At 71.9% G+C, this 57,671-nt stretch carries 47 protein-coding genes, 1 pseudogene and 1 riboswitch (1 of these 49 running past the window's edge); of the genes and pseudogenes, 15 read left to right on the top strand and 33 right to left on the bottom strand.

What is annotated here, in order from left to right; genetic code table 11:
• Positions 1-804: the 5' portion of an ABC transporter permease gene (locus C5H89_RS11480; protein WP_101523974.1), read on the bottom strand. It extends 57 nt beyond the left edge of the window; the window shows 804 of its 861 coding nt (coding positions 1-804); its start codon is at positions 802-804; its stop codon lies beyond the left edge, outside the window.
• A complete protein-coding gene (locus tag C5H89_RS11475) occupies positions 801-1,808 on the bottom strand; it encodes an ATP-binding cassette domain-containing protein (RefSeq protein WP_104107164.1) in 1,008 nt (335 codons plus the stop codon). Before C5H89_RS11475 ends, C5H89_RS11480 begins: the two co-directional genes overlap by 4 nt.
• A 45-nt stretch (positions 1,809-1,853) precedes the next feature.
• Between C5H89_RS11475 and C5H89_RS11470 the strand changes: the two genes are divergently transcribed.
• Genes C5H89_RS11470 through C5H89_RS11460 form a run of 3 tightly spaced genes read left to right on the top strand, consistent with a single transcriptional unit; the run spans position 1,854 to position 4,560 of the window.
• Positions 1,854-2,441, top strand: coding sequence for a PadR family transcriptional regulator (locus C5H89_RS11470; RefSeq protein ID WP_104107163.1), 588 nt, complete (start codon positions 1,854-1,856; stop codon positions 2,439-2,441).
• Entirely contained in the window at positions 2,438-3,298 is an 861-nt protein-coding gene (locus C5H89_RS11465; RefSeq protein WP_104107162.1) for an EamA family transporter, read from the top strand. The genes C5H89_RS11470 and C5H89_RS11465 overlap by 4 nt, the downstream gene beginning before the upstream one ends.
• Positions 3,299-3,351: 53 nt before the next feature.
• Positions 3,352-4,560 (top strand): PQQ-dependent sugar dehydrogenase, encoded by a 1,209-nt coding sequence (locus tag C5H89_RS11460; RefSeq protein ID WP_104107161.1) that lies wholly within the window; start codon positions 3,352-3,354, stop codon positions 4,558-4,560.
• Here the strand turns inward: C5H89_RS11460 and C5H89_RS11455 are convergent.
• The 8 genes from C5H89_RS11455 to gatC form a co-directional block, all read right to left on the bottom strand.
• Entirely contained in the window at positions 4,544-5,344 is an 801-nt protein-coding gene (locus C5H89_RS11455; protein WP_104107160.1) for an ECF transporter S component, read from the bottom strand. The two genes, C5H89_RS11460 and C5H89_RS11455, sit on opposite strands and share 17 nt — an antisense overlap.
• Positions 5,341-6,978 (bottom strand): ABC transporter ATP-binding protein, encoded by a 1,638-nt coding sequence (locus C5H89_RS11450; RefSeq protein WP_104107159.1) that lies wholly within the window; start codon positions 6,976-6,978, stop codon positions 5,341-5,343. The genes C5H89_RS11455 and C5H89_RS11450 overlap by 4 nt, the downstream gene beginning before the upstream one ends.
• Positions 6,975-8,180 carry a CbiQ family ECF transporter T component gene (locus C5H89_RS11445; protein ID WP_104107158.1) on the bottom strand — a complete coding sequence of 402 codons (1,206 nt, stop codon included), beginning with the start codon at positions 8,178-8,180 and terminating at the stop codon, positions 6,975-6,977. Before C5H89_RS11445 ends, C5H89_RS11450 begins: the two co-directional genes overlap by 4 nt.
• A gap of 3 nt (positions 8,181-8,183) precedes the next feature.
• A complete protein-coding gene (locus C5H89_RS18710) occupies positions 8,184-8,849 on the bottom strand; it encodes a hypothetical protein (protein ID WP_114149423.1) in 666 nt (221 codons plus the stop codon).
• The gene (locus C5H89_RS11435; RefSeq protein WP_162799344.1) at positions 8,846-10,027 is read right to left on the bottom strand and encodes a hypothetical protein; all 1,182 of its coding nucleotides are present in this window, start codon (positions 10,025-10,027) and stop codon (positions 8,846-8,848) included. Before C5H89_RS11435 ends, C5H89_RS18710 begins: the two co-directional genes overlap by 4 nt.
• Before the next feature lie 69 nt (positions 10,028-10,096).
• A riboswitch (cobalamin riboswitch) is annotated at positions 10,097-10,242 on the bottom strand.
• Between the two features lie 42 nt (positions 10,243-10,284).
• Positions 10,285-11,811: an Asp-tRNA(Asn)/Glu-tRNA(Gln) amidotransferase subunit GatB gene (gatB, locus tag C5H89_RS11430; RefSeq protein ID WP_104107156.1), complete on the bottom strand. Its 1,527-nt coding sequence runs from the start codon at positions 11,809-11,811 to the stop codon at positions 10,285-10,287.
• Positions 11,808-13,328, bottom strand: coding sequence for an Asp-tRNA(Asn)/Glu-tRNA(Gln) amidotransferase subunit GatA (gene gatA, locus C5H89_RS11425; protein ID WP_104107508.1), 1,521 nt, complete (start codon positions 13,326-13,328; stop codon positions 11,808-11,810). Before gatA ends, gatB begins: the two co-directional genes overlap by 4 nt.
• A gap of 35 nt (positions 13,329-13,363) precedes the next feature.
• Positions 13,364-13,663: an Asp-tRNA(Asn)/Glu-tRNA(Gln) amidotransferase subunit GatC gene (gene gatC / locus C5H89_RS11420; RefSeq protein WP_104107155.1), complete on the bottom strand. Its 300-nt coding sequence runs from the start codon at positions 13,661-13,663 to the stop codon at positions 13,364-13,366.
• A gap of 125 nt (positions 13,664-13,788) precedes the next feature.
• Here gatC and C5H89_RS19365 point away from each other — a divergent pair.
• Positions 13,789-14,667, top strand: a pseudogene (locus C5H89_RS19365) (SGNH/GDSL hydrolase family protein); the annotation flags it as partial.
• Between the two features lie 86 nt (positions 14,668-14,753).
• Here the strand turns inward: C5H89_RS19365 and ligA are convergent.
• Positions 14,754-16,868, bottom strand: coding sequence for an NAD-dependent DNA ligase LigA (gene ligA, locus C5H89_RS11410; protein ID WP_104107153.1), 2,115 nt, complete (start codon positions 16,866-16,868; stop codon positions 14,754-14,756).
• 154 nt (positions 16,869-17,022) lie between these two features.
• Here ligA and C5H89_RS11405 point away from each other — a divergent pair, with 154 nt between their 5' ends.
• Positions 17,023-17,226, top strand: a complete 204-nt coding sequence (locus C5H89_RS11405) for a TetR family transcriptional regulator (protein ID WP_240181820.1) — start codon at positions 17,023-17,025, stop codon at positions 17,224-17,226.
• Between the two features lie 84 nt (positions 17,227-17,310).
• On the opposite strand, the gene C5H89_RS11400 is transcribed toward C5H89_RS11405, so the two are convergent.
• From C5H89_RS11400 to C5H89_RS11355, 10 genes are all read right to left on the bottom strand, one after another.
• On the bottom strand, positions 17,311-18,318 hold the full coding sequence (locus C5H89_RS11400) for a methionine synthase (RefSeq protein ID WP_240181819.1): 1,008 nt from the start codon (positions 18,316-18,318) through the stop codon (positions 17,311-17,313).
• The gene (gene mnmA, locus C5H89_RS11395) at positions 18,315-19,424 is read right to left on the bottom strand and encodes a tRNA 2-thiouridine(34) synthase MnmA (RefSeq protein WP_205304995.1); all 1,110 of its coding nucleotides are present in this window, start codon (positions 19,422-19,424) and stop codon (positions 18,315-18,317) included. Before mnmA ends, C5H89_RS11400 begins: the two co-directional genes overlap by 4 nt.
• Positions 19,421-20,629: a cysteine desulfurase family protein gene (locus tag C5H89_RS11390; RefSeq protein WP_104107152.1), complete on the bottom strand. Its 1,209-nt coding sequence runs from the start codon at positions 20,627-20,629 to the stop codon at positions 19,421-19,423. The genes mnmA and C5H89_RS11390 overlap by 4 nt, the downstream gene beginning before the upstream one ends.
• 88 nt (positions 20,630-20,717) lie before the next feature.
• On the bottom strand, positions 20,718-21,695 hold the full coding sequence (locus C5H89_RS11385) for an endonuclease/exonuclease/phosphatase family protein (RefSeq protein WP_104107151.1): 978 nt from the start codon (positions 21,693-21,695) through the stop codon (positions 20,718-20,720).
• A 45-nt stretch (positions 21,696-21,740) separates the two neighbouring features.
• On the bottom strand, positions 21,741-22,877 hold the full coding sequence (gene proB / locus C5H89_RS11380) for a glutamate 5-kinase (protein WP_205304994.1): 1,137 nt from the start codon (positions 22,875-22,877) through the stop codon (positions 21,741-21,743).
• A complete protein-coding gene (gene obgE, locus C5H89_RS11375; RefSeq protein WP_104107150.1) occupies positions 22,874-24,406 on the bottom strand; it encodes a GTPase ObgE in 1,533 nt (510 codons plus the stop codon). Before obgE ends, proB begins: the two co-directional genes overlap by 4 nt.
• 96 nt (positions 24,407-24,502) lie before the next feature.
• A complete protein-coding gene (rpmA, locus tag C5H89_RS11370; protein WP_101523953.1) occupies positions 24,503-24,757 on the bottom strand; it encodes a 50S ribosomal protein L27 in 255 nt (84 codons plus the stop codon).
• A gap of 40 nt (positions 24,758-24,797) precedes the next feature.
• Entirely contained in the window at positions 24,798-25,100 is a 303-nt protein-coding gene (rplU, locus tag C5H89_RS11365) for a 50S ribosomal protein L21 (RefSeq protein WP_104107149.1), read from the bottom strand.
• A gap of 256 nt (positions 25,101-25,356) precedes the next feature.
• The gene (locus C5H89_RS11360; protein WP_104107148.1) at positions 25,357-28,746 is read right to left on the bottom strand and encodes an Rne/Rng family ribonuclease; all 3,390 of its coding nucleotides are present in this window, start codon (positions 28,744-28,746) and stop codon (positions 25,357-25,359) included.
• Between the two features lie 352 nt (positions 28,747-29,098).
• Complete coding sequence (locus C5H89_RS11355) at positions 29,099-29,815, bottom strand: TIGR03936 family radical SAM-associated protein (RefSeq protein ID WP_101526083.1); 717 nt, start codon at positions 29,813-29,815, stop codon at positions 29,099-29,101.
• A gap of 105 nt (positions 29,816-29,920) precedes the next feature.
• On the opposite strand from C5H89_RS11355, the gene C5H89_RS11350 reads away from it, so the two are divergent.
• The 5 genes from C5H89_RS11350 (at position 29,921) to C5H89_RS11330 (ending at position 35,027) form a co-directional block, all read left to right on the top strand.
• Positions 29,921-31,081 (top strand): endonuclease/exonuclease/phosphatase family protein, encoded by a 1,161-nt coding sequence (locus C5H89_RS11350; RefSeq protein ID WP_104107147.1) that lies wholly within the window; start codon positions 29,921-29,923, stop codon positions 31,079-31,081.
• 37 nt (positions 31,082-31,118) lie between these two features.
• The gene (locus C5H89_RS11345) at positions 31,119-32,942 is read left to right on the top strand and encodes a hypothetical protein (RefSeq protein WP_162799343.1); all 1,824 of its coding nucleotides are present in this window, start codon (positions 31,119-31,121) and stop codon (positions 32,940-32,942) included.
• A 66-nt stretch (positions 32,943-33,008) separates the two neighbouring features.
• Positions 33,009-33,686 (top strand): glycosyltransferase family 2 protein, encoded by a 678-nt coding sequence (locus C5H89_RS11340; protein ID WP_104107504.1) that lies wholly within the window; start codon positions 33,009-33,011, stop codon positions 33,684-33,686.
• On the top strand, positions 33,683-34,147 hold the full coding sequence (locus tag C5H89_RS11335; protein WP_104107145.1) for a DUF2304 domain-containing protein: 465 nt from the start codon (positions 33,683-33,685) through the stop codon (positions 34,145-34,147). Before C5H89_RS11340 ends, C5H89_RS11335 begins: the two co-directional genes overlap by 4 nt.
• On the top strand, positions 34,140-35,027 hold the full coding sequence (locus C5H89_RS11330; RefSeq protein WP_104107144.1) for a glycosyltransferase family 2 protein: 888 nt from the start codon (positions 34,140-34,142) through the stop codon (positions 35,025-35,027). The genes C5H89_RS11335 and C5H89_RS11330 overlap by 8 nt, the downstream gene beginning before the upstream one ends.
• A gap of 9 nt (positions 35,028-35,036) precedes the next feature.
• Here the strand turns inward: C5H89_RS11330 and C5H89_RS11325 are convergent, their stop codons facing one another.
• Positions 35,037-35,819 carry a glycosyltransferase gene (locus C5H89_RS11325; protein WP_205304993.1) on the bottom strand — a complete coding sequence of 261 codons (783 nt, stop codon included), beginning with the start codon at positions 35,817-35,819 and terminating at the stop codon, positions 35,037-35,039.
• Positions 35,816-37,096 (bottom strand): hypothetical protein, encoded by a 1,281-nt coding sequence (locus tag C5H89_RS11320; RefSeq protein WP_162799342.1) that lies wholly within the window; start codon positions 37,094-37,096, stop codon positions 35,816-35,818. Before C5H89_RS11320 ends, C5H89_RS11325 begins: the two co-directional genes overlap by 4 nt.
• A 21-nt stretch (positions 37,097-37,117) precedes the next feature.
• Between C5H89_RS11320 and C5H89_RS11315 the strand changes: the two genes are divergently transcribed.
• Positions 37,118-38,047 carry a glycosyltransferase gene (locus C5H89_RS11315; protein WP_104107142.1) on the top strand — a complete coding sequence of 310 codons (930 nt, stop codon included), beginning with the start codon at positions 37,118-37,120 and terminating at the stop codon, positions 38,045-38,047.
• Positions 38,048-38,059: 12 nt separating this feature from the next.
• On the opposite strand, the gene C5H89_RS11310 is transcribed toward C5H89_RS11315, so the two are convergent.
• Positions 38,060-38,707 (bottom strand): class I SAM-dependent methyltransferase, encoded by a 648-nt coding sequence (locus C5H89_RS11310; protein ID WP_162799341.1) that lies wholly within the window; start codon positions 38,705-38,707, stop codon positions 38,060-38,062.
• Between the two features lie 161 nt (positions 38,708-38,868).
• On the opposite strand from C5H89_RS11310, the gene C5H89_RS11305 reads away from it, so the two are divergent.
• On the top strand, positions 38,869-41,037 hold the full coding sequence (locus tag C5H89_RS11305; RefSeq protein ID WP_104107140.1) for an acyltransferase family protein: 2,169 nt from the start codon (positions 38,869-38,871) through the stop codon (positions 41,035-41,037).
• Here the strand turns inward: C5H89_RS11305 and C5H89_RS11300 are convergent.
• Complete coding sequence (locus tag C5H89_RS11300) at positions 41,024-42,997, bottom strand: TIGR03960 family B12-binding radical SAM protein (protein ID WP_104107139.1); 1,974 nt, start codon at positions 42,995-42,997, stop codon at positions 41,024-41,026. The two genes, C5H89_RS11305 and C5H89_RS11300, sit on opposite strands and share 14 nt — an antisense overlap.
• Positions 42,998-43,131: 134 nt before the next feature.
• Between C5H89_RS11300 and C5H89_RS11295 the strand changes: the two genes are divergently transcribed.
• The gene (locus C5H89_RS11295; protein WP_104107138.1) at positions 43,132-45,165 is read left to right on the top strand and encodes an ATP-binding protein; all 2,034 of its coding nucleotides are present in this window, start codon (positions 43,132-43,134) and stop codon (positions 45,163-45,165) included.
• 16 nt (positions 45,166-45,181) lie between these two features.
• Here C5H89_RS11295 and rodA read toward each other — a convergent pair whose 3' ends face one another.
• The 8 genes from rodA to C5H89_RS11255 form a co-directional block, all read right to left on the bottom strand.
• Positions 45,182-46,366 carry a rod shape-determining protein RodA gene (gene rodA / locus C5H89_RS11290; protein ID WP_240181818.1) on the bottom strand — a complete coding sequence of 395 codons (1,185 nt, stop codon included), beginning with the start codon at positions 46,364-46,366 and terminating at the stop codon, positions 45,182-45,184.
• On the bottom strand, positions 46,363-48,483 hold the full coding sequence (mrdA, locus tag C5H89_RS11285; protein ID WP_104107137.1) for a penicillin-binding protein 2: 2,121 nt from the start codon (positions 48,481-48,483) through the stop codon (positions 46,363-46,365). Before mrdA ends, rodA begins: the two co-directional genes overlap by 4 nt.
• Positions 48,483-48,995: a rod shape-determining protein MreD gene (gene mreD, locus C5H89_RS11280; protein ID WP_104107136.1), complete on the bottom strand. Its 513-nt coding sequence runs from the start codon at positions 48,993-48,995 to the stop codon at positions 48,483-48,485. Before mreD ends, mrdA begins: the two co-directional genes overlap by 1 nt.
• Complete coding sequence (mreC, locus tag C5H89_RS11275) at positions 48,992-49,915, bottom strand: rod shape-determining protein MreC (protein ID WP_104107135.1); 924 nt, start codon at positions 49,913-49,915, stop codon at positions 48,992-48,994. Before mreC ends, mreD begins: the two co-directional genes overlap by 4 nt.
• Positions 49,915-50,943, bottom strand: coding sequence for a rod shape-determining protein (locus C5H89_RS11270; protein ID WP_101523935.1), 1,029 nt, complete (start codon positions 50,941-50,943; stop codon positions 49,915-49,917). The genes mreC and C5H89_RS11270 overlap by 1 nt, the downstream gene beginning before the upstream one ends.
• A 128-nt stretch (positions 50,944-51,071) precedes the next feature.
• The gene (gene ndk / locus C5H89_RS11265; RefSeq protein WP_205305016.1) at positions 51,072-51,485 is read right to left on the bottom strand and encodes a nucleoside-diphosphate kinase; all 414 of its coding nucleotides are present in this window, start codon (positions 51,483-51,485) and stop codon (positions 51,072-51,074) included.
• Between the two features lie 25 nt (positions 51,486-51,510).
• The gene (locus C5H89_RS11260; protein ID WP_240181817.1) at positions 51,511-51,933 is read right to left on the bottom strand and encodes a DUF4233 domain-containing protein; all 423 of its coding nucleotides are present in this window, start codon (positions 51,931-51,933) and stop codon (positions 51,511-51,513) included.
• Positions 51,930-53,318 (bottom strand): folylpolyglutamate synthase/dihydrofolate synthase family protein, encoded by a 1,389-nt coding sequence (locus tag C5H89_RS11255; protein WP_104107133.1) that lies wholly within the window; start codon positions 53,316-53,318, stop codon positions 51,930-51,932. Before C5H89_RS11255 ends, C5H89_RS11260 begins: the two co-directional genes overlap by 4 nt.
• Before the next feature lie 176 nt (positions 53,319-53,494).
• Here C5H89_RS11255 and C5H89_RS11250 point away from each other — a divergent pair, with 176 nt between their 5' ends.
• Both C5H89_RS11250 and valS read left to right on the top strand, forming a co-directional pair.
• Positions 53,495-54,940 carry a hypothetical protein gene (locus C5H89_RS11250; RefSeq protein WP_104107132.1) on the top strand — a complete coding sequence of 482 codons (1,446 nt, stop codon included), beginning with the start codon at positions 53,495-53,497 and terminating at the stop codon, positions 54,938-54,940.
• A gap of 9 nt (positions 54,941-54,949) precedes the next feature.
• Entirely contained in the window at positions 54,950-57,565 is a 2,616-nt protein-coding gene (valS, locus tag C5H89_RS11245) for a valine--tRNA ligase (RefSeq protein WP_104107131.1), read from the top strand.
• The last annotated feature ends 106 nt before the right edge of the window (positions 57,566-57,671 follow it).

Below are 57,671 nucleotides of genomic sequence, written 5' to 3'. Positions count from 1 at the left end.
GAGCGCCACGGTCCAGATGAGCGTGGCCAGCACCGGGTGCTGCAGCGGCAGCGCGGCGTCCGCCGGGGCGGCGGCCGTGTTCCCCCACAGCTCACGCACCGCCTGCACCAGGGAGGACACCGGGTTCCACTCCGCGACGGTGCGCAGGAACGGGGTCATCTCCTCAGTCGGCGCGAACGCGTTCGAGAGGAAGGTGAGCGGGAAGATCGTGGTGAACATGACGCCGTTCACCGCCTCCACCGAGCGCAGGGAGGACCCGGCCAGGATGCCGACCCAGACCATCGCAAAGCCCCAGAGCAACAGCAGTGCGTAGGCCAGCACCGCGTCCAGGAAGGAACCTCGGATCCGCCAGCCCACGATGAGCCCGGTCAGCGACATCACCACGATGCCCAGGCTGGAGTGGATCAGCGAGGACAGGCTGCGCCCGACCAGCACCGCTGAGGGATGGATCGGCAGGGACCGCATCCGGTCCACGATGCCCTTGTCGATGTCGGCGGTCAGGCCGACGGCCACGATGAAGGAGGCGAACGCGATCGTCTGCCCCATGATCCCGCCCAGCAGCCACTCGCGGTAGCCGGACGAGGCCCCCTGCACCGCGATGGCCCCACCGAAGACGTAGGCGAAGAGCAGCACGAACATGACCGGCTGCACGGTGACGTCCATCAGCATCTCGGGCATCCGCTTGATGTGGATCAGGTTGCGCCGGGTGATGGCCAGGGACTGCTGCAGCAGGTTGGTCTGGTGGATCTGCGGACGCTCCAACGAAGGCGGCCCGGCGGCGGGGCGCACGGTCTCGGTGCTCATGCGGACACCTCCTCCAGCTCGGACTCCTCTCCGGAGTCGGCGTCACCGTCCTCGGCACGCCGCCCGGTCAGGTGCAGGAACACGTCGTCGAGGCTCGGCCGCTGCAGTCCGAGGTCGTCGAGCTCGATGCCACTGGTCTCGAAGATGGCGGCCACCTCGGTGATGTCTCCCAACCCCTGGGCGGGCGCGGTGAGCCGGCGGGCCGGCTCGTCCACGTGGACCGAGGGCACCACGCGACGCATCAGCTCCGTGGCGCGCCCCACGTCCGCCGCGTTGGAGACGGTGACGACCAGTGCCGCCTTGCCGGAGGCGTCCTTGAGCTGCAACGGCGTCCCCTCGGCGATGATCCCCCCGTGGTCGATGACCACGATGTTGTCGGCGAGCTGGTCGGCCTCCTCGAGGTACTGCGTGGTCAGCAGCAAGGTCGTGCCGTCGCGCACCAGCTCGCGCAGCACGTCCCACAGCTCCACCCGGCTGCGCGGGTCCAGTCCGGTCGTCGGCTCGTCGAGGAAGAGCACCGGAGGCGTGGCGACCAGGCTGACCGCCAGGTCGAGCCGGCGTCGCATGCCACCCGAGTAGGTCTTGACCACCCGGTTGCCGGCCTCGCTGAGCGAGAACCGCTCGAGCAGGTCGTCGGAGACCCGCTTCACCGTGCCCCGGTCCAGACCGTAGAGCTGGCCGATCAGCCGCAGGTTCTCCCGCCCCGTCAGCAGCTCGTCGACGGTCGCGGTCTGACCGGTCAGCCCCATCGAGCGCCGTACGCCGCGAGGGTCTGCGACCACGTCGTGGCCCGCCACCCGCGCCGTACCGCTGGTCGGGGTGGTGAGCGTGGTCATCATCCGCACCGTGGTGGTCTTGCCCGCCCCGTTGGGGCCCAGGAGCCCCAGCACCGTGCCCGTGGGCACCGAGAAGCTCACCCCGTCGACCGCGACGGTCTCACCGAAGTGCTTCACCAGGTCCAGCGCCTCGATGGCCGGTCCCGTGGACTGATCGTGCTCTCGCATAGGCCTCTCCCCATCTCTTCCTAAAAGGAATAGTACGCTTGTCACATGCCAGCGCAAGACCTTCCGATCACCTCGTACGCCTTGATGGGACTGCTGACCTTCGGGGACGAGCTGACCGGCTACGAGCTCAAGCAACGGGCGAACAACACGTTGCGCTTCTACTGGCAGTCACCTGCGATGAGCCAGGTGTACTCCGAGCTCGCACGGCTGACCGACGAGGGCCTGCTGCACCGTCGCGGGCAGGGCCGCGGCACGACGTACACCCTCACCGCCCGGGGACGCCGGGAGCTCGAGAGCTGGATGGACGACACCGATGCCGGGTTCCCGATCTTCAAGCACCCGCAGGCGCTGCGCCTGATGATCGGCCACCTCTCGGACCCAGGCCGCCTGACGAAGATGCTGGAGAGCTACCTCGAGGACGTGGCACGCGCCCGCGCGGACCTGCTCGAGGTGCGCGACTCCCTTCGTGGGGCGGACGCGGTGGGCCAGCCGTTTCGCTACCCTTCCCTGGTGGCGGACTGGGGGCTGGCGCACTTCGAGAGCGAGAAGGCCATCGCCGAGCAGCTGATCGACCGGTTGCGCGAGGACGAGACGGTCGAGACCGTCGCGCCCCCCACCGGGGACGAGGGGTGAAGCGGGCCGTCTGGCTCGTGCTGGCCGGCATCGCCTCGGTGCAGCTGGGCGCCACCGTGGCCAAGGACCTCTTCACCCAGGTGGAGCCCACCGCGCTGGTGTGGCTGCGGCTGACCGCCAGCGCGGTGCTGCTCCTGCTGATAGCCCGGCCCCGCCTGCGCGGACGCAGCCGGCAGGACTGGCTGGTGGTGGCGGGGTTCGCCAGCACGCTCGCCCTGATGAATTGGGCGTTCTACCAGTCCTTCGCACGGCTGCCGCTGGGGGTCGCGGTCACCATCGAGCTGATCGGACCGCTCGCGGTCGCCCTGGCCGGTTCGCGTCGACCGCGCGACCTCATCTGGGTGGCCCTGGCCGCGCTGGGCGTGGTCGCGCTGGGTTGGGAGCGAGCCGACCTGGACCCGCTCGGCGTCGCCTTCGCCCTGGTGGCAGGCGGCTGCTGGGCGGCGTACATCCTGCTCAGCGCCCAGACCGGGCGCCGGTGGCCGGGTCTCGAAGGGCTCTCGGTGGCGAGCACCGGCGCTGCCCTGCTGCTCGCGCCGTTCGCCCTGGCCAGCGACCTGGCGGGCATCCTGAAGCCGGAGGTGCTGGCGCTGGGTGCGCTGATCGGCCTGCTGAGCTCGGTGATCCCCTACAGCCTGGAGCTGGTGGCGCTGCGCACCCTGCCCGCCGCACTCTTCGGCATCCTGATGAGTGTCGAGCCGGCCGTGGCCGCGTTGGCGGCCCTGCTGGTCCTGGGAGAGTCCCTGACCGGCCTGCAGTGGCTGGCCATCGCCTGCGTGGTGGCCGCCAGCGCGGGCGCCACCCGGTACGCCGACTCGACCCGCGACCGGGACACCGAGCTCCTGGAGCATCCGTAGGGGCGCTGGCACCGCTTTGTAGGGTGGTTCTCCCCTGCTCGTCTGGAGAACCGATGTCCAAGGCCCACAGCTCCGCGCCCCGCATCCTGGCAGCCGCGGCCCTGGCTGCCGCGCTCCTGCTCGCCGGATGCGGGACCGACCAGTCCGAGTCCACCTCGGACGCCGACCCGTCGGCGACGGCCCCGACCAGCGGCCAGACCAGCGGCCAGCCCAGCGGTGCTGCCACGCCCGAGCCCTCGGACGCCTCGAGCGCGCGGGGGCCGGCCCGCCCGAGCGTCACGGGGACGATCGCCACCGGGCTGGAGGTCCCCTGGGGCATCGCCTTCCTGCCTGACGGCTCGGCCGTGGTCACCGAGCGGGACAGCGCCCGGGTGCTGCGACTGGTGGCGAAGGGTGGGACCTGGGACGTCTCGGAGATCGGCACGATCGACGCGGCGGACCCGGCCGTGGAGGGCGGCCTGCTCGGCGTGGCCACCTCCCCGGACTTCGACTCCGACCGGTTGCTCTACTTCTACGTCACCGCGGCCGACGACAACCGGATCATGCGGGCCGAGCTGAACGGGGACGACCTCGGTCCCGCCGAGCCGGTGCTCGCCGGCATCCCCAAGGGCTCCGTCCACGACGGCGGACGGATCCTCTTCGGATCCGACGGCTACCTCTATGCCTCGACCGGCGAGACGGGTGAGCGCGACCTCGCCCAGGACCGGGACTCCCTCGGCGGCAAGATCCTGCGGATCACGCCCGACGGTGACCCCGCGCCCGGGAACCCGGACCCGGACTCGCCGGTGTGGAGCTGGGGACACCGCAACGTGCAGGGCCTGGCGTGGGACGACGAGCAGCGGCTCTGGGCCAGCGAGTTCGGGGACAGCACCTGGGACGAGCTGAACCTGGTGGAGAAGGGCAGGAACTACGGCTGGCCCGGTCTCGAGGGGCGTGCTGCGGACAACCCGGGGGTCCCGGCCGAGGGGTTCACCGACCCGGTGGCCGTGTGGAGCACCGACGTGGCCTCCCCCTCCGGGCTGGCCTGGGCGGAGGGGTCGCTGTGGCTCGGCGCCCTGCGCGGCACCCGGCTGTGGCAGGTGCCCGTGACCGCGGACGGCGTCGGGCGGGCCAAGTCCCACTTCGTGGGGGACTACGGGCGGCTGCGCACCGTGGCCAGTGCGCCCGACGGCACGCTGTGGGTCACCACGTCCAACCGCGACGGGCGGGGTACGCCGTCCTCGCAGGACGACCGGATCCTTCAGGTCACGCTGGATCGCTGACCCGGACCACCACCGCGCGCCGGGCGACCCGCCGCAGCGTGGCCAGCACCGACGGTCCGAGCACGGCGATCGCCACCGCGTTGGTCAGCGCCCGACCGGTGTCCCATCCCCCGGTCGAGGTGACCAGGGTGTAGATGGCGAACCGGTGCAGGTTCTCCAGCACCGGCGCTCCGGCGACGAAGGAGAGCTCGGTGGCCTCGCGGCCCGGCACCTCGATGCCCAGCATGAACGGCCACCCCCACATGTTCATCACCAGGCCGTAGAGATAGGCCGACAGGATCCCGTAGAGCACCAGGACCACGATCTCGGCGCGGCCCGACAGCCGCCGCGGCAGCAGGCCGGCACCCATCCCGACCCACCCCGCCACCAGCATCTGGAAGGGCAGCCACGGTCCCACCCCGGCGGTGAAGAGCGCCGAGACGAAGAGCGACGTGGCCCCCAGGATGAACCCGAAGGCGGGACCGAAGACCCGGCCCCCGAGGATGAGCAGGAAGAAGATCAGCTCCAGCCCGGCCACGCCGGCGCCGAGCCCCCGGGCGACGCCGTTGATGGCCGAGAGCAGCCCCAGGACCGCCAGCACCCGGGCGTCCATCCCGCCCTCGGTGATCTCCGCGAGCACCATCACCATCAGGAGCGGCAGCAGCGCCAGGAAGAGGAACGGAGGATCCACCCTGGCGCCGTCCGGCACGTCCAGCAGGAACGGCCACCCCAGCATCATCAGTCCCAGCACCGAGACCAGCGCCAGCACGAGGGCGCTGCGCGGTCCGATCCGCACCGCGGTCATCCGGGGCCCCCCACCGTGGCCAGGGCTGCGGTCACCTGCCCGACCTGCAGCCACGGCGACCCCAGCACCTTGTGCACCTGGGGGGCGAACGACGGCGACTCGACCACCACCTGGAGCGTGGGCCCGGCGGAGACGACCTCGCCATCGGCCAGCACCACGACCTGGTCGGCCACCTGGGCCACGAACTCCACGTCGTGAGTGGCCACCAGCACCGCGTGCCCCTCGTCGCACAGGCTGCGCAGCATCTCGGCGAGGGCCCGCTTGCCCGGGTAGTCCAGGCCGCGCGTGGGCTCGTCGAGCAGCAGCACCGGCGGTCGGGAGACCAGCACCACCGCGACCGCCAGGGCCAGGCGCTGTCCCTCGGAGAGGTCCCGGGGGTGCGTTCGGTCGTCGATGCCGGGGGCGAGCCGGTCGAGGATCTCGCGGCACCGACCCGGGGCACCGGCGTCGGCGTCCGCGTCCGCGCACTCCTCGCCCACGGTCTCCAGGTAGAGCAGGTCTGCGGCGGTCTGCGGGACCATCCCGGTGTGGCGACGCCGCTCGGCCCTGCTCAGCGCGTGCGGGTCGGCGCCGTTGACGCGCACCCGGCCCGAGACGCGGCCCAGGCGACCCTGGAGCGCCCACAGCAGGGTCGACTTGCCCGAGCCGTTGCGTCCCATCAGGGCGGTGACCCGCCCCGGAGCCAGGGTGAGGTCCACTCCCCGGAGCACCGGGGTGCGGCCGTGCGCCACCACGAGGTCGCGGGCGGTGAGCACGGCGCCGTCGGGGGTCTCGGCGTCGGGGGTCTCGGCGCCGACGGGGACGGTCGTGGCCCCCTCGCCCAAGGTCTCCGCGAGCCGGGCGCTCAGCTCGCGGGCACGCCGGCGGGCATCACGCACGGTCAGCGGCAACGGCGACCACCCGGCCGCTCGGCCGAGCTCGACCAGGGGCGGGGCCACCGGGGAGTCCAGCAGCACCACCTGGGGCACGTCCACGTGCACCGTGCCGTCGGGGCGGAGCAGCACCATCCGGTCCGCGAACGGCACCACCCGCTCCAGCCGGTGCTCGGCCACCAGCACCGAGAGCCCCAGGTCGTGCACCAGCCTGGTCACCGTGGCCAGCACGTCCTCGGCGGCGGTCGGGTCGAGCGCGGACGTGGGCTCGTCGAGGACCAGCAGCCGAGGATGCATGGTCAGCACGGAGCCGATCGCCACCCGCTGCTGCTCGCCCCCGGACAGGGTCCGCAGGTCCCGGTGCCGGAGGTCGGCGATGCCGAGGAGGTCGAGGGTCTCCTCGACCCGGCGGCGCATGGTCGCCGCGGGAAGGCCGAGCTGCTCCATCCCGTAGGCGACCTCCTCCTCCACCGTGTCGGTGACGAACCAGGCGGCCGGGTTCTGACCGACGTACCCGATGTCTGCGGCCCGCTCCCGGGCCGGGCGCTCGATGATGCTGACGCCGTCCAGCAGCACGTCCCCGCTCAGGGTGCCGCCGGTGTACTCCGGGACCAGCCCGGAGACGACGCCGAGCAGCGTGGACTTGCCGACCCCGGTGGACCCGGCCAGGAGCACCAGCTCACCCTCCTCGATGTCGAGGTCGATGCCGGCGAGCACCTCACGCCCCGGGTAGGAGAACCGCAGGCGGCGCAGCTCGATCATCGGGGAACCTCCAGGGAAGCGGCGCCGTGGGCAGCACCGGCAGGGTGTGGCATCGGTGGCATCGGTGGCGCAGGTGGCGCAGGTGGCGCAGGTGGCCCAGCCGGCTGACGGTTCGCGACCGTCGGCGAGGGGGGTGCGACGAGCACCGGCAGCAGCGCGGCGAAAGGCACCAGCAGCGCCGCCAGGTCGAGGCTGGGCGCCGCGACGACCCCGGGGTGGGCCACTGCCATGCTGGCTCGCGCCACCCACATGAGGCCCAGGCCGGTCGCCATCCCGGATACGGCCACCAGGATCTCCTCGGCCTGCCAGCGGTCGGGGCGGTAGCGGGTGCGCCCCACGCGCCGACCGGCACTGACCAGCGCGAGGATCGCGCAGAGAGCACCGAGTGCCAGCATCGGCAAGCCGAGCCAGCGCGGCGTCGTGGTGTCCAGGAATCCGTAGACGCCGACACAGGTGCCCAGCAGCGCGGCCACCATCAGCGACCCGGAGACGCGGCGCTCCCCCGGCGTGGCGGTGCCGGTCCGGCCATAGCCGCGCGCGTCCATGCCGGCCGCGAGTGCCATGGACCGCTCGAAGGCGTCCTCGAGCACCGGGACCAGCAGCCGCCGCAGGCCCCGGACACGGCGCCTGCGCCGTCCCCCGACGAGCCCGGCCCCACTGCCCCGCAGCTCCTGGGCGTGCCTGACCCGCTGCACGCTGTCGGCCAGCTGCGGCAGCACCGAGACCGCGACCACCAGAGCGGTGCCGATCTCGTAGAGCGCCGGCGGCAGTGACTTCAGCAGCCGCTTGGGGTTGGCCAGCGCGTTCGCGGCACCGAACGCCAGCAGGATGCAGGCCAACTGCATCCCGTCGTAGAGACCCGCCAGTACCGCCTCCCGGGTCACCGGTCCCAGCAGCCGGATGCCGGCGGCCCACTCGGGCAACGTGATCGCCGGCAGCCGGACCAGCACGTGCCCACCGTCGACCCCGCCGAGCAGGATCCGGAAGAGCACCCGGATCACCACGGTGATGGCCGCCAGCCACAAGTACAGGCGGAACGCGCGCGCCCAGGTGCCGTCGCCGCGACAGCCTGCCACGACCACCCAGGTGACGGCGGCCACGAGAGCCAGCAGCCACGGGTTGGTCGTGGCCGAGGCTGCGGTCGCCAGTCCCGCGGCCCAGACCCACCAGGCCACCGGGTGCAGCTCCCTGGGCACGCGCATGCCTCAGGCCCTCCTGCGCCGCACGGTGAGGACCGCACCGGCGCCGAGCAGGGCGCCCAGCGCGATCACCGGGACCCAGAGCGGGAGCGAGCCGTCATCGGTCTCGGGCCGGACCGACCCCGAGTTCGGGGCGGTGTCCCCACCGGCGTCCACACTGTCCGCCGGGCTGAGTGCCGGCGGCTCGGCCTCGCCCGCACCCTGGTGCCAGGCCAGGGCGAGGTAGCCGCCCGCGGGGCTGCGCAGCGTGCCGCCACCGCGACTGGAGTAGACCCAGTCGCCATCGGCGTCGGCCCACCACAGGCTCCAGAAGGCGTCGGCCGGGGCGGCGTTGACGCACGGGTCGCCCGCGGGGAGCCCACCCACCCGGCAGATGAAGCCCGGGTCCCGGGTGGCATAGGTGAGGTCGAAGCCGGCGTCCGCGACGCTCTCCGAGGCTCGCTGGTCGGCCACCGCCGGGTCGCACCCGGTGCGTACGGCGTCTTCGGCGTCCTCGGCAAGCTCGGCGAAGTCGACGACCACGGTGGTGCCCTGGGACGGACAGTCCGCGGGGGTCGCCGCAGCCGGTCCGGCGGCGCCGACACCCCCGCCCACCACGAGCAGGCTCAGACCCGCGCCGGCCAGGCGGTGGGCCAGGCGCTGCACCAGGCGGTAGGCCGGGCGGTGGGTCACTCGGACTCCTCCGCCGCCGGGGCGGCGGCCAGGACCGGGAACGCCTGGACCCCGGCGACGACCCACGGCGACCGGTCGAGCGGGTCCGCCAGACCGTACTCGCGGCCCTCGGCCAGGCTCGCCTCGTCGTAGGCGAGCGCCCCGGTTTCCCCCGCCAGCTTCCCCAGTGACTCCTCGTCCGAGCCCCCGCCCTGGCCGACCTGCAGATCGCGGACCCAAGCTGCGGCCCGGGCAGCGGCGTCGTCCTCGCCGAGCTCGAGCAGGGCCCACCCGGCCAGGCCTGTGGTGTTGGAGTTGGTCCCGTTCTCGGGATCGGCGAACGAGCCGTCGTCCGCCTGCTGCGCCAGGAGCCACTCGGTGGCGGCTGCCAGAGCGTCCTGGACCTGCTCGTCGTCCTCGGCGAGCGGAGCCAGCTGCACGGCGACCAGCGCGGTGGTGTCCGGAGCCTGCTCCGCTGGCAGCGAGTCGTCCGCGTCGCATCCCTGCTCGACCGCACCCTTGGCGGCGAAGGCGAGGCGGAAGAACCCCTCCTGGCACTGCTGGGCCAGCAGGAAGTCGGTGACCGACTCGGCCCGATCGCTCCCCACCGCGGCCAGGGCCGCCGCGGCGTAGGACTGGCCGATCGAGTTGGCGTAGTCGCCGAACTCCGACTGGTCCGCCAGACGGCCGGCGATCCGGCTCTTCGTGGCGACGCTGTCCTCGACCCTGGCCTGCAGGTCCAGGCCGCCGAAGTCGTGCGGGTCCCGTCCCTGGTCGACCGCCAGGCTCAGCGCCTTGGCCGACGGCCCGGAGTAGAGCTCGCCGCCCGAGCCGACGTACGCCGGGAGCTCCTGCGCCACGGCGTCGGTGACGGCGGTGGCCTCCTGGGCCAGCAGGCCGGAGGCGGAGAGCCCGAGCACCAGGTCGATGCTGGAGCCGACGTTGACGCTGGTGGAGGTCTTGCCCTGGTAGGCGCTGGTGTTCTCCAGCAGGCCGTCGGCGTTGAGGTTGCCGACCAGCCAGTCCGCGGCCAGCTCGAGGGCGCGCAGGTCGCTCGCGCCGGTGCTGGCGGCGGGGGCGTTCGCCGGGACCGGATCGGTCCCGCCCTCCTGGGAGTCGCTCCCACAGGCACTGGCCCCGACGGCGACCAGGACCACCGAGGCGGCTCCTGCGGCGAACAGGCGAAGACGATCAGACATCTGTGTTCCTTCCCGCTGCTGACGGGTCGGTCCACACTGGGATCGAACCCGCCGTGTTCCACGACAGCGAATGTTCGGACGCAGCACAGCGGGTGTTCCGGCTTGCACGTATCAGACCGTGCCTACGGTTGCGGGTCAGCGCCGGACTTGGACCGGCTTCCCCCACCTGTGAGCGTGAGTGCGTCGCGACGGCTGCCGCGACGCACACACCTTACGCCTGCTCCCCACGGACCCCGCCCGGGGTCCGCGGGGCGGGCTCAGGCCAGCTTCTCCAGGATCAGCTCGCGCACCCGGCCGGCGTCAGCCTGACCGCGCATCTCCTTCATGACCGCACCGATGAGCGCACCGGCCGCAGCCACCTTGCCGTCCCGGATCTTGTCGGCCACGTCCGGGTTGGCCGCGATGGCGTTGTCGACCGCGGCCCCCAGCGCGCCGTCGTCAGAGACGATCGCCAGGCCGCGGGCCGCGACGATCTCCTCGGGGCTGCCTTCACCGGCCAGCAGGCCGTCGAAGACCTGTCGGGCCAGCTTGTCGTTGAGGGTGCCCGCGTCGACCAGCTTCTGCACCTGCGCGACCTGGGTGGGGGTGACGCCCAGGGCGTCGATCTCGGTCCCGGTCTCGTTGGCGCGGCGGGCCATCTCGCCCAGCCACCACTTGCGGGCGGCCTGCGGGGTGGTCCCGGCCGCGATCGTCTCCTCGATCAGCAGCAGGGCGCCCGCGCCGACGGTGTCGCGCATCTCCAGGTCGGAGAAGCCCCACTCAGCCTGCAGCCGCGCCCGCTTCTGGGTCGGGTTCTCCGGCAGCGTGCCGCGCAGCTCCTCCACCCACTCGCGTGACGGCGCCACCGGCACCAGGTCGGGCTCGGGGAAGTAGCGGTAGTCCTCGGCGTCGGACTTCTCGCGTCCGCTGGTGGTCACGCCGGTGTCCTCGTGCCAGTGCCGGGTCTCCTGCAGGATCGAGGACCCGGACTCCAGCACCGCGGCGTGCCGGCGCATCTCGTAGCGCACCGCCCGCTCCACCGAGCGCAGCGAGTTGACGTTCTTGGTCTCCGTGCGGGTGCCCAGGCCCCCGGTGCCCTTGGGCGCCAGGGAGAGGTTGACGTCGGCCCGGATCGAGCCCTGGTCCATGCGGGCGTCGGAGACCCCGAGGGCGACGATCAGTTGGCGCAGCTGGGCGACGTACGCCTTGGCGATCTCGGGGGCCCGGTCACGGGCGCCCATGATCGGGCGGGTGACGATCTCGATCAGCGGGATGCCGGCGCGGTTGTAGTCGACCAGGGAGTAGTCGGCGCCGTGGATGCGACCGGTGGCGCCACCGACGTGCAGCGTCTTGCCGGTGTCCTCCTCCATGTGGGCCCGCTCGATCTCGACCCGGAAGGTCTCCGGCTCACCGTCGGTGCCCTCGATGGTGACGTCCATGAAGCCGTCGAAGGCGATGGGCTCGTCGTACTGGGAGGTCTGGAAGTTCTTCGGCATGTCCGGGTAGAAGTAGTTCTTCCGGGCGAACCGGCACCACTCGGCGATGTCGCAGTTCAGGGCCAGGCCGATGCGGATGGCGCTCTCCACCGCCTTGCGGTTCACCGCCGGCATCGCGCCGGGCAGGCCCAGGCACGTGGGGCACACCTGGGTGTTGGGCTCGGCGCCGAACTCGGTCGGGCAGCCGCAGAACATCTTGGTGAGCGTGTTCAGCTCGACGTGGACCTCCAGGCCCATCGCGGGGTCGTACTTCTCCAGCGCCTCCTCGAAGGAGACCAGCTCGGTCGAACGCTCGTCGAGACCACTCATGCCGACGCTCCCTTCAGCTCAGGGGCGCGGTCGAGGATCGCACCACCCCACTTCTCCTCCAGCAGTGCCTCGACCGCGGCACCGACCCGGTAGAGCCGGTCGTCGGCCAGCGCCGGAGCCAGCACCTGCAGCCCGGCGGGCAGCCCGTCCTCGTCAGCCAGCCCGCTGGGCACCGAGATGCCCGGGGTGCCGGCCAGGTTGGCCGGGATGGTGGCCAGGTCGTTGAGGTACATCGCCAGCGGGTCGTCCAGCTTCTCCCCCAGCTTGAAGGCCGTGGTGGGCGCTGTTGGGGAGACCAGGACGTCGACCTCGGCGAAGGCGGCCTCGAAGTCGCGCGCGATCAGGGTGCGCACCTTCTGGGCCTGGCCGTAGTAGGCGTCGTAGTAGCCGCTGGACAGGGCGTAGGTGCCCAGGATGATCCGGCGCTTGACCTCGTCGCCGAACCCGGCGTCGCGGGTGGCGCGCATGACCTCCTCGGCGCTCGGCGCGTCGACGCCCTCGGGGAGCACCCGCAGGCCGAAGCGCATCGCGTCGAACTTGGCCAGGTTGCTGGAGGCCTCGGCGGGCAGGATCAGGTAGTAGGCGGCCATCGCGTGCACGAAGTTCGGGCAGGACACCTCCACGACCTCCGCCCCGGCGGAGACCATGAGCTCGACCGCCTCGTCGAAGCGGGCCAGCACCCCGGGCTGCCAGCCCTCGCCGCGCAGCTCGGTGATGACCCCGACCTTGACTCCGGTGAGGTCCTTGCCGGCGCCGGCGCGGGCGGCCTCGACGAAGGAGGGCATCTCGGTGGGGATGGAGGTGCTGTCCAGCGGGTCGTGCCCGCCGATCAGCTCGTGCAGCAGGGCGGAGTCCAGGACGGTGCGGGTGACCGGCCCGGCCTGGTCCAGGGAGTTGGCCAGGGCCACCAGGCCGTAGCGGGACACCCCGCCGTACGTCGGCTTGACGCCGACCGTGCCCGTCACGGCGCCCGGCTGGCGGATGGAGCCGCCGGTGTCGGTGCCGATCGCCAGGGGCGCCTGGAAGGAGGCCACCGCGGCGGCGGAGCCACCGCCGGAGCCGCCGGGGATGCGGTCCAGGTCCCACGGGTTGTGGGTCGGGCCGTAGGCGGAGTGCTCGGTGGAGGAGCCCATCGCGAACTCGTCCATGTTGGTCTTGCCCAGGATCGGCAGGCCGGCCTCCTTGAGCTTGCGCACCACGGTGGCGTCGTACGGCGGGATCCAGCCCTCGAGGATCTTGGAGCCGCAGGTGGTGGGCAGACCGGCGGTGGTCAGCACGTCCTTGACCGCGATCGGCACTCCGTCCAGGTTGCTCAGCAGCTCCCCCGCGGCACGGCGCTCGTCGCTGGCGCGGGCGGTGGCCAGCGCGCCCTCGGCGTCCACGTGCAGGAAGGCCCGGACCTGGCCGTCGACCTCGGCGATGCGGTCCAGGAAGGCGGTGGTCAGCTCGACGCTGGTCACCTCGCCGGCGGCGAGGGCCTCGACCAGCTCGGCGGCGCTCCTGCGGGTCCAGTCCACGGTGCCTGCTCCTTCGTTGCTGCTCTGCTGGGTGCTCACTGCTCGTCCCCCAGGATCCGCGGCACGGAGAAGCGCTGCTGCTCCGAGGCGGGCGCCCCCGACAGGGCCTGCTCGGCGGTCAGGCCGGGCACCACGACGTCCTCGCGGAAGACGTTGGTCAGCGGCAGGGCGTGCGACGTCGGGGGGACGTCGGCGCTGGCCACCTCGCTGATGGACGCCACCGACTCCAGGATCACGCTCAGCTGCGGGGCGAGGTGGTCGAGCTCGGCGTCGGACAGGTCTATCCGGGCGAGGTTCGCCAGGTGAGCGACCTCGTCGCGGGTGATTTCGGGCATGGAGCATCCTTTGCCAGGCGTGCGGGGAAGATCGACTTCCATCCTATGGGCTGGGTCTGCGCGCCCGGCCGGTGGTCACCGACGCGCGCGTAGCCTCGGGTTACCACCCCCGAGAGGACACCCGCATGCGTCGCGCCGTACGCCGTCCCCGCCTCGTCGCCGTCGTGGCGCTGACGCTGCTCGGCGCCTCGCTCTCCTCCGGCGCCTCCGGCTCCGCGACGGCCCCCGTTCCCAGCTCCGCCCCCAGCGCCGCTCCCGCGGCAGCCCCGAGCTCGGAGGCAACCACCGCCGCTGCGCCGCTGCGGTACGTGGCGCTCGGCGACTCCTTCACGGCCGCCACCGGGGTCCCGGACCCCGACCCCTCCGGCCTGGTGTGCACCCGCTCGACCAACAACTACCCGTCCGTGCTGGCCAGGTCCTGGCCCGGCACCCAGGTGGTGGACGTGAGCTGCGGCGCCGCCGACACCACCAACATGACCAAGACCCAGCGCCCCTTCGGCGTCGAGGTCCCACCCCAGTTCGACTCGCTGACCGCGGACACCGACCTGGTGACCATCGGGATCGGTGGCAACGACTTCGGCGTCTTCGCAGCCCTGATCTTCAACTGCTCCCAGCTGGCCAAGACCGACCGCTCGGGCGCGCCGTGCCGCGACGCCAACCGCAAGCCCGGCGGCGGCGACCGGCTGCGGGACCAGACCGAACGCACCGGCAAGCGCCTCGTCAAGGTGGTCAAGGGGGCCCAGCGGCGCAGCCCGGAGGCGAGGATCCTGCTGGTGGGCTATCCCCAGCTGGTGCCGCGTCGGGGAACCTGCGCCAAGCTCCCCCTAGCCAAGGGCGACTACGCCTACTCGCGCGGGCTCAACCGACGGCTCAACGCGGTGATCCGGCGAGCGGCGAGCAGGACCGGCGCGGAGTACGTGAACGTGGCGCGCGCCAGCCGCGGGCACGACGTCTGCTCGGCCGACCCATGGGTCAACGGAAAAGACAACACCAGCAAGGCGATCTTCTACCACCCGTTCGCCAACGAGCAGGCGGCCGTCGCCGGGTTGATCCGTGCCAAGGTCGACCGCGGCGAGGCGGACCGTGGGGCTCAGAGCCCGTCCGGACCCTCGGCCAGCAACCGCTCGAAGCCGGACTCGTCCAGGGTCGGAACCCCCAGCTGCTCGGCCTTGTCCGCCTTGGAGCCGGCGTTGTCCCCGAGCACCACGTAGTCGGTCTTCTTCGACACCGAGCCTGAGGCCTTGCCCCCGCGGGCGATGATCGCCTCCTTGGCGGAGTCGCGGGTGAACCGCTCCAGGGAGCCGGTCACCACCAGGGTCAGTCCCTCCAGGGTGCGGGGGACCGACTCGTCGCGCTCGTCGGCCATGGTGACCCCGGCCGCCCGCCACTTCTCCACGATGTCGCGGTGCCAGTCGCCCTGCTCGCCGTCGAACCACTCGCGCACCGAGGCCGCGATGGTCGGGCCCACGCCCTCGGTGTCGGCCAGCTGCTGCTCGTCGGCGTCGCGGATGGCGTCCAGGGACCCGAACTCCGTGGCCAGGGCACGCGCCGCGGTGGGGCCGACGTGCCGGATGGAGAGCGCGACCACGACCCGCCACAGCGGGGCCGCCTTGGCCCGGTCGAGGTTGTCCAGCAGCCGCTCTCCGTTCGCGCTGAGCACGCGCCCGGACGTCGCGCCGTCCAGCTCGGTCTTCTTGGCGGCTCGGGTGAACAGCTCGGTCCGGAGCAGCTGGTCCCTGGTGAGGTCGAAGATGTCGCCCTCGTCGACGATCACCCCGGCCTGGAGCAGCGCTCCGGCGGCCTCGCTGCCCAGTCCCTCGATGTCGAAAGCGCCCCGACCCGCGACGTGGAAGACGCGGTCCAGCAGCTGGGCGGGGCACTCGCGGTGGTTGGGACACCGCAGGTCCTTGTCACCCTCCTTCTGCTGCACCAACGTCGTGCCGCACGAGGGGCACCGGGTCGGCATGACCCACTCCGCTAGTCCGTCGGGGCGCAGGGGCAGCACCGGCCCGACGATCTCGGGGATCACGTCCCCGGCCTTGCGCAGGATCACGGTGTCTCCGGGGCGCACGTCCTTGCGCTTGACCTCGTGGGCGTTGTGCAGGGTGGCCCGCTCCACGGTCGAACCGGCCACCCGGGTGGGCTCCATGACGCCGAACGGCGTCACCCGGCCCGTCCGGCCGGTGTTGACCTCGATGGAGAGCAGCTTGGCGTTGACCTCCTCCGGCGGGTACTTGTAGGCGATCGCCCACCGCGGCGCCCGGCTGGTCGAGCCGAGGCGCCGCTGCAGGGTGACGTCGTCGACCTTGATCACCACGCCGTCGATCTCGTAGCCGACGATGGTGTGCCGGTGCTCCCCCACGTGCTCGATGAAGGCCTCGACCTCACCCAGCGTCGGCACCACCCTCACCTGGTCGGAGGTGGGCAGACCCCAGGCACGCAGGGCGTCGTAGGAGCCGGACTGGGTGGCCGGCTCGAAGCCCTGCCGAGCACCGATCCCGTGGCAGACCATGCCCAGGGACCGGGTGGCGGTGACCCTGGGGTCCTTCTGACGCAGCGAGCCTGCCGCGGCGTTGCGCGGGTTGGCGAACAGCGGCTTGCCGGTGTCGGCCATCGCGGAGTTGAGCCGCTCGAAGGCCTCGGCGGGCAGGAACACCTCTCCACGCACCTCGACCAGCTCGGGGACGGGGAACTCCTCGGTGCCGGTGAGCCGGTGCGGCACCGAGTCGATGGTCTTGACGTTGGGGGTGACGTCCTCGCCGGTGCGGCCGTCGCCGCGGGTCAGCGCGCGGACCAGCCGGCCCTGCTCGTAGAGGATGTTGATCGCCAGCCCGTCCACCTTGAGCTCGCAGAGCAGGTCGGGCTGGGCGATCCCGTCGCGGGCCAGACGTGCGTACCAGGCCTGGACCTCCTCGAAGGAGAAGGCGTTGTCGAGGGACTCCATCGGTCGCAGGTGGTCGACAGGGGTGAACTCGGTGGAGACCGCACCGCCGACCTTCTGGGTGGGCGAGTCGGGCGTGCGCAGCTCCGGGTGCGCCTCCTCGAGCGCCTCGAGCTCACGCATCCTCCGGTCGAAGTCGGCGTCGTCGAGGGTGGGGGCGTCCAGCACGTAGTAGCCCCAGCGTGCGTCCTCGATCTCCTCTGACAGCACCTGGTGGCGGTCGCGGGCATCCGGGGTGGCGGGGGTGACCTCGGGCGTGCTCATGGCCCTAGTTTGCCGGGCCGCACCGACACCCGCGCTCCGGTGGGTGGGGACAGGCCGGTGAAACCTGCTTGTCCCCTCCCGACATCGGGCGTGAGCAGGAGATCCTGCAGGCCACCCTCGACGTCCTGGCTGACCTCGGCCACGACGCCTCACGATGGACGCGGTCGCCAGCGCCGCCCGTGCCAGCAAGGCCACGCTCTACCGGCGGTGGAGCACCAAGGCGGCCCTGGTCGCCGAGCAGCTCGGACCCCGGTTCGAGAGCACCGTGGCCGAGCTGGCGTCGCTGACCGCGTTCACCGAGGTGCCACCATGGCCTTCCTGGTGGGCGCCGGGATGGCGGTGGTCTCCTCGGTCCTGATCTGGGTCGGGCTGGACGTCAAGCACGAGGAGCTGGCCACCGACGGCCCCGAAGGGGCCGGCGTCCACTGATCAGTGGCCGAGCTCAGTGGCTGAGCTCGCGGGCGGTCGCTCCGGCCAGCTCCAGGGCACCACGTGCCCACGCCGGGGAGGCCCGCGCGAGTCCGCAGGACGGGGTGATCACCAGCTGGGCAGAGACCTCGTCCAGCCCGAAGCCGAGCATGTCCAGCCAGCGCAGCACCCGCTCGACCGACGCCTTCTCCGAGACCGGCTGCGCGGGCTCGGCGGTGGGGACCACGCCGAGGGCGACGCTCAGCCCCGCCTCCAGCGCCTGGCCGAGCTGGTCGTGGTCGGCGGCGTCGAGCTGGTCCAGGTCCACCGAGAGCCCGCGCGCCCCGGCCCCGCGGAGCAGGTCCAGCGGCGTCCGGGCCGCGCAGCTGTGCACCCAGGGCTCGGCCCCGGCCCCGGCGATGGCGGACAGCACCTCCGTCAGCGTCGCCGACGCCTCGGGCAGGTCGACCTTGCGGTGCCGGCCGAGGCCGCTGGCCGTGGGCACGGTGGCCTCCAGGACGGCGGTGAGCGCCGGCTCGTCGACCTGCACGATGAGCCGCTCCACACCGGGGAGCCGACGCCGCAGGTCCGCGACGTGCCCGCGTACCCCTTCGGCCAGCGCCTGCCCCAGGTCACGGCGGGCACCGTGGTCGGAGAGCACCTTGTCGCCGCGGTGCTTCTCCACGGTGGCCGCCAGGGTCCAGGGTCCGGTCAGCTGGGTCTTGAAGTCGCCGACGTAGCCCTGGGCCAGCTCCTCGACCGTGTCCAGGTCCTGGGCCAGCAGGGAGCGGGCGCGGCGCAGGTCCACCCCGGCGGCGTCGGTGAGCCGCCAGCCTGCTGGCTGCAGGTCGGCGCCGAGTCCCTCGACCACGGCCAGCGCCCGACCGGTCATGGTCGCCGCCGCTCCGCGTCCGGGGAGCTCGGGAACGTGCGGCAGCTCCCCCAGCACGCCGAGCACCGTGCGCACCGTCTCGGCGTACGTCCGTGCCGGGTCGTCGGTGCCCGGGCCGGGCATGGAGCCGATGCCGGTGGCGGCGCTCACACGCTCACCCGGCGGGTGGCCGAGATGGTCGCGGACCCGACGACCCGGGTGCCGGAGTAGATGACCGCCGCCTGCCCGGGTGCGATGCCCTCGGCAGGGTCGACCAGCTCGATGCTGACCGTCTCGCCGTCGGTCTCGACGACGGCGCGGTGCTCCGCGCCGTGTGCCCGCAGCTGCACGGTGCCCTCCAGCCGGGACGGGACCGTGCCGCACCAGCGCGCCCGGACGCCGTCGACGTGGTCCACCCCCAGTCGCTCCCGACCGCCCACGCGGACGTTGCCGGTGACCGGCTCGATGTCGAGCACGAAACGGGGCTTCCCGTCCGGTGCGGGCCGGCCCAGGCGCAGCCCTCTGCGCTGACCGATCGTGAACCCGTAGGTGCCCTCGTGCGTGCCCAGCACCTCGCCGGTGGCGTCGTCGACGATGTCGCCGCCCCAGGTGCCGGTCGAGCTCGGGGCCCGGTCCGCCAGCTTCTCGCGCAGCCACCCCGCGTTGTCGCCGTCGGCGACGAAGCAGATGTCGTGGCTGTCGGGCTTGTCGGCCACCAGCAGCCCACGGCGCCCGGCCTCCAGCCGCACGTCCGACTTCCGGGAGTCGCCGAGGGGGAACAGCGAGTGCGCGAGCTGCTGCTGGGTCAGCACCCCGAGCACGTAGGACTGGTCCTTGCCGTGGTCCACGGCCCGGTGCATCTCGATCAGGCCGTCCTCCCCGGTCCGGAGCTGGGCGTAGTGACCGGTGGCCACCGCGTCGAAGCCGAGCGCGAGCGCCCGCTCCAGCACCGCGGCGAACTTGATCTTCTCGTTGCAGCGCAGGCAGGGATTGGGGGTGCGGCCGGCGGCGTACTCGGCCATGAAGTCCTCCACCACGTCGGCGTGGAACCGCTCGCTGAGGTCCCAGACGTAGAAGGGGATGCCGATGACGTCCGCGGCGCGGCGGGCGTCGTTGCTGTCCTCGATGGTGCAGCACCCCCGGGCACCCGTGCGGTACGACGCCGGGTTGCGCGACAGCGCCAGGTGCACGCCGGTCACCTCGTGCCCCGCGTCCACCGCCCGGGCCGCGGCCACCGCGGAGTCCACGCCGCCGGACATGGCGGCCAGCACCTTCACAGCGCTCTCCCGTAGGCCAGGCGGGCCCGCTCCACGGCCGGCCCGAGCGCGGCCACGGCCGCGTCCACGTCGGATCCGGTGGAGGTGTGACCCAGGGAGAAGCGCAGCGAGTGGCGGGCCTGCACCGGGTCGCAGCCCATCGCCAGCAGCACGTGGGACGGCTGGGGCACGCCGGCGGAGCACGCGGAGCCGGTCGAGCACTCGATGCCCTGGGCGTCGAGCAGCATCAGCAGCGAGTCGCCCTCGCAGTCGGGGAAGCCGAGGTGGGCGTTGCCCGGCAGTCGCTGCCCGGGGTCCCCGTGCAGGTGCGCGTCCGGCACCACCTCGCGCACCCGACGCACGAGCTCGTCGCGCAGGGCCCCGACCCGGGCGGCGTGCGCGGGCTGCTGCTCGATCGCGGACCGGACCGCTGCGGCGAGCGCCGCGATGCCCGCCGGGTTCAGGGTGCCGCTGCGGATGTCGCGCTCCTGTCCCCCACCGTGCAGCAGGGCGGTGACCGGGACCTCCCGGCGTACCACTAGGGCGCCCACGCCGTAGGGGCCGCCGAGCTTGTGGCCGGTGAAGGTGAGCGCGTCGACGCCGCTGGCCGTGAAGTCGACCGGGACCGCGCCCACGGCCTGCACCGCGTCGGTGTGCACCGGGATGCCGTGCTCGGCGGCGATCCGCACCACCTCCTCGACCGGCTGCAGGGTCCCCACCTCGTTGTTGGCCCACATCAACGAGATCAGGGCCACCGACTCCGGGTCGCGCTCCACCGCGGCGCGCATGGCAGCCACGTCGAGCCGTCCCGCGCTGTCGATGGGGAGCAGCTCCACCTCGGCCTGACCACGCTCGGCAAGCCAGTGCAGGGGGTCCAGGACGGCATGGTGCTCACCGGCGCTGGACAGGATCCGGGTGCGCCGCGGGTCCTGGGCCTGGCGTCCCCACAGGATGCCCTTGAGGGCGAGGTTGTCCGACTCGGTCCCGCCGGAGGTGAACACCACCTCGCCCGGGCGGCAGTTCAGCGCCTGCGCGATCGCCTCCCGGCTCTCCTCCACCACCCGGCGGGCGGCGCGGCCCGAACCGTGCAGCGAGCTGGCGTTCCCGACCTCCAGCAGGTGCCGGCGCATCGTCTCGACGGCGACCGGCAGCATGGGCGTCGTCGCGGCGTGGTCCAGGTAGACCGTGCCGGAGGGGGCGGTGTCGGAGGGGGCGGGGGCACTCATGTCACCGTCAGCCTACGGCGCCCCGGGTCACGGGGTCACAGGTGCCGCCGGTCCTGGCGGTGCGCGCCCCGCTAGCTGCGCGGCGGTCTCAGCGCAGGGCCACCTCCGCGACCAGCGCGGCGTGGTCGGTGCCCGCGATCTCGACCACCCGGGTCCCGGTCGCCGTCCAGCGTCGCCCCAGGAGCACGTGATCGATGGCGAGCAGCCGCGGCAGGCCCAGCCCGGCGACCCGGACCTGTCCCGCGGAGGGCCACGTCGGCTGCCACCCGGAGTTCGCCACCTCCGCGGCGTCCCGCAGGCCGGTGGCCAGCAGGCGCCGGAACCGACCGTGGTCCACGGTGGCGTTGAGGTCCCCCAGCACCAGGTCCGGCCGCTCTTCCCGCACCGCCCCGCGCAGCGCCTCGTGGTCCGAGCGCCACCCGCTGCCGTCCCCCATCGGCGACTCGGGGTGGGTCACCACCACGGTGACCGGCTCGCCGTCCACCTCGGTGACGGCCGTGAAGGAGACCCACTGGGTCCCGATCGGCCGCACGTCGGTGATGGGGTTGCGGGAGAACAGCATCGAGCCCGACACGCCGTAGACCGCCTCCCCCGCGTGGAACGGCAGCCGCTCGTTGAGGCCGGCGTCCTCCATGGCCCACAGCGTCGAGGGCTCGATCTCCTGCACCGCCAGCAGGTCGACGTCGTGCTGCTCGGCCGCCTGCACGACCTCCTCGGGCTCACCCGTGCCGTTGAGCACGTTGACCGTCATCACCCGCATCCGGGCACCGCCGGCCGCGGGCGTGGGCGCGTCGCCGGCCAGGTAGGGCGCGAGCCACCAGCCGTGTAGCGCGAGTCCGCAGGCCGGCACCAGCAACAGCGCCAGGGCGAGACGTCGGTGGCTGCGGGCGAGCACCGCCAGCAGCACCAGCCCCACCAGGTACGCCGGCACGGCGGCGGGCGCGAACGACACCGCGCGCACCAGCACTCCCCGCTCCGGTCCCAGCACGCGCAGCAGCGTCAGCGCCGCGGCGCCGAGCAGGCACGCCAGCAGCGCGGACCACAGGAGCACGGATCGCAGGCGCACGCGGGAGAACCTACTCCGCCTTCCCGGCTCGGGAGCGATCGATGCTCAGGCGCGGTCGAGCACCACGAGAGCGTCGCGGTGCACGACCTCCCGCTCGTAGCCCGCCCCCATCTCCCGCTTGAGCTGCTGGGAGGACTTGCCGAGCAGGTCCGGCACCTCCCGGGCATCGAAGTTGACCAGCCCGCGGGCCACCGGACGACCGTCCGGGTCGACGAGGTCGACCGGGTCGCCGGCCTCGAAGCTGCCAGACACCCCGGTGACTCCGGCGGCGAGCAGGGAGGCGCGGCGCTCGACCACGGCACGCACGGCCCCGTCGTCCAGGACCAGGCTCCCCTTGGGCTCGGTCGCGTGGGCGAGCCACAGCAGCCGGATCCCCCGACGCCGCCCGGTGACGTGGAACAGGGTGCCGACCGGCCGGCCCTCCAGCGCCGCGGCGGCGTCGGACGCCGCGGCCAGGACCACGGGGATCCCGGCCCCGGTCGCGATGCGGGCAGCCTCGACCTTGGTCACCATGCCGCCGGTGCCGACACCCGCCGAGCCGGCGCTGCCGATCCGCACGCCCTGGAGATCCACCGCAGAGCGCACGTGCTCGATCCGGTGGGTGCCCTCCTGGCCGGGCGGGCCGTCGTACAGCCCGTCGACGTCGGAGAGCAGCACCAGCAGGTCCGCGTCGACCAGGTGCGCCACCAGCGCGGCGAGGCGGTCGTTGTCGCCGAACCGGATCTCGGTGGTGGCCACGGTGTCGTTCTCGTTGACGATGGGCAGCACCCCGAGCTCGAGGAGCTTGGCGAGGGTCTGGTGGGCGTTGCGGTAGTTGGCGCGGCGGGTGACGTCGTCCACGGTCAGCAGCACCTGGCCGGTGGTCAGCCCGTGCCGGGCGAACTCCTCCTGGTAGCGGTGGGCGAGCAGCCCCTGGCCCACCGACGCCGCGGCCTGCTGGGTGGCCAGTGCGCGCGGGCGGCGACTCAGTCCCAGCGGCGCTAGTCCGGCGGCGATCGCGCCGGAGGAGACCAGGACGACCTCGGCGCCGCGTTCGCGCACGTCAGCCAGTACGTCGGCCAGCTCGGCGATCCGGTCGGGGTCCAGCCCGCCGGCCCGAGTCGTCAGCGACGAGGAGCCGACCTTGACCACGACCCTGCGGGCACCGGCCACGACGGCACGCAGGTCCTCCCCCGGGGTCATGCCTCCGGGTCGTCCTCGGCCCAGTCCGGGTCGTCCTTGGACCCGATGACGTAGGAGCTGGGACCGAAGGTCTCGGGCTTGTCGATGCGGCGCGCCACGTCGGCGCGGGTCTCGTTCTCGCCACGTTCGTCCATGGCGGCCTCGATGTCGCGGCGGCGCCCACGCGCCGGCCGCGCCTCCTCGAAGCGCTGGTCCTCACCGCGACGTCCCAGCATCTCGGCGCCGGCCTCGATGTTGGGCTTGAAGTCGAAGACCACGGAGTTGTCGGGGTGCCCGATCAGGACGGTGTCGCCCTCCTGGGCGCCCAGCTGCACCAGCTTGTCCTCGACACCCAGGCGGTTGAGCCGATCGGCGAGGAAGCCCACGGCCTCGTCGTTGCTGAAGTCGGTCTGACGCACCCAGCGCTCCGGCTTGGCACCGCGGACCCGCCAACCCTCGGGGGTCTCGACGACCTGGAAGTCGCCCTGGCCGACCGCGGGCGGGCGGATGACGATGCGGGTGACCTCCTCGACCGGCTTCGTGGTGCGCGAGCGCTGCACGATCTCGGCCATCGCGAAGGTCAGCTCCCGCAGGCCGGCACCGGAGGCGGCCGAGACCGGGAAGACCAGGTGTCCCTGCTCGCGCAGGTCGTCCACGACCATGTCGGCGATGTCGGAGCCGTCGGGGACGTCGATCTTGTTCAGCGCCACCAGACGGGGCCGGTCCTCCAGTCCGCCGTACCTGCTGAGCTCGGACTCGATGATCGCCAGGTCGTCGACCGGGTTGCGCCCCGGCTCGATGGAGGCGGTGTCGATCACGTGGACGATGGCGGCACAGCGCTCGATGTGGCGCAGGAAGTCATGGCCCAGGCCGCGACCCTCGGCAGCGCCCTCGATCAGGCCGGGGACGTCGGCGACGGTGAAGACGGTGTCACCGGCGCGGACCACCCCGAGGTTGGGCACCAGGGTGGTGAAGGGGTAGTCGGCGATCTTGGGCCGGGCCCGGGAGATCGCCGCGATCAGGGACGACTTCCCGGCGCTGGGGAAGCCGACCAGGCCGACGTCGGCCACGACCTTGAGCTCGAGCCTGATGTCCAGCTCGTCGCCGGGCTCTCCGAGCAGGGCGAAGCCGGGCGCCTTGCGCTTGGAGGAGGCCAGCGCCGCGTTGCCGAGGCCGCCGCGGCCACCGGAGGCCACGACCATCTCGCTGCCGGCACCGACCATGTCGCCGAGCACGTTGCCCGCCGCGTCGCTGACGACCGTGCCGTCGGGGACCGGCAGCACCAGGTCGGCGCCGTGGCCGCCGTTGCGGTGGGCACCGGCTCCGTGACCACCGTGCTCGGCACGGCGCTGCGGGCTGTGGTGGTAGTCGATGAGGGTGGTGACGTCGGGGTCGACCCGGAGGATCACAGATCCACCGGGGCCCCCGTTGCCGCCGTCCGGCCCGCCGAGGGGCTTGAACTTCTCGCGGTGCACGGACGCCACACCGTTCCCGCCGCGGCCTGCGCTGACGTGCAGCGTTACCTGATCGACGAAGGTGGGGACGGCCATGGGGATCTCCTGACTGGGGTGAAACACACGAAGGGCGTCCCAAGTCCAGGGACGCCCTTCGATGGATGCTGTGCTGAGGTGCTGGGAAGCGTCAGGTCACTCGCCCGGGACGATGTTGACGACCTTGCGGCCGCGCCTGGTGCCGAACTCCACCGCACCCGCGACGAGCGCGAAGAGGGTGTCGTCGCCGCCGCGGCCGATGCCGCTGCCGGGGTGGAAGTGCGTGCCGCGCTGGCGGACGATGATCTCGCCGGCGCTGACGACCTGGCCGCCGAAACGCTTCACGCCGAGGCGCTGGGAGTTTGAGTCGCGACCGTTCTTGGTCGAGGCTGCACCCTTCTTGTGTGCCATGAGCTCAGTCCTTCGTGGATCGCGAGAGGCGGGAAGCCACTCAGAGGGAGATGTCGGTGACCTTGACCTGGATGTACTTCTGGCGGTGACCCTGGCGCTTCTTGTAGCCGGTCTTGTTCTTGTACTTCTGGATGATGATCTTGGGACCCTTGGTGGCGCCGAGGACCTCGACGGTCACGGATGCCTTGTCCAAGCCCTGGGCGGTGACGTTGTCACCGTCCACGACCATGACCACGGGCAGGGAGACGGTCTCGCCGACGGCGGTGTCCATCTTGTCGATCTCGATGACGTCGCCAACAGCAACCTTCTGCTGCTTGCTGCCACTGCGCACGACTGCGTACACGGCGGACTCACTCTCCTCTGGTTTGGCCTGACCACTGCTGGCCTGAATGACAACGAACTACGGCCCCTGCCACCGGTCGCGCGTGAAAGGCGTGCGGGCCGTACGAATGGGGGGTGCGCTGGAGCGCACGAGGAACAACTTTACGACTTCGACTGCGACAGGGCAAAACGAGGCCCCGTCCGACCCTGCAGGAGCGCCGGATCCTCTCCTGCCCACCCGCGAGGAGCAGGCAGGAGAGGGGCTCGGCAGCATCGGGTCAGCGCTTGCGAGCGCCCTTCTTCTTGATCGGGACGTGCTCGACCTGGGACTCGGGGTCGCTCGACCCGTCACCGGTCCCGGAGCCGCCGTCGGTGGGCGTCTCCAGGCCGGACAGCGCCGGGTCCACGGTGACGACCGCGGGCGGTCCAGCCGGCCGGGAGGCGGTACGACGGCGCGTCCGGGTCACGACCCGGGGCTTGTCCGTCGCCACGGAAGCAGCCTGCTCCACCTGGTCGGGCTCGCGGCTCCCTTTGGGCGTCGCGTCGGGCTCTGACACCGGGGGTGCCACGGGGGGTGCCACCGGCTCTGACACCGGCTCTGACACCGGGGGCGCCACGGGGGGTGCCACCGGGGCGTCCCGCTCAGCCTCGGTGACCACCGGCGGCGCCAGCACCGGCTGCTCGTGCTCCTGGGCAGAACCGTTCGGCTCGACCGGCTCGGGCTGCGAGTCGGGCTCTGCCTGCCTGGCCTCGACCGCCTGGAGGACGCTCTCGGGCTTGACCATGGAGGCCACGACCTTGGGCGAGGGCGGCACGATGCGATCCGGGGTCCGCTCGGGGGCCTTCTCCGGGGTCCTCTCCGCGCCCTTCTCGCCGCGGCCGCTGCGAGCTCCTCGGCGCCCGCCACCACCGCGGCGTGCCTCGTCGTCGCCTGCCCTGGGCTCGACGGGGGTGCTCTGCACCACCACGCCCCGCCCGTGGCAGTGGTCGCAGTCGTGGGAGAAGGTCTCCAGCAGGCCGGTGCCGATGCGCTTGCGCGTCATCTGGACCAGGCCGAGCGAGGTGACCTCGGCGACCTGGTGCCGGGTCCGGTCCCGTCCCAGGCACTCCACGAGGCGCCGGACCACCAGGTCCCGGTTGGCCTCGAGCACCATGTCGATGAAGTCGACCACGATGATGCCCCCGATGTCGCGCAGCCGCAGCTGGCGCACGATCTCCTCGGCGGCCTCGAGGTTGTTCTTGGTCACCGTCTCCTCGAGGTTGCCCCCGGAGCCGGTGAACTTGCCGGTGTTGACGTCGACCACGGTCATGGCCTCGGTGCGGTCGATGATCAGCGAGCCGCCCGACGGGAGCCAGACCTTGCGGTCCAGTCCCTTGGCGATCTGCTCCTCGATCCGGTACGCCGAGAACACGTCCTGGTCGCTGTGCTCCGAGGGCCGGTAGCGCTCCAGACGCGCCTCGAGGTCGGGTGCCACGTGGGTGACGTAGCCCTGGACGGTGTCCCAGGCGTCGTCGCCCTCGATGACCAGCTTGTTGAAGTCCTCGGTGAAGAGGTCGCGCACCACCTTGAGGGTGAGGTCGGGCTCTCCGTAGAGGAGCTGGGGGGCGTTGCCCCGCGCCTTCGCCTCGATGTCCTCCCAGCGGGCCTTGAGCCGCTCCACGTCCCGGGTCAGCTCGTCCTCGCTGGCGCCCTCGGCTGCCGTGCGGACGATCACGCCGGCGCTGTCCGGGACGATCTCCTTGAGCAGCGCCTTCAGGCGGTTGCGCTCGGTGTCGGGCAGCTTGCGCGAGATGCCGCTCGTGGTGCCGTCGGGGACGTAGACCAGGAAGCGACCGGCCAGGCTGACCTGGCTGCTCAGGCGCGCGCCCTTGTGCCCGATCGGGTCCTTGGTGACCTGGACCAGGATGGTCTGGCCGGAGGTGAGCACCGACTCGATCTTGCGGGGCTGCCCCTCCTTGTGGCCGAGCGCCGACCAGTTCACCTCGCCGGCGTAGAGCACGGCGTTGCGACCCTTGCCGATGTCGATGAACGCCGCCTCCATGGAGGGCAGCACGTTCTGCACCTTGCCCAGGTAGACGTTCCCGATCAGCGAGGTCTGGGACTCGCGGGCCACGTAGTGCTCCACGAGCACCTTGTCCTCGAGCACCGCGATCTGGGTCAGGTCCTTGCGCTGACGGATGACCATGACCCGGTCGACGGCCTCGCGGCGGGCCAGGAACTCGGCCTCGCTCACGATCGGAGCGCGGCGGCGGCCGGCCTCGCGACCTTCGCGACGCCGCTGCTTCTTGGCCTCGAGCCGGGTGGAGCCGGCGACCGCAGTGATCTGGTCCTCGGCCGAGCGTGCCTTGCGCACGCGGGTGACGGTGTTCTCCGGGTCGTCACCGTTGTCCCCGCCGTCCTCGCTGGAGCGGCGACGGCGCCTACGTCGGCGGGAGCTGGGCGAGCCGTTCTGGTCCTCGGCACCGTCGGTGCCATCGGGGCCCTCAGAGCCGTCGGAATCGTCGGCGGACTCCTCGGCGGAGGCCTCGGTCTCGTCCTCGGAGTCTGCCGAGTGGTCCTCGCCCTGGTTCTCACCGGCCTTGCGGCGACGGCGACCGCCGCGGCGCCGGCGGCGACGCGCCGGGGTCCCTTCGTCCTGGTCCTCGTCCTCGTCGGCCTGGTCCTCGGCCTGGTCCTCGGCCTGGTCCTCAGCCTGATCCTCGGCCTGGTCCTCGGCCTGGTCGGCCACCGCAGCCGCGTCGAGCGCGTCGGTGATCTCCAGGTCGTCCTCCTCGACCGGCGTCTCGACCGGCGTCTCGGCGGGTGCCTCGACCTGGTCGGCGGCGACCCGGGTGCCGGTGCCCCGGCGGGAGCGGGGGTTGCGGCGCGTCACCTTGGGGGCCTCCAGGGAGGCCTCGGCAGCCGCCGGGGCGGCCTCGGCGGTGGCGGCACTCCCGGACGCGGTGGTGGCGTCAGCGGTCGTGGGCGACTCGGCCACGGCGGGTGTGCGCGTCGCGGCAGGAGCCGACTCGGCCGAGGCGTTCGCCTCAGCAGCCTTGGCACGGGCTGCTCGGGTCGAGGTGCCGCGGGTGCGCCGGGTGACGGTGGTCCGCGGTGCCTCGGCCGGGGCCTGCGGCTCGGGGTCCGCCGGCGTGGCCGCTGCGGGCGCGTCCCCCGGTGCGGTGACGGGTGCGGTCGCCGGATCTGAGACGGGAGCAGTCTCGGCGCGCTTGCGGGTACGTCGGGCCGGGGCCCTGGTCTCGGGCGCCTGGAAGAGCGGCAGCGTGCCCGTGACCGGCTCGGTGGCCGCAGCCTCGGTCGACGCGGCGGACTCCTCGGAGCCGGCCGCAGGTGCGACAGCCTTCTTGGCTGCCGTCTTGCGCGTGGTGCTCTTCCTCGCGGTGGTCCGCTTGGCGGCCGCCTTCTTGGCCGGCACGCCCTCCTCCCCCGGCACGTCCGGGCCCGCGGGGACACCCTCGCTCGAGCTCTCCGGGAGCGGGTCGGCGGCAGCACTCTCGCGCGCCGTCGTGGTCTTCTTCGCCGCCGTCTTGCGGGTGGCGGTCCGCTTGGCCGCCCTCTTCACGGGTGCAGCACCGTCTGCCGGCGTGGTGGACGCGGCGCCCACCTCGTTCGCGGCGGACGAACCGGTGCTGCCGTTCGACTCTTCAACAGGATTCTCGTCGAGCATCTGCGCTCCTCGACCGGTGCCGTGCACCGGCTGTGTTAGGACGACGGGACCCGAGCACTCAGGATCCGCGACGTAAAGCCTTCGATGGCGGCGACGCCCTCCGCGGGCGCGTCGACGGATGCGCGCCGTCCACCTGCCGCGGTCGCGGGGCCCTGAGACACCTGTCGGTGTCACACGGGAGAGCCCCTGTCACGGACTCACCCGGGCCGCGTCGCGGTCTGGTGGCGACCTTCATCCCTCGTGCCGGACGACTGGATGTCGAGCCGGCGAGAACGTCGTCGGGTCCCACTCGGCGGCGTACGCCGTCAGGTGCGACCAAGGGCGAGTATCGCACACCGGTGAGCCGAAGGCCCTAAACCAGCGGATGCAGCGGGTCGGCGATCGCGCCGGACTCCTCGTCCAGGGGGCCCTGCTCGATCCGGGTCAGCAGCGGCACCCCGCCCACCGTCGGGAGCTCGCCGACCGTGGCGAGCGCGGCCAGCACGTCGTCGGGCCGGACGGCCGGCACTGTGTGTCGCAGCACCAGCTCGAGCACCGTGCCTCCGGTGCCCGGCTCGGCGACCAGGGACAGCACAGCGGCCCGGGCGTCGAACTCGCGCTTGCCCTTCTTGGTCATCCGTTCGACCAGGACCTCCTGCTGAGCCAGGAAGCGCTCGACCAACGGCTCGATGCCGTCCACGCCGGGCAGTCCCACCCGCCAGCGGCTGGCCTGCAGCAGGTCCGCGAGCGAGCCCCCCGGGGACTCCACGACCTCCACCACGTCCAGCCCGTCGGGCAGCGCCTCGTCGAGCTCGCTGTGGACCTGGGCCGGGTCGACGACCTGGGCGAGCCCGATCTCGAGGTACTCGGCCTCCGAGGCCGCGCCCGTCGGTGAGGCATTGGCGTAGGAGATCCGGGGATGCGGGTTGAAGCCCGAGGAGTAGGCCATCGGGATGCGGGCCCGGAAGATCGCCCTCTCGAAGGCACGACTGAAGTCGCGGTGGCTGGTGAACCGCAGCCGCCCGCGCTTGGCGTACCGGATCCTCAGACGCTGGACCGGTGGGGCTTGCTGCTCAGGCTGCTCACGCACGCCGGACACCGTAGCTGCCGACCTCCCCGAACCCCGCGTCCAGGGCCTCCGGTGCGGCTTCGGCGACTAGCATGACGTCGTCTTCCCCACGATCACGGAGCACGGATGAGTCGGTTCAGGACCACGCTGCCCTGGGCAGTGGTCGCGGCGCTGGGCCTCATCTGCCTGTTCTCGTTCACGGTGGTGACCCTCGACCCGGCCGACCAGGGGACTCCCGCGCCCCGGCCCGCTGCCGTCGCGACCGGCGTACCGCCGACGGCTGCTCCGTCCGCTGACCCCAGCGGCACGCCCGCGTCACCCACCACGTCCCCGACGGTGTCGGACGGCCCCTCCCCCGCTCCCGCGACGGGGCCCACCACCTCCCCCGGGCGGTCCCCGACCCCCGCCACTGTGAAGACCGTCATCCCCACCTCGCCCTCACCCAACCCGACCCGCAGCGGCACCACCACCGCCCCCGGCCCGACCGCTTCCCGCGCCGCGCCGTACTGCCTCCCCCAGCCGAGCGTCGTCTCGCTCAAGGTGCTGACGTTCAACATCCACGCCGGCATCGGGCCACGCGGCCTGGACCTGGACACCATCGCCGGGGAGATCCGGGCCTCGGGCGCCGACGTCGTGCTGCTGCAGGAGGTGGACCGGTTCCGGCCCCGGTCCGGGTCGCTGGACACCCCGGCCCAGCTGGCCACGGAGCTGGAGATGTACCAGGCGTTCGCCCCCAACCTCACCTGGGCGGCGGGGAGCCGGGAGCCGCAGCAGTACGGCCTGGCCACCCTCTCCCGCTTTCCCATCACCGAGGCGGAGCACCACACGCTGCCGAACCGGCCCGGCGGCGAGCAGCGTGGGCTCTTGCGCACCCGCGTCGACGTGCAGGGTCACTCCGTGGACGTCTACAACACCCATCTGGACCACACCTCGACCGAGCTGCGCAGGGCCCAGGCCCGGTCGGTCCAGCAGGTGGTGTCCACGAGCGCCCCGACGCCGGTGGTCGTCGGCGGCGACTTCAACGCCAGCCCGGGCAGCGAGCCGTACCGGACCATGACCGCGACCCTGACCGATCCCTGGACCCTGGTGGGGCAGGGATCCGGACTGACGGTCCCGGCCCGGGCCCCGCGCGCCCGGATCGACTTCCTGTTCCTGACCCAGACGCTCGTCCCCGCCGGTGCCCGGGTGCTGCCCTCTGCGGTCTCAGACCACCGCGCGGTCGGGGTGGACCTGCTGCTCGCCAGCGCCAGCCGGTGCGAGTGGGTCGACCCGTCTCCCGGCTTGTAGTCTCCTCGCGAGCCGACCAGAGCACGAGAGGACCTTCGTGGATCGAGAGAGCCTTGCCCGGCGGGACCGGACCCTGCCGTGGTTGCTCGGCTGGCTGACTCTTCTTGCTGTCGGCTGTGTCCTAGCAGCCCTCACCAGCAACGTGCTGCCACTGGTGCTGGCCGCCCTCGCCGCGTGCGTCTCGGCGTACGCCGGAGCACTCGGCTGGCGGCTGTCCACCGCCGTCGTGCTCGCCGGGTCACTGGTCGGCCAGGTCCTGCTCGGCTACGTGAGTGCCTCGGTGGGCTGGGACATCGGCGCCGACAACCTCATCGCGTGGACCGTGGTGGGCGCCGGGCACGCGGTGATCGCGGCCCGCACCAGGCCCGACCTGAGCCGCCGCCAGCTGTTCGACCTCGGCGCCGTGCTGCTCACCCCGGCCGTGATCGGGTTCTACTTCCTCTGGACCGCCCTGACCTCACCGCACCCCTGGTTGACCTGGGCGATGGTCGGCGACTCGGCCAACAACATGATCCTCAACCGGCAGTTCGTCCGCCAGGGCGGTCTGATCCTCGAGCAGGGCAACCCGGCACCGCTGGCGACCGTGGTCCACGGCTCGTGGGGGGCGGTGGGCCTCGATGGGCTCAACGCCAGCGACACCGTGCGCCAGCTCGTCCTCTCGGCCGGCCAGCTCGGCCTGCTCCTGTTCATGGCCGTGTCGGTGCTCGCCTCCCTGCTCGCCCTGGCCTCGGCACGCCCCGGCGGCCAGCGGGTCCTGGTCGCGGCGGTCGCGGGCTTGATCCCCTGGCTGTGGTTCGGCGCCGGCTACACGTTCGCCTACGGCTTCCAGAACGTCGCTCCCGCGCTGCTGCTGCTGCTCGTGGCCTGGATGTGCTGGTGCGCCCAGGTCCACCACCCGGTGGCTGCCGTCACCGGACTGGTGCTCAGCACCTGGGCCTGCGGCACGGCCTGGGGTCCGGTGGCCGCGGTGCCGGCTCTGTGGCTCCTCGTCGCGGCCCTGCGTCAGCGCAAGGGGCTGCGCGCCTCCGGCCGGCTCGTGCTGGTGCCGGTCCTCACCTTCGCCGCAGCCGTCGCGTACGCCGTCTTCATCACCCTGCCCGACCTGCAGTCCGCCGGCGGATTGCCCTCGTTCGACGGCGCCTCCCCTGTCTACGACGCCAAGCGCAGCCTGTGGATCGGCATCGGCGCCGCCGTCCTGGTGCTCGTCCTGCACCGCTGGCTCGACCCGCAGCTGCGCTGGGGCTTCTGGACCGCGGCGCCGGCCATCGGCCTCGGCGTCGCCCAGCTGATGCTTGCCAGGGAGGGCATGCCCACCTTGTGGGGCTACTACCCGATCAAGTTCACCTGGATACTCATGACGGTCGGGGTGATCGTGCTGTTCGCGGCACTGGTCTCCCCCTTCCAACGCCTGGCGAGCCGCGCCTGGAGCGGCACCGGGGTCATCCCGGCGCTTGTCCTCAGCGTCCTGGTGATGTATCTGGTCACGCCCCCGGTGCGGCCCATGACGGTCGCCTCGGTCCTCGCCCCGGTCCGGATGCACGACGACCGGGTCAACGACCAGGCCCTGGCCGAGATGTTCCGGCTGATGGCCCAGCACCCCAAGACGATCCTCGCCGGCTACTCACCGACCGACGGGATGTACAACTTCTGGTTGATGCAGTCCTCGGCGAAGGACCTCAACGCCTCCATCCGCCAGTTTGCCTACGTGCTGGACCCTGCCGACTGGGAGGCCGTCTGTGCCGCCGCCAAGGTGTGGGGCGAGGGCACCCGGGTGCTGACCAGGGACCGCACCTTCGCCAAGACGATGCGGACCTACTGCGAGGCTCCCGAGGGCCTCGAGATCACCCTCGTCAAGGGCTGAACCCCCCGTCCCGAGCCCGCACGCACGGTCGTGCCCACCTCGATGAGAGGTATATTGCGGCAGGTGATGGATGACGTTGCCTTTGTCGTGCCCGTCTACAACGAGGCTGAGATGATCGGTAGCGTCGTGGCGGGGATCCGTCAGGTGTGCCCGAATGTCGTGTGCGTCAACGACGGGAGCCACGACTCATCGGCGAACGAGATCCTGAAGTCTGGCGCGTTCCTGGTCAACCACCCGATCAACATGGGCCAGGGTGCTGCGCTGCAGACTGGCATCGAGTTCGCGAGGGTGCTCCCGGGCGTACGCCGACTCGTCACCTTCGACGCCGACGGCCAGCACCGCGTCGCTGACGCCGTGGCCATGCTCGAGCTCCTGGAGTCCGGCGAGGTCGACATCGTGCTCGGGTCCCGGTTCCTCGGCACCGCGCTGAGCGCCTCCCGCCTGAAGAAGCTGCTGCTCAAGGCTGCCGTCCGGTTCAGCAACGTCACCTCCGGCGTGCGCCTCACCGATGCGCACAACGGCCTGCGCGCCTTCAACAAGCACGTCGTCGACACCCTGGAGATCACCGCTTCGGACATGACGCACGCCAGCGAGATCATCGAGCTGATCGCCCGCAACCGCTACCGCTACCGCGAGATGCCGGTCACCATCGACTACACCGACTACTCCACGGCCAAGGGCCAGCCGGCCGTGAACGCCGTCAACATCGCCTACGACACCCTGTTGCGGAAGGTCAGCCGATGATCCTCGTCCAACTCATCCTGATCGCGGCCTTCGGCTTCCTGTTCGTCGTCGCCCTGCGGAGCCGCAGCGCGCACAGCGTGGCCGCGTGGAAGAAGCTGTTCTTCACGCTGCTGATGGTGGTAGTCGTCATCGCCGTGCTGACGCCAGCCCTGGTCAGCCGGGTCGCCAACGCCGTGGGCGTGGGCCGGGGCACCGACCTGGTCCTCTACATGGTCGCCGTGGCGTTCGGCTTCTACGTCGTCAACGGCTACCTCGCAGCCCAGTCGACCCGCAACGAGTTGCATCGCCTGGCGCGGCGGCTCGCCATCCTCGAGGCGCTCGAGCGCTACGGCCTCGAGCGCACGTCTGCCCGGGACCGGGAATTCGTGGCGCAGGGGCCGGCCGCCCCGGCGCCCGAGGTCCCCACCCCGGGGACTACCGAGACCGCGAGCGCGGCCCGCACGCCAGCCGGCGATGCTTGACATCCTGCTGCCCTACTGGGGCGATCCCGAGCTGCTCCGCGCTGCCGTGCGCAGCGTGCTGGCGCAGACCGACCCGGACTGGCGTCTCGTCGTGGTCGACGACCACTACCCGGACGAGGCAGTCGGCCCCTGGGTCGAGGGACTGGGCGACCCCCGGGTCCACTACGTGCGCAACGAGACCAACCTCGGCATCACCGACAACTACCGGCGCTGCCTCGACCTGACCACCGCGGACTGGATGGTCTTCTTCGGCTGCGACGACCTGATGCTTCCGCACTACGTCGAGACGGTGCACCGCGCGATCGCCACCGCCCCGGACGAGGTGGACATCGTCCAACCGGGGGTGGTCATCGTCGACGAGCACGGGGCGCCCTCGACGCCGCTCGTCGACCGGGCCAAGCGGCGGCTCTTCGCGCCCCGGGTCGAGCAGCCGCTGGTGCTGGGCGGCGAGGAGCTCGCGGCGTCGCTGTTGCGCGGGAACTGGCTCTACTGGCCCTCGCTGGCTTTCCGCGCCGACCGCCTGCGCAAGCACGACTTCCTCGACGATTTCCCGCTCATCCAGGATCTGGCCGTCATCGTGGACATGATCCTCACCGGCTCCCGGATGCTGGTGCTGCCCGAGGTCTGCTTCGCCTACCGTCGCCACTCGGCGAGCGCCTCCTCGGCCACCGTCACCGACGGCGGCAGGTTCGCCCGGGAACGGGCCTACTTCGACCTGGCGGGGCAGCGTTGCGCGACCGCCGGGATGCCTCGGGCGGCCCGGGCCGCCCGGCGGCACACTGCGTCCCGGCTGTACGCCGCGAGCGTCCTGCCCACCGCCCTTCGAGCCCGTTCGTGGCCGGCCGTGCGGTCGCTGGGACGTCACGTCCTGCAACCCTGACGGCGCCGGTCAGCGTCGACGCAGTCGGGACCGCAGGTGCAAGGTCGCTCGCAACAACAGGAGCCGCGACCTCAGCACGGCCAGCAGGCCACGGGGCGACACCGGTGTGGCGTTGGCGTCGTGGATCCGGCGGCGCACCGTACGGGTCTCCACGTGCGAGATGCTGCCGGCGAGGTTGCCGTAGAGCGCCAGCCACAGGTCGTGCGACTCATCCAGGTAGTGCGGAAACGGCAGGGCCATCGCGAGGGCGTCCCGGCGTACCCCCATCGCGCACCCGTAGTAGGGCCGAAGCCCGGCCCAGATGCCCAGCACGTTGAGGACGTGGCGCGCCTCGTCGCGCGAGCGCAGCCGCCAGTCGTTGCGGCCGAACGGCCCCGGGATGCCGTCGGCTCCCCCGAGGGTAGCGAGGTTGGAGGCGACCACCTGGTGCGACTCCAGGGCCTTGGTCAGCACCGATACCCGACCGGGCACCCAGACGTCGTCCTGGTCCGCGAGCAGGACGACTTCGCCACGAGCCAGCCCGAGCGCCTGCTCGAAGGCCCGCACGTAGCCCTGGTTGACGTCGGCTCGCACCAACCGCACTCGGGGGTCCTCGACCCGGGCGAGACGCTCCACGGTGTCGTCGGTCGAGGCGTCGTCGACGACGACCACCTCGTCGCACGGCCCGAGCTCGGCCAGGATGGAGGCCAACTGCTCCTCGACGTAGGAGGCGCCGTTGTAGGTCGCCATCGCCACGGAGACCGTCACCGGGCCAGCCGGAGCGGGATCCGACACCGGGGTGCTGTCCGTCATGGTCGTCCGTCCTGCTCGATCGCGTTGCCGAGGCGGATCCTACGGCGAAAGCCGGCCACGTGGACGAGCAGACCACCGGCAGGACCGACGAGCATGGCCGCGATGGCGCGCACCTCCATCGACCCGGGCAGCAGGAGCACCCCGACGGCCAGCACCAGGGCGGTGAGCCATCCGGCGAGGAACCACTGGTGGGCGGCGAGCGCCTGCGCGGTCGCGCCGGTCAGGGTCAGGCCCGCCGTGAACGCTGCGCCCACGGTGAGGCCGGCCAGCACCCAGCCGGCCACCTCGTAGTCGGCGCCGAAGAGCGTCGTCATCAGCCACGGTCCCACGGCCCACGCGAGGAACGCACCGACGAGTGCAACCCCTCCCACCAGCACCAACAGTCGCTTCAGGGTGCTGCCGACGCCGGCTCCGGAGTGCACCAGCGAGGAGACGGCCAACCCCTGGTAGGCGTTGAGGGGGATGAGGATCGGCGCACGGGTCAACGAGATGGCGAGCAGCAGTGGGGCGCCGAGGCGGTAGTCCGAGGTCGCGGTGGTGGCGGCGAGCAGCACCGGGAACCCGACCACCAGCATCGAGTTGGCCGCCTGGGCCACAGCGGAGACCGACATGCGCCGGGCGAGCACGGGGGCCAGGCAGTCCGTCCGCAGGCGCAGCGCGTCGCGACCCCGCGGCGAGACGCACCACAGGATGACCCAGGCGAAGGACCCGGCCACCGAGGCCGCCGCCAGCGGCACCACGCTGGCACCGGCCCACACGACCCCGAGGCTGACCAGCAGCCGGACCCCGGCCTCGCCGGCCAGTCCGGCCGCACAGACGTCCCACGAGCCGTTGCCCGACAGGGCACCGACCAGGACCGAGTGGAAGGCGTAGCCGAAGACGCCGGCGGTCAGCGCCCAGACCAGCGCGGGCGCCGAGAAGTGCAGCACCTCGTCCTGCCACGCCGCGGCGAGCCCGAGAACCACCAGGGAGGAGAGCACCGCGACCGCGAGGGCCACCGCCCAGGTCCGGGGCCCGGGTGCGTGCTCGTCCCGGAGGCTAGCGGCCACCGAGCGCGTGGTCTCGGTGGAGACCCCGGCGAGCACCCCGTAGGTCGCGAACAGCACGGACAGGAAGGTGAGCAGGTACGTCGTGTCGGCGGTGGAGAGGAACCGGGCGCCCATCCACATGACCAAGTAGGTCACGACCGCCGAGAAGAGCGAGGCGACACCTACCAAGGCTGCGGAGCCGGCACCCCGTCCGCGGGCCAGGCGCGGCTCAGCATTCGGGTCAGCCATCGTAAGTTAGTCTACGCACCCATGCCCGCCCAGACGCCGGAGACCCCGGACCACCCGGGGGCCGCGAAGGCCTCGGCACACCCGGCCACGGGCGTCGTGATCCCCGCGCACCGGCCCGACTCCCGGCTCGTGACGAGCGTAGTCTCCTTGCGGCGGAGCCTCGACGCGGTCGTCGTCGTCCTCGACGAGAAGGACCCGGACGCAACCTCGCTCGCGGTGCTGGCCGAATGTCGCGAGGCCGGGGCACGCGTCGTGGAGCTGGGTGTCAACCGGGGCATCGGGGCCGCGCTCAACGCCGGCATCGAAGTCCTCCGCAGCAGCGTCGAGGACCTGGGGCACGTGCTCACCCTCGACCAGGACTCGGTCGTCCCCGATGGCTACGTCGAGGCCTTGCTGGAGGCGCAGCGGCACGCGGTCGCCCACGGTGTCCGGGTCGCCATGGTGGCGCCGGAGTCGGTGGACTCCGTGGCCCGGCTGCGGGCCGGACGCCGTCGGCGGGACGGGGTGGTCATCGGGGACGAGCCGATCCAGTCCGGCCTCCTGGTGCCCGTCTCCACTCTCGACGACCTGGGCACCTTCGACGAGACACTCTTCATCGACGGGGTCGACACCGACTTCTACCTCCGCGCGCGCACCGCCGGTCGCCACTGCGTCCTGGCCATCGGGACCCGGCTGGAGCACCGGTTGGGCAGGGCCATCACGGTGGCCGGAGGGCGCGAGCTGCCGTTCCCGGTCTCCGCTGACTTCCGCTACCACTACCAGTGCCGCAACACGCTCCTGCTGCTGCGCAGGCACGCGACCCGGCACCCCGTCTGGGCGGTCCGGGCGGTCGGCAAGCTGGCTAGGCACCTGGTCATCGTCACCGTGCTGGCCCCGGGGCGCCAGCGTCGCCTCGGCCACGTCCGACGCGGCCTCGCGGCTGGCCTGCGTGGCCGCAGCGGCCCGATCTGAGCCGTCGGCCCGCTACCCCAGCCGGGCGCGGAAGGCGAACGCCAGGTAGGACAGGTCTCCCAGCAGGACGCTCACCACCTTGGAGGTCCGGGGCAGGCGGGTGTTGCCCATCGCCACCACCGGGAAGAACTCCTCCAGGACGTAGCCCGTGGACTCGAACAGCCCTTGCGCACTGGACCGGGTGAAAAAGCGGAGGTGGGTGCGGTCGAGCAGACCCGAGTCGCTGTACTCGAATCGACCCCGGACCGCCAGGTCGAAGAGGAACGGCGCGTACCGGATGTTGGGCAGCTCCCCGACGACGTACCCTCCGGGACTGAGGCGCTCCCTGGTGGTGCGCAGCGCGAGCCACGGGTCGACCATGTGCTCGAGGACGTGGTTGAAACTGACGCAGTCGAACGCGCCAGGCACCTCGACCAGGGCGTCCGGGTAGAACCCCTGCGCCACGCCGGTGAGCCGCGCTGCGGCCGTCGCGGCGTCGAGGTCGTGCGGTTCGATGCCCCAGACCTCCCGCCCTGAGACCCGTCCCAACACCTCGGCACCGAAGGTACCGTCGTTGCAGCCCACGTCGAGCACGCGGCGCGCCTGCTCCGGGATCAGGTCGGCCACGTGGTGACGCACCTCGGAGGCGTAGGGGGAACGTCGTCCCTTGAAGGCACTCATGACGCCGCGCGCGCCCGGCGCAGGAGCCCCTGAAGGCTGAGGATTGCCTCCCATTCGGGGAATGCTAGCGGACCCAGTCCTGCTTGATACGGTGCTTCCGCAGCCAGGGGCGCGCGCCGCGCCACTGGGCACTGACGTGTCGACCCGGGAAGGCCTGAGAATTGGGGCACACCTCTGACGCTGCGGGTCCCGGCCCGGCGGCCGGGCGCACACTGCTCGACGATCCGTCGGCCACGGTCCGCAGCGACGGCACCGAGGTACCCGTCTCCGGCTCGCACGCGCCTCGCAAGGACATCCAGGCGCTGCGCGCCCTGGCCGTCGCGATGGTCGTGGTCTACCACTTCTGGCCCGCTGCGCTGCCCGGCGGCTTCATCGGCGTGGACGTCTTTTTCGTCATCTCCGGCTTCCTCATCACCGGTGCGTTGTTCCGACGTCCGCCGCGGAATCTCGGACGCCTGACCCAGTTCTGGGCTCGACGGGTACTCCGTCTCGTGCCCGCGGTCACCGTGACGCTGCTGGTCTCGCTGGCGGCGATCGCCTCGTTCCTGCCCCTGATCGAGTGGCAGTCCGGAGCACGGCATGCCTGGACCTCCATGCTCTACGTCGAGAACTGGCGACTCGTCGCGGACGCCACCGACTACCTGCGCGCCGAAGGCACCGCCTCGCCCTTCCAGCACTTCTGGTCCCTCTCCGTGGAGGAGCAGTTCTACCTCGGGTGGCCCCTGCTGGTCGGTCTGGTCGCCGTCCTCGCCGCCCGGTGCCGGTGGTCGCTGCGGACCGCACTGGGCGTCGCCATCGCCGCGGTCACCGCATTCAGCTTCGCCTACAACCTGTCGCTGTCCTGGTCGGAGCCCTCGCTCGCCTACTTCTCCACGTTGACCCGGATCTGGGAGCTCGGCCTCGGCGGCATCCTCGCCGTGTGGGTCGTGAGTTCCCAGCGCGACCGGCACTCCCCCGTGGCCGCCCTGCTGGCCTGGGTCGCGGTGGCCGGGATGCTCGCCTCGGCCCTGCTGCTGGACAAGACCTCGGTCTTCCCGGGGTGGAACGCCCTGTTCCCCACCGTCTGCGCGGCCCTGTTCATCCTGGCCGGCGACCCGGTCGGCCGATTCTCGCCGCGGCCCCTGACGCACGCCCGCGGGGTGCAGCTGGTGGGCGACACCTCCTACGCCATCTACCTGTGGCACTGGCCGGTGCTGCTCCTGGTGCCGCTGTGCCTGGGCCTGGAGACGTCGACCTGGCTCAAGGTGCTGCTTCTGCCGTGCGTCCTCGCGCTCTCCTGGCTCAGCACGACCTTCGTCGAGGACCCTCTGCGGCCGGCGCCGCACGCCACGGGCGTACGCCGCCGTAGCGCGCTCGTGCTGGTGCTGTGCTCCGGGCTCGTCGTGGGGCTCTGCGCGCTGATGACCTGGTGGGTCGATCGCGCCGCGGCAGACTCGGAGCGCCGGCTTGCCGCGCTCAGCTCCGGCGTCGTGGAGCCCACCTGCGTCGGGGCCGGCGCCTACGACCCCGACCTCGACTGTCCGCCGACCCGCGACCTGGTCACCACCCCGGAGTTCAGCAGCGGCGACATCCCACCCTCGATCAAGGTCGGCGAGTGCCTCAACTGGCCACCGTTCTCCGAACCGGTCACCTGCCAGCTCGGCGCGACGGACGAGCCGGTGCGCCGGGTCGCGCTCTACGGCAACTCCCACGCCGGCCACTGGCAGCCCGCCCTCGAGGCGATCGCCACGGTACGGAGGTGGCAGGTCGACACCTACGTCGTCGGGGTCTGCCAGCCCACGCTCGACAACGTCTCGATGCCCGGGGTGATGGCGACCGAGCAGGCCAACTGCGACGTGCTGCAGGAGAAGGTGCAGAACGAACTGACCTCGCTGGACTACGACCTCGTGGTGATGTCCACGATGGACCACGAGTCCACGGACGTGGACGTCTACGAGGACACCCTGACCCGACTCACCGAGGCCGAGGTGCCCGTCCTCGTCATTCGTGACACCCCGGCGCCGGCCGACCCGGACAACCCGCCACCGGTCTGCGTCAGCCGTCACCTCGACGACCTGGACGCGTGCGCCGGCTCACCGGGGTCGTGGATCAGGCAGGACCCGCTGCACGAGGCCGCCGAGGAACTGGACGACCCCCTGGTCAGCACGGTCGACCTCAACGACCGCCTCTGCACAGAGGACCGGTGCCCTCTGGTCATCGGCGGAGTGATTGTCTACGCCGACTTCAACCACATGTCGGCGACGTTCAACCGGTCGCTGGCGCCGTACCTCGAGCCCTACCTGGTGCGGGCGATGGGCGCCGAGGACGATGCCCTGCTCACACCACGCTGAGCGGCAGCAGCTGCTGTCCGGTAGGCCCGATCTGGATCTCGGTGCCCATCTCCGGACAGACGCCACAGTCGTAGCACGGGGTCCACCGGCAGTCCTCGACCTCGACGTCGGCGCCCTCGGCGACGGCCAGGGCGTCCTCCCAGTCCGACCAGAGCCAGTCCTTGTCGAGACCGGAGTCCAGGTGGTCCCACGGGAGCACCTCCTCGATCCCGCGCTCGCGCACGGTGTACCAGTCGACGTCCACGCCGGTCCCGGCCAGAGCCTGCTCGGCGCAGGTCATCCACCGGTCGTAGGAGAAGTGCTCGCTCCAGCCGTCGAAGCGGCCGCCGTCGCGCCAGACCGCCTCGATGACCGCGCCGACCCGACGGTCCCCGCGCGAGAGCAGTCCCTCGACGATCCCGGGCTTCCCGTCGTGGTAGCGGAAGCCGATGGCGCGGCCGAACTTCTTGTCCTCGCGGACGGTGTCGCGCAGCTTCTTCAGGCGCGCGTCGGTGGTCTCGTGGTCGAGCTGGGCCGCCCACTGGAACGGGGTGTGCGGCTTGGGCACGAAGCCGCCGATGGACACGGTGCACCGCACGTCGTTGCGGCCCGAGACCTCACGCCCCTTGGCGATCACGCGCCGTGCCAGGTCAGCGACCTGGAGGACGTCCTCGTCGGTCTCGGTGGGCAGCCCGACCATGAAGTAGAGCTTGACCTGGCGCCATCCGTGCGAGTACGCCGCGGCGACCGTGGCGATCAGGTCCTCCTCGGTGACCATCTTGTTGATCACCTTGCGCATCCGCTCGCTGCCGCCCTCCGGGGCGAACGTGAGCCCGGAGCGACGACCGTTGCGGGAGAACTCGTTGGCCAGGGTGATGTTGAAGGCGTCCACCCGCGTCGAGGGCAGGGAGAGGGACACGTTGGACCCCTCGTAGCGGTCGCCCAGACCCTTGGCGATCTCGCCGATCTCGGTGTGGTCGGCGCTGGAGAGCGAGAGCAGCCCCACCTCCTCGAAACCGGACTTGCGGATGCCGTTCTCGACCATGTCGCCGATCGTCTTGATGGAGCGCTCGCGCACCGGACGGGTGATCATCCCCGCCTGGCAGAACCGGCAGCCCCGGGTGCAGCCGCGGAAGATCTCGACCGAGAAGCGCTCGTGCACGGTCTCGGCCAGCGGCACCAGCGGCTTGGCCGGGTAGGGCCAGGCGTCGAGGTCCATCAGGGTGTGCTTGCGCACCCGGAAGGGGATACCCGGGCGGTTGGGCACCACCGAGCTGATGGCACCGTCGGGGGCGTAGCTGACGTCGTAGAACTTCGGCACGTAGACGCCACCGCTGACCGCCAGGCGCCGCAGCACCTCGTCGCGGCCTCCGGGGCGTCCCTCGGTCTTCCACTCGCGCACCACCTCGGAGATCGCCAGCACCACCTCCTCGCCGTCGCCGAGTACGGCGGCGTCGATGAAGTCGGCGATCGGCTCGGGGTTGAACGCGGCGTGCCCACCGGCCAGCACGATCGGGTGGTCCTCACCGCGGTCGACCGCGTGCAGCGGGATGCCGGCCAGGTCCAGGGCGTTGAGCATGTTGGTGTAGCCGAGCTCGGTGGAGAAGCTCAGGCCGAACAGGTCGAACGCCCCCACCGGACGGTGGCTGTCCACGGTGAACTGCGGGATGCCGTCGGTGCGCATCACCTGCTCCATGTCCGACCACACCGCATAGGTGCGCTCCGCCACGATCCAGTCACGCTCGTTGAGCACCTCGTAGAGGATCTGCACGCCTTGGTTGGGCAGGCCGACCTCGTAGGCGTCCGGGTACATCAGCGCCCAGCGGACTGTCTCGCCCTCCGGTGCGCAGTCCCACTCCTTGACGGTCGAGTTGAGCTCGCCACCGACGTACTGGATGGGCTTGGAGACCAGCGGGAGCCGGGGCTCGAGGAGCGGGAAGACGGACGACACGTCGCCAGTGGTGCCGGTGACGGGGAACATGGTGAACCTCTCTCAGAACTGCGGAGCTCCCAGCCTACGTCTGGCACCCGAGCCCACTGCCTTCGAGACCCTCCAACGCCTAGAGTGACTGGCACGGCATGCCGCGGATGCCACACCCGGGGGGGAGGAAGAGGTTGGCGGACAAGGGCGAGTCGGTCGAACCCACCGACACCGGGGCCCGGGGCCGCGGGTTCTGGGTGCTGTGGAGCCTGACCGCCGTGATCTTCGCGCTGGGGGTGCTGCTGAGCCGTACGACGGCCGACCCCGGTGAGCTGCCCCGACTCTGGCTCCTCTCCGGTGCCGCCTTCTTCTGGATGTCGTTCTCCTGGCGGGGGGTGCTGCCCCGCCTCACGCGGGTGTTCGTCCTGACCGTGGTCCTGGTCTTCGTGCTCGGCGTCCTGGTCGCGCTGGACGGGGACGTCTCGATCACCACCGCGGTGCGCAACGCTGCCGCGCTGGAGGTGCAGTCGCTGCTGCTGTGCGCGGGCTACCGCTGGGCCAGGGCACTGCTGAGGAGCGATCCACCGGATCCGGCGCCGGGTGCCGCCCGCTGGCGCCGGGAGCTGGCGCTGGAGTGGGCGCCGGGCGGCGCTCGCGACCTGTCGGCCCTGACGCTGGCGGCGGCGCTGAGCGCCCTCGCCGTCGTCCCCGTCTTCGGGGTGCCCAGCCTGGTCGGCGGCGACGCAGGGCCCCGCGACGTCGCGGACTGGGTGGTCCGGGTCTGCGTCACCAGCCTGGTGAGCGTCACGGCGCTGCTGGCCGTCGCCAGCTGGTCGCGCCAGGAGACCTCCCGCCGCGCCCTGCTGCTCCCGCTGATCGGGACGGCCTCGCTCCTGCTCCTGGTCGTCGCGCTGGAGTCCGACGCCGCCCCCCTGGTGTGGGTGGTCCTGCTCCCCAGCCTCTACGTCGCCTCGACGTTCCCGGTGTGGGCGACCGCTGCCTACAGCCTCGGTCTGGGGTTCGGGTGCCTGATGGTTTATCCCTTCACCGAGCAGTCGGGTCGGGCCCAGCCCGTGGTCCCAGACGGCTACGTCATCGATCTCCTGGTCTCGGTGTGTGCCTTCGTGGCCCTGACCATCGCCCTGCTCAACGAGCACCGCAACCGGCTGCTGCGTGACCTCGAGGCGGCGCGACGCACCGCGATCCGTCAGACGACCATGCTCCGGAAGGTCTTCGAGGCGATGTCCGACGGGTTCGTGGTGATCAGCCCCTCCGCGGACATCCGGGTGCACAACCAGTCAGCCGTCGACCTGCTCGGGCGCCCGCTCCCCGACCTCTCGCCCGGCAACTGGGTCGACTACTTCGGCCTCACCCGGCCCGACGGAGCCGCCCTCGACAACGCCGAGCTGCTGCACACCGAGCTCCTCGCCGTCCAGCCGCCCACCGGTCCCCGCCGGGTGCTCAGGCAGCGGGTGGTCCCGCTCGACGGCCACCCGCGCGACGGCGTGATGATCTCCCTCACCGATGTCACGCACCAGCACGAGCGGCTCGGCGAGCTGAGCAGCTTCGCCGGCGTCGTGGCCCACGACCTGCGGGCCCCGCTGAGCAGCCTGGAGGGCTGGCTGGAGCTGGTCGGCGACGCCCTGGAGCACGGCCGCCCCGACGAGGCCGTCGCCCTGTTGATGCGGGCACGCGCGGCCAACCAGCGGATGCAGGAGATCGTCGCGGACTGGCTCCACCACACCGTGGACCTGGAAGGTGAGCTGCGCTCCACCGACTTCCCGCTCGCCAACCCGGTGGCGGTGGTGGTCTCCACCCACGTCGGCACCGGCGGGCACCGGTTCACCGTCGAGGTCCCGCACCGGGTCCACGCCGACCTGGCCATGGTGCGACAGCTGATGGACAACCTGGTGGGCAACGCCTGCAAGTACACCCGGCCCGGTCAGGTCGCCGAGGTGGCGATCACCTCGACGCAGAGCGAGCCGGGGTGGGTGCGGGTCGACGTGGCGGACCGGGGCATCGGCCTCCCGCCGGGCGAGGAGGAGCGGATCTTCGAGAAGTTCCACCGCGCCGCCGCGCATGCCCGGGACTACCAGGGCTCAGGAGTCGGCCTGGACCTGTGCCGCCAGATCGTGGAGCGTCACGGGGGTCGGATCCACGCCTGGGCCAACGACCACGGCGGAACCACGGTCTCCTTCACGCTCCCGGCCGCCCGCTCCCCCCGGTGAGAGCGGGGCGCTCGGCTCAGCGGCCGGCCAGCGTCCTGCCGGGCGAGAGCAACCGCGTCGGGAGACTGGTGCCCGAGCGCAGCGCCACGTTCTGCAGCAGTCCCACCGCGAGCATCCCCGCGAACATCGAGGAGCCGCCGTACGACACGAACGGGAGGGGGACGCCGGTGACCGGCATGATGCCCAGGCACATCCCGATGTTCTGGAAGGCCTGGAAGCCGAACCAGCAGGCGATGCCGGCCGCCGCCACCCGGCCGAACATGTCATCGGTGCCCGCGGCGATCGCCAGCGCCCGCCACACGATGACCGCCATCAGCGCGATCACCAGGCCGGCGCCCAGGAGACCGAGCTCCTCCCCGACCGCGGTGAAGATGAAGTCGGTGTGCTGCTCGGGGACGAAGCCGGAGCGGGTCTGGGAGCCCTCGAACAGCCCCTGGCCGAAGAGCCCACCGTTCCCGACCGCGATCCGCGCCTGCTCGGTGTTGTAGCCGGCGCCTCGCGGGTCCAGGTCCGGGTTGGTGAACGCCATGAAGCGGTCCACCTGGTAGGCCTTGAGCAGCCCTGCGCTGACCGCCACCGTCGCGGCGGCGACGCCGGCGAGCAGCAGCCCACCCAGCCAGCGCCGCGGCGCGCCGGCCACGGCGAGCACCCCAAAGACGGTGGCGGCCAGGACCAGCATCGTGCCGAGGTCGGGCTGGAGCAGGATCAGGGCTCCCGGGACGCCCGCGATCACCAGCATGCCCAGCACGTCGACCGAGCCGACGGAGCGCCGCCAGCTGCCTTCGGTGCGCTCCGCGACCAGCAGCGCCATGCCGATCACCACGGCCAGCTTGGCGAACTCCGCCGGCTGGACCGAGAGCCCGCCGAGGCTCAGCCAGGACCGGGAGCCGTTGATGGTCGAGCCCATCACCAGCACCAGCAGCAGGCCGAGGATCGAGGCCAGGTAGACCACCGGGGCCAGGATCCTGACCCACCGGTGGTCGGTCGCCAGCACCAGCACCATCAGCACGCCCCCGATGGCCAGGTTGACCAGCTGCTTGCGCAGGTACGCCGTGGAGTCGCCGCCGGTGAGCAGGTCCCGGCTGGAGGTGGTCGACCAGACCATCGCGGTCCCCACCACCAGCAGGGCGACGACGGCCAGCATCAGCACCCAGTCCAGGCCGGGGGCCCGCAGGCGGGCGAAGCCGGTGCGCTGAGTCACTTGCCCTCCCCCTGCGGCGGCAGGATGGTGCCGTCGGGCTGGAAGGACGGCAGCTGCTTGGGCGGCACGGTGCCGGGGATCGCCGCCTTCTTGGCCACGACCCGGTCCCCGTCGACGCCGTAGAGCGTCTCCCAGATCTTGCGGATCGCGTCACCGTTGCTGCCCGACCCGGTGCCGCCCTGGCTGATCATCTGGACCACGACGTAATCCTCGGTGTAGGAGGCGACCCAACCGGTCGACTGCTTGCCGTAGACCTCCGCGGAGCCCGTCTTGGCGCGTATCTTGACCTCGTCCAACGGGAAGCCGATCAGCTTCCAGTCCATCGTGCCCCGGGTGGAGACCCCCTGGAGGGCGCTGTCGATGTAGTCCAGCGTCTTGCCCGACACCGGGACCGACCCCTGCTTCTTGGGCTGGATCCGCTGCAGCACCTTGCCCTCGGGGCTCACGATCGCCTTGCCGATCCGCGGCTCCCACAGGGTGCCGCCGTTGGCCAGCGCCGCGTAGGCACGCGCGAGCTGGAGTGGCGTGACGATGGTGTCGCCCTGGCCGATGGAGAAGTTCACCGCGTCACCGGCCCGGTAGGCGAAGCCCTCGATGCAGAACTCCCGGGCGAACTTGTAGACGAAGTCGGAGGTCTCGGCGTCCTGCGGCGCATCGGCGAGACCGCAGTAGTAGTCCTTCTGGGACTCGTAGTAGGACCGCTTCCACTTCCGGTCCGCGATCCGGCCGGGCGCCTCGCCCGGCAGGTCCACGCCGGTCTCGGAGCCGAAGCCGAACAGCTTCGCCCCCTCGACCAGCGGGTCGAAGGCGTCCACGTCGGCGACGTCGGACCCGAGCCGCTGCCAGAAGTCGTAGCCGACCCGGTAGAAGAAGGTGTTGCACGAGACCTCGAGTGCCTTGGCGAACGTGATGTTGCCATAGGCGCCGGACTCGTAGTTCTTGAACACGCGGTTGCCGACCTGCAGCCCGGAGGGGCACGAGAGCGTGGTGTCGGTGCGGTAGCCGTTGCTCAGCGCTGCCGCGGTCATGAACGGCTTCCAGGTGGACCCGGGAGCGAACTGGCCCTGCGTGGCCCGGGACAGCAGGGGGGTCCCGGCCTTCTCGGAGTAGAGCGTACTGAGCTCGTCGGAGGAGATCCCGCCCACCCACAGGTCCGGGTCGTACGTCGGCTGGCTGGCCATCGCGACGATCCGTCCGGTGTCGGCCTCCATCACCACCGTGGCCCCGGAGTCGGCGGCATAGTTGCGCCCCGTCACCGTGTCGAAGGTGGCGCGCTGGGTCGCGATGGAGCGGGCCAGCTCACGCTCGACGACGCCCTGGACCTTGGCGTCGATCGAGGTGACCAGCGTGTCGCCGGGAGTGCTGGCGATCTCGCTGTCGTCGCCGACCACCCGGCCCATCGAGTCGACCGCGACCCGCTTGTAGCCCGGCATCCCGCGCAGCCACTCGTCGTACTGCTTCTCGACGCCGGCGCGGCCGACGACGGAGGCGCCGTTGAGGGAGAGGTCGTCCTTGGCGCTGGCCCGGTCGAACTCCTCCTCGGTGATCGGGCTGAGGTAGCCCAGCAGGTGGGCCATGTTGACCCCGAAGGGACTGGGGTAGGCACGCACGTTCTGCTGCTCGGCCAGCACGCCCGGGTAGTCCTCGGGCTGCTCGAGCACCCGCAGCGCGACGTCCTGGCTGACGTCGTCGGCCACCGGCACCGGCTGGAAGGGAGAGCCGTTCCAGCACACGCCGGCCACCGCGCCGTCGTCGCCGCAGTCGGCGAGCCGGCGCTCGACCTGCCGGGGCTTGAGGCCCACCACGCCGGCCACGCGGGCGACCAGCTTCTCCCGTTCGACCACGCTGAGCTTGGAGACCACGTTGCGGTCCACCGAGACCACCCAGGACAGCCGGTTGGCCACCAGCGGGCGCCCCATCGCGTCGACCACCAGCCCGCGCTGCGGCTGGACCACGATGTCGCGGACCGACTGGTCGGCGGCCTGGGCCTGGTAGCCCTCGCCCCCCACGACCTGCAGGTAGTACAGGCGCACGAAGAGCGTCGCGAAGAGCGAGAACACCAGAGCCTGGACCACGATCAGCCGCAGCCTGCTGCGCTGGGACCCCGACACCGCCATCAGACAGGTGCTCCGGCTCGACCCAGGCGCTCGAAGAGCCGCATCGTCGGCGGCAGCACGAAGGGGGTGAGCAGCAGGTCCCACAGCACGGCCACGGCGACCACCTCGAGCAGCTCGCCGACCGAGATGACCGGGTCGCGCAGGACCAGCCCGCTCAGCGCGAACAACGAGGTGCCGACGAACGAGGACGCGGCGACGGTGGCCAGCACCGCGGCGGTGGAGGGCCGCACGTCCTGGCGCACCCGGGCCGCGAGGTAGGCCACCACCACCAGGGCCAGCGCCCAGCGGCCGGCCAGGTGGTCGGCGGGAGGCGCCAGGTCCAGCAGCACGCCGGCGACGAACCCCAGCACCAGCGCGAACTGGGCGCCGCGGGTGAGCGCCGCGGCGACCACCACGAGAAGCACCAGGTTGGGCACGACTCCCTGCCAGGCCACGTGCGGGAAGAGCGAGACCTGCAGGACCAGGGCGACGGACACGGCCAGGAAGCCCACCACGGCGCGTGCCAGCGTCATCCGATGCCTCCGTCGGCCTGGATCAGAGCCCGGTCGCTGGCGGTGTCGCCAGGCACGATCACCCCCACCACGTCGAGCGCGGAGAAGTCCACGAACGGCTCGATCACCGCCCGCTGCGCCTGCTCGCGAACGCTGGCGAAGACGTCGGTCACCCGACCCACCAGCACGCCGGGCACGTAGGGACCGGCACCGTCGCTGCCCCAGGAAACGACGGTGTCGCCCTGTGCGGGGACCACCGCGTCGTCGAGCAGCTCCAGGTCCAGCCGCCCCTCCTGGCCCAGGATGCCGCGTCCCCGCAGGAAGCCGACCTCCATGCTCTCTCCGATGCGTCCTCCCACCACGGACTCGGCGTCGAGCAGGAGCAGCACCGTCGCGGTGCGGCTGGTGACGCGCAGCACCCGGCCCACGAGGCCGTCGTTGTTGACCACGGTCATGTCCGGACGCAGCCCGGCGTCGGAGCCGGCGTCGATGGTCACGGTCCTGCTGAAGGACTGGGCCGACCCGTGCGCCACCACCCGGGCGGGCACCATGGAGCGTCCCAGGTCCGCGGCGGCCCGGGTCAGCCCCTCGAACTCCGCCAGGCGGTTGCGGTCGTAGCCCGAGGATGCGACCTGCTCGCGCAGCGCCGCGTTCTCGGACTCCAGGTCGGTGATGTCGCGGCGCAGCCCGTCCTTGGACCGGAACCACGTGGGGACGGCGGTGAAGGGACGCACCGCGGCCGAGGTGATCGTCTCGACCGGACCGAAGGCCGTGCCCACGGCGGCCCGGACGGGCTCGATCGGGGACGACTCCCCCGCCTGCTGGTCCAGGGTCATCAAGGTGGCGGCGGCCAGGAGCAGAGCAACCAGCGTGGAGCGCCGCGGCCGGGAACGCTCCTCAAGCCCGCGCCACCGCTTCTCGCGGTCGGGACGCTCGGCCATCAGTACCTCCGGGGGTCTGAGACGAGCACCTGCTGCAGTGCCTCGAACTCCTCCACGCATCGTCCGGCGCCGAAGGCGACAGACTCCAGCGGGTGCTCGGCGACGTGCACGGGCATGCCGGTCTCGTGACGCAGCCGCTCGTCGAGGCCGCGGAGCAGCGCGCCGCCGCCGGTCAGCACGATGCCGCGGTCCATGATGTCGCCCGCCAGCTCCGGCGGGGTCTGGTCCAGGGTCGCGCGCACGGCGTCCACGATGTCGGTGACCTGCTCCTCGATGGCGTGCCGCACCTCGGAGCTGGAGACCACCACGGTGCGGGGCAGGCCCGAGACCATGTCCCGGCCGCGGATCTCGGCCTCCGGCTCGTCGGGCAGCGGAAACGCCGAGCCGAGGGTCATCTTGACCTCCTCGGCGGTGCGCTCCCCCAGCATCAGGGAGTACTCCTTCTTCATCCACGCCATGATCGCGGTGTCCAGGTCGTCGCCCGCGGTGCGGATGCTCATGCTGGTGACGATGCCGCCGAGCGAGATCACTGCCACCTCGGTGGTTCCGCCGCCGATGTCCACGATCATGTTGCCGGTGGCCTCGTGCACCGGGAGCCCGGCGCCGATCGCGGCCGCCATCGGCTCCTCCACGATGTAGACCCGACGCGCACCGGCCTGGTAGCCGGCCTCCTTGACCGCGCGCTGCTCCACGGCGGTGATCCCGCTCGGCACGCAGATGACCATCCGCGGCTTGGCGAGGTAACGGCGCCGGTGCACCTGCTGGATGAAGTAGCGCAGCATCTGCTCGGTGGCGTCGAAGTCGGCGATGACGCCGTCCTTCAGCGGGCGGATCGCGGCGATGTTGTCCGGGGTCCGGCCGATCATCCGCTTGGCCTCGTGTCCCACCGCCAGCACCTCGCCGGTGGTCGTGTTCATCGCGACCACGCTGGGCTCGTCGAGGACGATGCCCTTTCCGCGCACGTAGACCAGCGTGTTGGCCGTGCCGAGGTCGACAGCCATGTCGCGGCCGATGACGCTGTTCGCCATGTGCTTGTTGCCTTCGCTGGTGGTCCTTGAGGGAAGGAGCAGCTCCTCACCTCAGGGGCGGCTCAGTCTCCAGCGTAGGTAGCAGGCGCCCCGGATCCGGGCAGGACACGCCCCCGCTTCGCGGGTGCTCAGAGGTGCGGGAACCAGAGCGCGATCTCGCGCTCCGCGGACTCCGCGGAGTCCGAGCCGTGCACCAGGTTCTCGCGGTTGGACAGCGAGAGGTCACCGCGGATGGTGCCGGGCGCGGCCTGGCGACCGTCGGTGGCGCCGTTGATGGCGCGCACCACCTCGATCGCCTGGTCGCCCTCGAGCACCAGGGAGACCAGCGGACCGCTGGTCACGAAGTCGCGCAGCGCCGGATAGAAGTCGCGCTCGACGTGCTCGTGGTAGTGAGCGGCGGCCTGGGCTGCGTCGATGGTGCGCAGCTCCATCGCCACGATGGTGAGCCCTTTGGCCTCGTACCGGGCCAGGATCTCTCCCACCAGGCCGCGCTGGACGGCGTCGGGCTTCAACAGGGCGAGTGTGCGCTGGCTCATGTCCAGCAGCCTACCCCCGGACGGCGTCCGCCTAGCGACCCGCGGTGTACGCCGCCCACGCTGCCGCGCGCTCCCGCTCGATCTTGCGACCCAGGAAGTACGCCGATCCCCACAGCAGCGCGAACAGCGCGCCCAGGCCGAACATCATCGGCACCACGAAGCCCAGGCAGACGGCCGCCGCCTGGATCACCCAGCCCAGGCCGTAGGCCCACTCGGCCCGCAGCATGCCCGCCAGCAGCAGGCAGGCCAGGGCCAGCCCGAGGCCCAGAGTCAGCGCGGTGGCCGGGCGCACGTCGGCGATGGTGATCATCACCGGGGTCGTCAGGCCGAGCGCGATGGCCTCCAGGCAGAGCACCGCAGCGCACATGCCGCGCCGTGGCGACCTCTCGGTGTTGTGCGTCGCCGTGGGCTCGGTCTCAGGCTGCGTCTCGGCGTCGCCCGGCTCGGGGCTCATCGGGCCCTCCTCGGGTCGCCCGGACCCCGGGTGGGCGGCCGCAGCATCGCGCGCGCCTCCCCGACGGTGACCACCGAGCCGGTGACCAGCACCGCGCCGGAGCCCAGCGCCTCGCCGAACGCCTCACCGGCCTCCGCCAGCGCGGCGGCCTGGTCGATGGCGTCCGCCAGCCGGGGCACCACGGTGACCCGGTCCTCCCCGAAGACGTCGCGCGCCGTGCGGCCCAGCTCCTCGGCCGGCATCGCCCGGGGGGTGGAGTTCTGGGTGCAGATGACATGGGTGAGGTGCGGCTCGAAGGCGGCGAGCAGGCCCTCGTGGTCCTTGTCGCCCATCACGCCGATGACCCCGATCAACGGCGAGAAGTTGAAGGCGTCCTCGAGTGCGGCCGCGGTCGCCTCGGCTCCGTGCGGGTTGTGCGCGGCGTCGAGCACCACCGTGGGCGAGCGTCGGATCACCTCGAGGCGACCCGGTGAGGTCATCTCGGCGAAGGCGCTGCGGACCAGGTCGTCCTCGAGCGGGGTCTCCCCGGCCAGCGCCTCCACGGCTGCGAGCGCCACTGCGGCGTTCTGCGCCTGGTGGGCGCCGTGCAGCGGCAGGAAGAGGTCGTCGTACCGGGCCCGGAGCCCCTGCAGCGAGACCAGCTGCCCACCCACGCCCGGCACCCGGGAGACGACGCCGAACTCCATGCCCTCGCGCACGATCGTGGCTCCCACCTCCGCGGCCCGCTCCAGCAGCACCGCGGCCACCTCGGGGGTCTGCTCGGCGAGCACCACGACGCTGTCGGGCTTGATGATGCCGGCCTTCTCCGCCGCGATCGCGGTCAGCTCGGTACCGAGGTACTGCGCGTGGTCGAGGGCGATCGGCCCGATCACCGCCACGTCGGCGTCGGCGACGTTGGTGGCGTCCCACGAGCCGCCCATCCCCACCTCGACGACCGCGACGTCGACGGGAGCGTCCGCGAACGCGGCGAACGCCATGCCGACCACCGTCTCGAAGAAGGAGAGCGGGTGGTCCTGCTCGGCGTCCACGAGGTGGGTGTACGGCGCGACGTCGTTGAAGGCGCGCACGAAGGTCTCGTCGTCCAGGGGTTCGCCGTCGATGCTGATGCGCTCGGTCATCCGCTCCACGTGCGGGCTGGTGAACCGTCCGGTGCGCAGGTCCAGGGCGCGCAGCAGGGTGTCCACCATCCGCGCCGTGGAGGTCTTGCCGTTGGTGCCCGTCAGGTGCACCACCTTGTAGGCGTGCTGCGGGTCGCCCAGCAGCTCGGTGAAGGCGCGGATCCGGTCCAGCGAGGGCTCCAGCCGCGTCTCGGGCCAGCGGGAGAGCAGGGCGTCCTCCACCTCGGCGAAGGTCTCTGCGGGGCGGGGCTGGGAAGGCTCGGTCATGATGCGTCGAGTCTAGGCCCGGCGCCCCGTGGCGCCCGAGTCAGCGACAGTTCCCCTCCCTCCCCTCGCTGCCGGCGTTGCGCCGAAAGTCCAGCGCCTCCGTCAGAGCGCCGTTAGTGTCGTCCGCACCTCGCACGCGCTCCGGTTCCGCGGCGGGCCGAGAGCCGGGGGGCGACGTGGAGCAGCTCAGTGCGCGCGCCAGGAGGTTGGTCGCCCTGGGGTACGTCGTCCTGCTGGGGCCGCTCGTGGTCCTGGTGGCCGTCTTGGTCTGGCTGGCCTTCCACTACCTCCGGGTGGTCACGCCGTTGGTCGGCCTGCTGGCGTTCAGGTGGGCCGTCGCCGTGGTCTCCGCGTGGTTCGGCACCCGTCCCAGACCCGCCCACCCGTCTCTCGCGATGGCCCGGGACCCAGGGCTCGACACGTTCGAGCTGCTAGGGGGGATGGTCCTCGATGGCGCCGTGCCGGTGTCACGGACCGAGCAGCCCCGCTTGTGGGGGCTCGTGGACGAGGTCGCCGAGGCGTGCGCGACGCCCCGGCCGCAGGTGCTGATGGTCGTGGGCGATGCCACGGTGGAGGCCCGGGACCTCGGCCGCGAGGTACGGATCGGGGTCCCGCTGCTCGTCGAGCTGGATCGGAGGGAGCTGGCTTGCCTGCTCTCCGAAGCCCTGGCACCGGCCGCCGCGGGCTGGACCGACGCGACGACGTCCCTGAGGCGGCTCGTGGCGGTCGGGGAGCGGATGGCGTCGGGCACGTTGACCGGATGGGCGGCCCGACCGACGGCTGAGCGGGCCGCGAGGCTGCTCGAGGAGGGCCAGCGCGCCGTCCCGGTGCCGGACGGCCCCACCAACGACCGCCTCCTCCTCACGCGGGCGGTGACCGAGTGGTGGGTCACGGAGCTGGTGCTCGACGAGGCCTTGGCCCACCGCGCTCCGCGACCACTGTTCGACGGCCTCGTCGCGCTGCTGGCCGACCCGGTACGGCGGCAGGCGCTCACTGAGCCGGGGGACGATCGGGCGGAGCGCCAAGGCTCCCTCGCGCTGCTTGACACTCCCGGTGAGCTCTTCGATCGGGTCGCGGCAGACGCCAGCATTCAGCCGCCGCAGCGCTACCCGTGGGCCGAATGCCTGGACTCCTGGGCCGCCCGGACGGCAGACAGCTGCGCGCTCATCCTGATGCGCGGCACCGAGCCAGCCGCTCCCACCCTGGACGTCCTGCTGGATCTCGTGGGGGCCGGCGACCTGCCCGCCCGCCTGCGGGCGCTCACCCGCGACCCGGACGCCGACGTCCAGGGCCTTGCCACCTTCGCACTGGCCGGCACGCTCGTCTCGGCGCTGACGAGCGCAGACGCCGGCAGGCCGAGCGGTGCGTGGGACGGAGGGATCGACCTGGTCGACACGGCTGGCGTCCCGATGGGCACGCGCGAGGTCGCGGCGCAGGTCCTCGGGGACCCGAGCCTGGTGGGGCACCTGCGCGCCCTCCTCGACGAGCTGGGCGTCCCCCGACGGTGGGAGGTCTCCCCGGCGGTTGGTGGCATGCACGTCAACCGCCTCCGGTACCTCGAGCAGACCGGGGTCCGGACCCTGCCGGGAACTGGTTTTCCGCATGGGCAGCCGCGCTCCTAGACTCAGGGCATGACTGAGACCCAGATCCCCGACCTGTCCCCGACGACGCCGGCCCCGCGCGACGTCGTCGTACCGGACAAGCCGGCCCTGGAGGGTCTGGAGGCGAAGTGGGCCCAGCGGTGGAAGGACGACGACACCTACCGATTCGACCGGACCCAGCCGCGGGAGAACGTCTTCTCGATCGACACTCCCCCGCCCACCGTCAGCGGCTCGCTGCACGTGGGCCACGTCTTCTCCTACACCCACACCGACCTCATCGCCCGCTTCCAGCGGATGCAGGGCAAGTCCGTCTTCTACCCGATGGGCTGGGACGACAACGGCCTGCCCACCGAGCGCCGGGTGCAGAACTTCTACGGCGTGCGCTGCGACCCGTCGCTGCCCTACGAGGCCGACTTCACGCCCCCGGAGAAGCCGGACCCCAAGAAGCAGGTGCCGATCAGCCGCCCCAACTTCGTCGAGCTCTGCGACCGCCTGGTCGCCGAGGACGAGAAGGTCTTCGAGGCCCTGTGGCGCACCCTGGGTCTCTCCGTCGACTGGAACCACCAGTACACGACCGTGGGCAAGAAGGCCCAGACCGTCAGCCAGCGCGCCTTCCTGCGCAACTACGCCCGGGGCGAGGCCTACCTCCAGGAGGCCCCCACGCTGTGGGACGTCACCTTCCAGACCGCAGTCGCCCAGGCCGAGCTGGAGGCGCGTGACTACGCCGGCGCCTACCACCGCGTCGCGTTCCACCGTCCCGACGGCGGCACGGTCGAGATCGAGACCACCCGCCCCGAGCTGATCCCCTCCGTGGTCGCCCTGATCGCGCACCCCGACGACGAGCGCTACCAGGCGCTCTTCGGCACCACGGTCGCCTCCCCCGTCTTCGGGGTCGAGATCCCGGTGGTGCCTCACCTTGCCGCGGAGATGGACAAGGGCGCGGGCATCGCGATGTGCTGCACCTTCGGCGACCTCACCGACGTCACCTGGTGGCGCGAGCTGCAGCTGCCGGTGCGCACCGTGATCGGCCGCGACGGCCGCTTCACCCGCGAGACGCCGGAGTGGCTCTCCTCCGAGCCTGCCGCCACCCAGTACGCCGACCTCGCCGGCAAGACCGTCTTCTCCGCCCGCGAGGCGATGGTGGGCAAGCTCCGCGAGACCGGCGACCTGGTCGGCGACCCGAAGCCGACCCAGCGGATGGCGAACTTCTACGAGAAGGGCGACAAGCCGCTCGAGATCGTCTCGACCCGCCAGTGGTACATCACCAACGGGGGCCGCGACGGGGAGCTGCGCCAGGAGATGCTCGACCGGGGCGCCGAGATCACCTGGCTGCCCGAGCACATGAAGCACCGCTACGACCACTGGGTCGGCGGCCTCAACGGTGACTGGCTGGTCAGCCGTCAGCGCTTCTTCGGCATCCCCTTCCCCGTCTGGTACCCGCTGGACGCCGATGGCGAGCCGGACTACGACCACCCGCTGCTGCCCGCCGAGGCCGAGCTGCCGATCGACCCCTCCACCGACGCCCCGCGCGGTTTCGAGGAGGGACAGCGCGGCAAGCCCGGTGGCTTCATCGGCGACCCCGACGTGATGGACACCTGGGCGACCTCGTCGCTGACCCCGCACATCGCAGGACAGTGGGGCACCGACGACGACCTCTTCGACCGGGTGTTCCCGATGGACCTGTGCACCCAGGCCCACGACATCATCCGGACCTGGCTCTTCTCCCGGGTGGTGCGCGCCCACTTCGAGAACCACGCCGCCCCCTGGTCGCACGCCATGCTCTCCGGCTTCATCCTCGACCCGGACCGCAAGAAGATGTCGAAGTCCAAGGGCAACGTCGTCGTCCCCACCGAGATCCTGGACAAGTTCGGTGCCGACGCGGTGCGCTGGCGCGCCGCCCTGGCGCGCCCGGGCCTGGACTCCCCCTTCGACGAGACCCAGATGAAGGTGGGCCGTCGACTCGCGATGAAGGTGCTCAACGTCGCCAAGTTCGTGCTCTCCAGCGTGGGCGCCAGCGAGCCGAGCCCGGTCGCGATCTCCGAGCCCGTCGACTGCGCACTGATGGGTCGCCTGGCCGAGGTCGTGCTGGCCGCAACGGAGTCCTTCGAGGCCTACGACTACACCGGTGCCCTGGAGGTGAGCGAGCGCTTCTTCTGGGAGTTCTGCGACGACTACGTCGAGCTCGTCAAGGAGCGGGCCTACGCGGAGGACGGAAGCGCGGCCACCGACTCGGCCAAGGCGGCCCTGGCGGTCGCCCTGCACGTCCAGCTGCGGCTGCTCGCACCCTTCCTGCCCTATGTCACCGAAGAGGTCTGGTCCTGGTGGCGCGAGGGCTCGGTGCACACCAGCGAGTGGCCCAAGGCGATCGAGCTCGGCTCCGCGGCTGCCGCTGACGCGCGGGGCCTGGCCGGGATGGCCGCAGCGCTCGGTGGCATCCGAGGCGCCAAGTCCAAGGCCAAGGTCTCGATGCGGCACGAGCTGACCCGGGTGCACATCAGCGGTCCCGCGGCGCTGGTCGCGGGCGCGGAGGCCGCCGGCAACGACCTGCGTCGGGCGGGCAAGATCGTCGGCGAGCTGACGTTCGCGGTGGACGACACCCTCGACGAGCTCAAGATCGAGGCCGAGGTCGCTCCCGTCCAGGAGTGACCTGCCGCCGCGGCCGGTGCCTCAGCGGCCGGGGCGCCCCGGACCGTGCTCGGCGTGCCCCGGGCCGCTCTCGGCGTGCCCCGGGCCGCTCTCGGCGTGCCCCGGG

The sequence above is a fragment of the Nocardioides sp. 616 genome, assembly GCF_002930065.1.
In the GTDB taxonomy this organism is placed as follows: Bacteria; Actinomycetota; Actinomycetes; order Propionibacteriales; family Nocardioidaceae; genus Nocardioides; species Nocardioides houyundeii.
Note: the sequence above shows the minus strand (reverse complement) of the source record. Positions and strands in the feature narration are given on the sequence as shown.

Coding starts and splice junctions, on each gene's coding strand:
- C5H89_RS11475 (WP_104107164.1), bottom strand. CDS start 1,808: ATGCGAGAGCACGATCAGTCCACGGGACCGGCCATCGAGGCGCTGGAC.
- C5H89_RS11470 (WP_104107163.1), top strand. CDS start 1,854: ATGCCAGCGCAAGACCTTCCGATCACCTCGTACGCCTTGATGGGACTG.
- C5H89_RS11460 (WP_104107161.1), top strand. CDS start 3,352: ATGTCCAAGGCCCACAGCTCCGCGCCCCGCATCCTGGCAGCCGCGGCC.
- C5H89_RS11455 (WP_104107160.1), bottom strand. CDS start 5,344: ATGACCGCGGTGCGGATCGGACCGCGCAGCGCCCTCGTGCTGGCGCTG.
- C5H89_RS11450 (WP_104107159.1), bottom strand. CDS start 6,978: ATGATCGAGCTGCGCCGCCTGCGGTTCTCCTACCCGGGGCGTGAGGTG.
- C5H89_RS11445 (WP_104107158.1), bottom strand. CDS start 8,180: ATGCGCGTGCCCAGGGAGCTGCACCCGGTGGCCTGGTGGGTCTGGGCC.
- C5H89_RS11435 (WP_162799344.1), bottom strand. CDS start 10,027: ATGTCTGATCGTCTTCGCCTGTTCGCCGCAGGAGCCGCCTCGGTGGTC.
- gatB (WP_104107156.1), bottom strand. CDS start 11,811: ATGAGTGGTCTCGACGAGCGTTCGACCGAGCTGGTCTCCTTCGAGGAG.
- gatC (WP_104107155.1), bottom strand. CDS start 13,663: ATGCCCGAAATCACCCGCGACGAGGTCGCTCACCTGGCGAACCTCGCC.
- ligA (WP_104107153.1), bottom strand. CDS start 16,868: ATGAGCACGCCCGAGGTCACCCCCGCCACCCCGGATGCCCGCGACCGC.
- C5H89_RS11405 (WP_240181820.1), top strand. CDS start 17,023: ATGGACGCGGTCGCCAGCGCCGCCCGTGCCAGCAAGGCCACGCTCTAC.
- C5H89_RS11390 (WP_104107152.1), bottom strand. CDS start 20,629: ATGAGTGCCCCCGCCCCCTCCGACACCGCCCCCTCCGGCACGGTCTAC.
- proB (WP_205304994.1), bottom strand. CDS start 22,877: ATGACCCCGGGGGAGGACCTGCGTGCCGTCGTGGCCGGTGCCCGCAGG.
- obgE (WP_104107150.1), bottom strand. CDS start 24,406: ATGGCCGTCCCCACCTTCGTCGATCAGGTAACGCTGCACGTCAGCGCA.
- rpmA (WP_101523953.1), bottom strand. CDS start 24,757: ATGGCACACAAGAAGGGTGCAGCCTCGACCAAGAACGGTCGCGACTCA.
- C5H89_RS11360 (WP_104107148.1), bottom strand. CDS start 28,746: ATGCTCGACGAGAATCCTGTTGAAGAGTCGAACGGCAGCACCGGTTCG.
- C5H89_RS11350 (WP_104107147.1), top strand. CDS start 29,921: ATGAGTCGGTTCAGGACCACGCTGCCCTGGGCAGTGGTCGCGGCGCTG.
- C5H89_RS11340 (WP_104107504.1), top strand. CDS start 33,009: ATGGATGACGTTGCCTTTGTCGTGCCCGTCTACAACGAGGCTGAGATG.
- C5H89_RS11335 (WP_104107145.1), top strand. CDS start 33,683: ATGATCCTCGTCCAACTCATCCTGATCGCGGCCTTCGGCTTCCTGTTC.
- C5H89_RS11330 (WP_104107144.1), top strand. CDS start 34,140: ATGCTTGACATCCTGCTGCCCTACTGGGGCGATCCCGAGCTGCTCCGC.
- C5H89_RS11325 (WP_205304993.1), bottom strand. CDS start 35,819: ATGACGGACAGCACCCCGGTGTCGGATCCCGCTCCGGCTGGCCCGGTG.
- C5H89_RS11320 (WP_162799342.1), bottom strand. CDS start 37,096: ATGGCTGACCCGAATGCTGAGCCGCGCCTGGCCCGCGGACGGGGTGCC.
- C5H89_RS11315 (WP_104107142.1), top strand. CDS start 37,118: ATGCCCGCCCAGACGCCGGAGACCCCGGACCACCCGGGGGCCGCGAAG.
- C5H89_RS11310 (WP_162799341.1), bottom strand. CDS start 38,707: ATGAGTGCCTTCAAGGGACGACGTTCCCCCTACGCCTCCGAGGTGCGT.
- C5H89_RS11300 (WP_104107139.1), bottom strand. CDS start 42,997: ATGTTCCCCGTCACCGGCACCACTGGCGACGTGTCGTCCGTCTTCCCG.
- mrdA (WP_104107137.1), bottom strand. CDS start 48,483: ATGGCGGTGTCGGGGTCCCAGCGCAGCAGGCTGCGGCTGATCGTGGTC.
- mreD (WP_104107136.1), bottom strand. CDS start 48,995: ATGACGCTGGCACGCGCCGTGGTGGGCTTCCTGGCCGTGTCCGTCGCC.
- mreC (WP_104107135.1), bottom strand. CDS start 49,915: ATGGCCGAGCGTCCCGACCGCGAGAAGCGGTGGCGCGGGCTTGAGGAG.
- C5H89_RS11270 (WP_101523935.1), bottom strand. CDS start 50,943: ATGGCGAACAGCGTCATCGGCCGCGACATGGCTGTCGACCTCGGCACG.
- C5H89_RS11260 (WP_240181817.1), bottom strand. CDS start 51,933: ATGAGCCCCGAGCCGGGCGACGCCGAGACGCAGCCTGAGACCGAGCCC.
- C5H89_RS11255 (WP_104107133.1), bottom strand. CDS start 53,318: ATGACCGAGCCTTCCCAGCCCCGCCCCGCAGAGACCTTCGCCGAGGTG.
- valS (WP_104107131.1), top strand. CDS start 54,950: ATGACTGAGACCCAGATCCCCGACCTGTCCCCGACGACGCCGGCCCCG.